The organism is Xenorhabdus sp. PB30.3 (genome assembly GCF_963895965.1).
In the GTDB taxonomy this organism is placed as follows: Bacteria; Pseudomonadota; Gammaproteobacteria; order Enterobacterales; family Enterobacteriaceae; genus Xenorhabdus; species Xenorhabdus stockiae.
On sequence record NZ_CAWQMW010000128.1, the window covers coordinates 1 to 41,186 of the forward strand.

Here is a 41,186-nt window from a genome sequence, read left to right on the forward strand (position 1 = left end):
ATTTTATCTTTACTTTCATGATGCTTTTTTCTTTATCAGTTTTTTCAAATCAAGATGAATTAGATTTCAATACTTGGGAAAAAACTGGTGGTTGGGGTATATATTATAAAAAACCAGATAATAGATTTAATCCATTAGAAATAAAAAAATACGAAAAATATTATCTTCCATCATTGAGTTACCTTATTAACTCTTTTGATATGAAAAATGAAGATAATAAATACTGTTTAATTGGTTATCAATTCCATAAAACAAAAGGACATGATGAATTTGAAAGCGTTATTATTTTTTGGGAAAATGCCAATTATCTAATTGATTGGGTTATACCAGATAGTGGAGATAACTATAATTATAAGGCAATATTATTCAGTAAACCATTCATTGATATGAAAGATTCAGTCGTTCCATATAAAGAGGCTGAGGGAGCTCAGGCTTTATGGGCGAAAGAAGGGGTTATTCAGATGATGGAAGATTGTGAATTTAATGGTCAAAAAATAACGATAAAACCCTCAGAGGTAATTGATGTTAAAGATTAATTGGTTTGTCCGCCAAATTGCGGGTAGTATTTATTTAAATAAAAGTACATAGCACATGAACTATTTAATTGGCATGATTTTTGTTTTGTTTAATGTTATTTTTTGTTTAAAACAGGATAAACTGAATTTGCAGGCGTTAGAAAAAAATGAAAACTGGGGTATATATACCTCAATTCCCGATGGTAAATTCGAGCCTTTAAAAATAAAAAAATATAAAGAAATATATATTTTGGCTTTTAGCTATATTATTAAAATTTTAGGAAAACAAGATGTAAATAATAATTTTTGTTTGATAGGGTATCACTTTGATAAAAAAATGGGTCATGATGAATTTAACGATGTTGTAATTTATTGGAAGACAGCGAATCGATTGATTAGTTGGGAGCTTCCTGATGGAAGCTATAATGAAAAGATTAAATCTATTTTATATAGTCACCCGTTTATGGATATTGATGAGTACGTTGTGTCTTATGAGGAACCAGTAGATCATCAAATTTTGCAGGCTAAAGAAGGTGTTATTCAGATGATGGAAGATTGTGAATTTCATGGACAAAAAATTACAATAACACCTTTTGAAGTGCTTGATATTCAATAATAGTAATATTGCTCGCAGTTTGATGAGCTGTAATTAATGTGTACGTTTATTGAAATATAAAAAAATCGCAGATAAGTTGAACAATAGTGAAAGATGGTTTTAAAGTCTTAGTAAGTGAGAGTATATAAAATAAACATTCGTAATGACTTTGACATTACGTTATTGAGTGGTATTCTTGATTTAAAAATGAACAATCGAGGTAAGCCATGCAAACAACAAAACGTGATACATTGAATATTCGTATAAAACCAGAAATACGGAACCTGATAGATAAAGCCGCAGCTATTCAGGGAAAGAACCGCACGGATTTCATGCTAGAAGCCGCCCGCCGCATTGCAGAGGAAACGCTGCTGGAACAAGCTGTTATCTCTGCCAGCCCAGAGGCGTATACTGAATTTTTAGCGCGTTTGGATATGCCACCACAACCTAATCCACAGTTGAAAGAAACCATGCAAATGGAAAGCCCTTGGGGCAAGGAATTATGATTATTTCTGAACCAGAACTTCTGATTGATAGTCATCAGCTTGAAGGGTTTGATTCCGGCGTGGTTACACTTGATCAATGGCTAAAAAATCGAGCTTTAAAAAATAATCTGACAGGTGCTTCAAAAACCTATGTGGCATGCTATGAAAACCGGGTACTGGCTTATTATTCTCTGGCGGCAAGTGCTGTTGTGGTTAATGCTGCACCTGGTCATTTTAAGCGAAATATGCCTAATCCAATACCTGTTGTTGTGTTGGGGCGTTTGGCCGTTGATCGGCGGTTACAAAAAAAAGGGATAGGACGCGCATTAGTGAAAGATGCCGCTTTAAGGGTAATACAAGCTGCTGAGCTTATCGGTGTGCGTGGCATGATTATTCATGCACTTTCAGATGAGGCGAAACTATTTTATGAAGCTGCTGGATTTGAGACATCACCGTTAGATCCAATGTTACTGATGACCACACTTGCTGATCTAAGAAAAGCTTATATTACGCGTTGAATTTAAGTGTGTTTTTAATGGATTTTTGAAAAAAGAGAATCTTCCGGTAATTCTCTTTATCAGTGATATAAAGCTTATTATTTATCCTAATTGTGGTCATACAATCAAATAAGTTACCCGATAGCTCACAATTGATTCTTAGGCACAAAATCGTCACTAAAGACCATCCGCTTACGCCCCGGTTCTATTTCAGTCAATGGTTCTACCTGCCTTAATGTATTTTTACAGCGAGTTACCAGCTCCTGATATTCGCGAGTGCTGACCTGTTTCCATTCCAGTTCCTGTTCGGTCAGAGTACGCAGAGCGCGGGCGGGGGTGCCGACGATTAGCTGATTGGCTGCAAAAATCGCTTCTGCCTTGATAAAGGCCATTGCTCCCACGATACAGTTTTCACCAATTTCTGCGCCATCCATTACAACTGAATTCATGCCAACCAAAACATTACGCCGGATTTGGCACCCGTGCAGTATAGCTCCATGCCCGATATGACCGTTTTCTTCAACCACTGTGTCCTGTTGAGGATAACCGTGCATGACGCAATTATCCTGAATATTCGAACCATCCATCACCACCAGCCGACCGAAATCACCACGCAGGCTGGCATTCGGGCCGATATAAACCTGCTTGCCAATAATGACGTCACCGACCAAAACAGCGGTAGGGTGAACATAACTACTGGGATCAATAACCGGAGTTAAACCATCAAGTTGATATACAGGCATAAGTATTTCCTCAAACAATTGTCAGACGTTACTAAGAACCGCTGTGTAATCCTCCAAAACGACGATAGTACGCAGCAGCAGGCTGGGGCAATTTACCTATGGTGGTTTCGCATTGTTCACCAATGTATCGAGTTGCGGCAGGGCCAATACGCTGGTAGATGTTGATGCATAAATTCCGGGCGATTTGGCCTTCCCACTGTGTAGGCAACAGCGCGTTCGGTAATAGTGGATCACGCAGTACAACACGGCGGTAAAAGTGGATAAGCAGAAGGCGTAACTGGAAACAGCGCTCTGGTGTCAGTGCGTCTGCATTACAATCTTGCAATAGCTTCATCAAGGGCCGGAATGTGATGATAAATTCATGATAGTGCTCAGCAACCTGATCCAGCGACCAGCTGGCTGATACCCGTTCTTTCAGGCTCTGTTCGGAGCGGGGATAAGGATAATCTGCCCGGAAGTAGATCACGGAATCACTGGCGCTGAGCTCTCCGAGCAGAGCCGGAATATCACTTTGTGAACTGCTGGGAGCTGCCATTAATGTGCTGTTAAGTTGACCAAATCCAAACCAGTTCAGCTCTTTTTTCAGGCGGGTACGTTCCTCTTTACAGGTTTCTTCCAACAGCAATAAATCCCATTTGCCATCCCATGCTGGCTGTTCGCTGAGATAAATTTTACTCTCCGCATGACGGAATTGGTTCATACCCCGCTCAGTGATGCGGTAATAACTGCGACGACCTATTTTCTCTACCTCCAGCCAACCCTCTTTTTGTAAACGAAATACAGATGTCCGGACAAAACGGTCACTGAATCCCAGTGGTTCCAGTAGAAGGCTGAGACTGCCCAGCCAGATTTCTCCTCCCCGATGGCTGAGCGCGTCGCCATACAGGGAAATGATCAGCGATGTTCCGCTAATCGGCTGGGCATCAAGGGCATGTCGAATAAAATCGTCGAGTTTGTGTGTCATATTTTGTTATTGTCTAAACGCAAATGAGTCATGACAGTAGCATATACCCGTCGTCTTTCAAGTTGCCTCTTTGTTGGCTGCGCTCACCCCAGTCACCGTTTTTATAAACATACAGTTAGCTATGTTCCCGGGAATGAGTTCCCTTGCCGCCGCGATGTAACTCGAAATCCATTGGGTATAAACTGGATGTACCCGTCGTCGTATTATTGATTGTGAACGATTATTTCTGTTGACGGTGGTCAAGAACCCGAACTGCTTTGCCTTCTGAACGCGGAATATCCCCGCAATTGACGATACTGACTTCGGTGCTGATCCCTATCATGGCCTTGATGTGATGGCGTAATTGGTGGCAGATATCGCAACGTTGCTGGATACTCAGTTGCGCCGGATCTTTCAGTTCGACCTTGACGGACAGACTGTCATAATTCCCGACGCGGTCCACTTCCAGTTGATAGTGTGGCGACAGTTCGCTGAAACGCGTGATCTGTTCTTCTACCTGTGATGGAAAGACATTGATGCCACGGATGATGAGCATGTCGTCGGAACGACCGGTAATCCTGTCCATGCGCCGCATATTGCGGGCGGTTCCCGGTAACAGGCGTGTCAGGTCGCGGGTACGGTAGCGGATCATCGGCATGGCTTCTTTGGTGAGTGTGGTGAAAACCAGCTCACCATTTTCGCCGTCCGGTAATACATTCAGGTTGTCAGGATCGATCACTTCCGGATAAAAATGGTCTTCCCAAATAGTGGAACCATCGGCATATTCCAGTGATTCCATGGCGACACCCGGCCCCATAATTTCGGACAAACCATAAATATCCAGCGCTTTGATGCCCATACGAGTTTCAATTTCATGCCGCAGTCCTTCCGTCCACGGCTCAGCCCCGAAAATACCGACCCGCAGAGAGCATTGTCTGGCATCGCCTCCCATTTGCCGTTCCAATACATCCAGCAGCGTCAGGCAGTAAGAGGGCGTCATCATAATGACATCGGGTTTAAAGTCGCAGATCAGCTGTGCCTGTTTTTCTGTCTGCCCGCCAGACATCGGGATCACGGCAGCCCCCAGACGCTCAGCGCCGTAATGTGCTCCCAGACCGCCGGTGAACAGGCCGTAACCGTAAGCGACATGTATTTTGTCTTTGGCTGTTGCCCCGGCAAAACGCAGGCTACGAGCGACCAGATCAGCCCAGTTGTCGATATCTTGCTGGGTATAACCAACAACGGTCGGACGCCCTGTTGTTCCGGATGAAGCATGGATACGCACAATTTTTTCCATCGGAACGGCAAAAGTATCAAAAGGGTAGTTATCCCTAAGATCCTGTTTAGTGGTAAAAGGAAATTTAGCGATATCCTCAAGCTGCCGGAAATCACTGGGGTGAATACCAATCGCATCAAATTTACGGCGATACATTGGCACGTTGTTATACGCATGATGCAATGTCCATTTCGTCTGCGTAAACTGTCGAGCCTGAATTTCATCGCGTGAAGCAAATTCAACAGAATCGAGACTGGCTTCGGAATGTTGAGTGAAGCTTGAGTTGAGGTGCTGTACGTTGTTGCTCATAATTCCCGCCCTTTTGTTGTTATACACTTCGTCTTTCAAGCTGCCTCTTTGTTGGCTGCGCTCATTCACCCCGGTCACATAGTTATCTATGCTCCCGGGGATGAACTCCCTTGCCGCCGCGATGCAACTTGAAATCCATTGTGTATATACCAATTCAACTCCAAGATTCGTGTTATATCTCCCCACGGCGCGGGGAGATATAAGGGCTCGCCTCATATAACCCGTTGTAACTTGAAGTTTATCGAGTACATATATAGGTGTTGGTTATGAAATACGTTCAATAATCATGGCAATTCCCTGACCAACGCCGATGCACATGGTGCATAAGGCATAGCGTCCGGCTCGCCGTTCCAGTTCAAGCGTTGCTGTCAGTGCAAGCCGGGCACCACTCATTCCCAGCGGATGCCCCAGTGCTATCGCACCGCCATTCGGGTTCACATGTTCTGCATCATCCGGTAATCCCCACTGGCGCATCACTGCCAGTGACTGAGCTGCGAAGGCTTCGTTCAGCTCGATCACATCCATCTGATTCAGACTCAGCCCGGTAAGTGACAATACTTTATCCGTGGCTGACAGTGGCCCAATCCCCATGATGCGCGGTTCAACACCGCTGGTGGCGGTTGCCACAATACGCGTTTTAGGTGTCAGCCCGTGTTTTAATGCTGCGGCTTCTGAAGCGATAATCAGGGCGGCGGCTCCGTCATTGACGCCGGAAGCATTACCGGCAGTGACGGTGCCTTCAGTCCGGAATGGTGTTTTCAGCTTTTGCAACTGTTCTAATGTCGTGTCAGGGCGGGGATGTTCATCCTGTGAAATAATCGTGTCTTCCCCTTTTTTCCGGCGGTCAGGTAGAGTCACAGGGATGATCTCTTCAGCCAGAATGCCTTGTTGCTGCGCGTTAGCGGTACGTTGCTGGCTGCGCAGCGCGAAAGCATCCTGAGCGCCCCGGCTGATTTCAAATAGGGCCGCAACGTTTTCTGCGGTTTCCGGCATCGAATCTGTACCAAATTGTTTCTGTATCAGCGGATTAATGAAACGCCAGCCAATTGTGGTATCAAATATCTGAGCCTGACGGCTGAAAGCCGTTTCCGCTTTTCCCATCACTAATGGGGCACGGGTCATGGATTCCACACCACCAGCCAGTATCAGCTGAGCTTCATTTGCTTTGATACTGCGGGCAGCAAAAGCCAGTGCATCCAGACCTGAGCCACACAACCGGTTGAGAGTTGTGCCGGGCACGGAATATGGCAGGCCAGCGAGCAATGTCGCCATGCGAGCGACATTGCGGTTATCTTCCCCCGCCTGATTTGCACAACCGAGAATGACATCATCAATCGCTTGCCAGTCCAGTCCGGGATAACGTGCCAGCAATGCCCGTAGTGGCAGAGCAGCCAGATCATCAGGGCGCAGGCTGGCGAGGACTCCAACATAACGGCCAATAGGTGTACGCACTCCGTCACAAATAAATGCATGGGTCATGATTTTTCTTTCCTGATTGTTTTAGTAGGAGTCGTTGCTTTGGCGGGTTCTTCTAAAACAGAATGACCCAGACGGTGGGAGTGACCACGAAAAAAGGCCACAGTTTTGCCATTCTGGTTGGTAATTTTGACATCATATAACCCGTTAGTTTTACCCTGATGCTGGACTGACGCGTTAGCAGTAAGCCGGTCACCATTAAAAACCGGATGGATGAAATCGATATTACAGCCGGAAGCGATAGCTGCAATCCCCTCACTGTTGCAGGCATAGGCAAATGCGGTATCTGCCAGACTGAATATAATGCCACCATGACAGGTCTTATGGCCGTTAAGCATGGTAGGCACAATGGTCATGCTTAACTGAGCGATCCCGATGTCGATATAGTCAATCTGCATTCCCATATGATTAGCGCAGGCATCTTTGGTATACATGGTCTCAATACAGTTTCGGGCAAGTTGCTTCGGGGAAGTATTCGTTTTATTAGGCATGATCTTTCTTCTTATGTTGATATTCATGTTGCCGGAGAGATGGAGACTGTAATGTGACATGGCCCGCCGCCAGCTGCCGAAGCAGGGGTGACGGACGATAACGGGTTTCCCCGTAAAACTGCTGTAAGTTTTCCAGTGTATTGAAAATATGCTGCCAGCCGAGCTGAGTTCCCCATGCCAGTGGCCCGATGGGATAATTCACACCGCGGCACATTGCCAGATCGATATCTTCGGCGCTGGCAATGCCTTTATTAAGCGCATCCAGCGCTTCGTTGCACAGCATTGCTACAGTCCGCATCGTCAGCATGGCCGGATAGTCCGGCAGTAAAATGACCTGTTTGCCGAGAGAATGGAGAAAACGGGCGACTTTTGCCGTTTGTTGTTGAGTGTTCTGGCTGGCTGCGCTGATCGCGATGACCGAAGCTGCCTGATAGTTTGCAGACAGATCAAACTGCACGACCGGAGCCTGAATTTCATCAGCCAGCTGGGAGCTGGTTTTGCCGGTTGCCAGCATAAAGAGAACATCATCAATCTGTAATGCAGGTGAAGGTAATGGGATATTGCATTTTTCCCCGCAGAATACCCCGTTTTCCTGCAACTTTTCCTGTAATAAAGCGGCAAAATGCGGCAGGGTAGACCAGTCTCCGTTCGCATTTATTTGTGCTGATGTGATTGGCTCTGCGGCTTGTTTTTCTTCAATCTCAGGAACTAATTGCGGTTTTTTATCTACGCTATTTTTTTCTGCATTATTGGTGTCGGAATAGACATAAAACCCCCGGCCACTTTTGCGCCCCAGATGATTGGCTTCCACCAGTTCTTTTTGTCGTAATGATGGCTGAAAGCGGGGATCACCGTAGAAAGCGTGAAACAGGGATTCTGTAACGGCGTAATTGACATCATGTCCGATTAGATCAGTCAGCTGTAATGGCCCCATAGCAAAGCCACCGGCATCTTTTAGGACGGCATCCAGTGTCGCCGGAGATGCAACTTGCTCCTCCAGTGCACGTAGGGCTTCTGCGTAAAAAGGCCTCGCAATGCGGTTGACGATAAAACCGGGCGTAGAGCGGCAAATGACGGGCTGTTTTTGCCAGTTGATCATGAGGCATTTAAGCGTTGCGATGATTTGTGGGCAGGTTTCCAGACCTTGCACGATCTCCACTAGTTTCATTAGCGGAGCAGGGTTGAAAAAGTGCAGCCCGGCCATGCGTTGGGGTTTACTCAGAACACGGGCAATAGCTGTAATCGACAGTGATGAGGTATTACTGGCAAAAATGGTTTGTTCTGAACACAGAGATTCCAGCTGGTGGAATAATTTTTGTTTGGCTTCCAGCTGTTCGATAATCGCTTCAATCACCAGTATACAGGTAGCTAATGCCTGTAATGAGTCAACTAGAGTGATGCGTTGCAACAGCGCCTGAGTTTTGTCTGCATCGGCTTTACCTGCTGTGACACGCTGATGCAGGCGGGTGTGGAGTGTATCCAGCGCACGTTGTGCGGCTTCAACATTTGCATCAAATAGCAGGACGGAATGTCCTGCTAGTGCTGCAACCTGAGCAATGCCGATACCCATCGTTCCTGCGCCAATAACAGCGATTGGGCCTTCTGGTATTGATTCGTTAGCTGTTGAATCACTGAATGTCGGACGATGATGTACTGGCATATTCATATTTATTTTCCTTTAAACTGTGGTTCGCGCTTTTCCATAAACGCACGGATGCCTTCCTGAAAATCTTCTGTATGCCCACACTGGCGTTGTAGATCGCGCTCAAGTTCAAGCTGCTGATCCAACGTATTGGTTGCGGCGGCGTAAGTGGATTTCTTGATGCACGCAAGGGAGACTGTCGGCTGAGATGCCAGACGTTGGGCGATTTCCCATGCTTTTTCTTCCAGTTCTTTAGGTTCAAAGACCTGCCAGATCATGCCCCATTCCAGTGCCTGTTCAGCACTGATTTTGTCTCCCAGCATTGCCATTCCCATCGCGCGGGCATGACCAATTTTATGGGGCAGGAACCAGCTGCCGCCTGCATCCGGTGTCAGACCAATACGACAAAAAGCCTGAATAAAGGTGGTATTGCGGGACGCGAGCACAATGTCACCCGCCACAGCAAGGGAAAGACCCGCTCCCGCTGCTACGCCATGAACAGCGCAAACCACCGGCTTGGGAAGGGTGGTCAGACGGCGGATTAGCGGGTTATAGTAAGTTTCAAGGGAATAGCCGAGATCAGGAACGCCACCTACGTTGATAACAGAACTACGATCATTTAAATCCTGACCGGCACAGAAACCACGTCCGGCTCCTGAAATCAGTACACAGCGCACCGATTCATCCTGTTCTGCAATTTTCAGTGCTTCACTGAGTTGCAGGTGCATTTCCTCGTTGATACTGTTTATCAGTTTTGGACGATTGAGCTTAATGCTAAGGACACCTGCTTTCACTTCAGTGAGTATCGTGGGTATATTTTCATTTTCCATCTACTAGCATCCTTTAAATGTCGGTTTACGTTTTTCAAGGAAGGCTGAAATACCTTCCTGACGATCGGCTGTACCTGCTAAGGCAACAAAGTGTTGTCGTTCAGCGGACAGCCCTTGTGACAGGCTGGTTTCGTATGCAGTCTTGAGCGCAGCCTTAGCCGCCCGCAAAGCCAGCGGCGAAAATTCACTGATGCGGTCTGCTATTTGTTGTGCACGTTTCAACGTCAGATTATCGATGCAAATTTCACTCACTAACCCTGCCTGTTGCGCCTGATGGGCGTTAATGGCTTCGCCGGTTAAGATCATCTGGCTGGCAAGGGCTTTGCCTACACTGCGGATAAGCCGCTGTGTTCCTCCCGCTCCCGGCATTAGCCCCAGTGTGATTTCCGGCAGGCCAAAACTGGCGTTTTCACCACAGACCACTAAATCACAGGCCAGTGCCAGTTCACACCCCGCGCCGAGGGCATAACCATTAACGGCGGCTATCATGGGTTTGCTGATATTGTTCAGCCGTTGCCAGAGTTGGGGGCGACGGTCAGTTATTGCACTGGCAACGGTTTGTTGCTGTAGTTCTTTAAGGTCAGCCCCTGCGGCGAAGCAGCGTAGTGAGCCGGTAATGATGATGACACCGGTTCCGGCATCGGCATCCGCCTGCTCCAGACGTTGTACGAGCAGCTCCAGACAGTCATTGCTGAGAGCGTTGCGTACTTCCGGGCGATTGAGGGTCAGTGTGCGTACCCGCTGTTGTTGAAGACTTAAAACCCATTCCTGATTCATGGTATCTCCTGATTTGCACTCTTATCTCTGGAATATTTCTGATTAATGAGAGATTTCAGACATCAAAATCAACAACAACACCATCGCCTTTCGGCCATGACTGGCAGCTTAAAATATAACCGGCGGCCAGTTGATCCGGTTCAAGGCTGTAGTTCACCCCCATATCCACTTCACCGGATTTGAGCCGGCATTTACAGGTGGCACAAACACCGCCTTTACAGGCGTAGGGCAAATCTGCGCCCTGACGCAGGGCCGCATCAAGAATGCTGTTATCCTCAGTATTCATCACAATATTCAGAGTGCGACCATCTAAATGAATTTCGACACTCGTTTCATTGCGTCCGGCCAGACTGGCAGGACGGGAAGCAGTGTAGAGTGGATGATTACCGGTATTGAAACGTTCACTATGGATGTGTTCAGGCGCCATGCCGGCCTGCTCAAGTGCTGATTTGGCATCATCCAGCATCGTTTCAGGTCCACAAAGAAAAGCGTGATCAAACTGGGAAAAATTAAGGAGTATCTTGCCGATCCGCAGCAGGTTTTCGGTATTGATACGACCGTTGAGCAGCGGGCTGTCAGTGGTTTCCTGACTGAATAGATACATGACCTGAAAACGTTGCAGGTAGCGGTTTTTGAGATCAGCCAGTGCTTCCCTGAACATCACAGAGCGGCTGGTACTGTTGCCATAAATCAGCGTAACAGTGCTCTCTGGCTCCAGAGCCAGTGTGCTTTTGATAATCGACAGGATAGGCGTAATGCCCGAACCGGCTGCAATCGCCAGATAATTTCCCGGCTTGCTGGTATCAGGGGGATGACCAAAATTACCTTGTGGCTGCATGACATCCAGCTCATCCCCAACTTTCAATTGTTGGTTAATAAAGGTAGAGAAGCGCCCCTGATAGATAGCTTTGACACCAATTTGTAATGTGTCATCCAGTGGTGAGCTACAGATGGAATAGCAACGGCGTAGTTCTTCCCCGTTAACCTCTGCCTTGAGTGTCAGGTGCTGACCCGGCTGATAGTGGAAATATTCTTTCAGTTCATCGGGAATTTGCAGTGTGACCGCTACAGAATCTGACGTTTCCGGCTCAATAGCAGCAATGCGTAAGCGATGAAACTGTGTCCGGTGAGACTGTTTTTGTTGAGAACCGGGATGAGGAAGAATAGCCATCTGCTGCTCCCTTAAATACATTTGAAATAATCGAAGGGTTCCAGACAGTGCTGACAGCGATAAAGTGCTTTGCACGCGGTGGAACCAAACTCACTGATTTTTTCTGTCTGATGGCTGCCACAACGCGGGCAGGTAATGGATTCGGTGTCTGCGGGTCTTTCACAGGCCGCTCCCTGTGGTGGCGCGATACCGGATTCCCGCAGACGCTGTCTGGCATCGGCATTCATCCAGTCAGTCGTCCATGCCGGGCTTAGGCTTACGTCAATATGTACAGGGGAAAAACCGGCCTGAGCCAGTGTTGTCCGGATTTCATTAATGAGAAAGTCCGTGGCCGGGCAGCCTGAATAAGTGGGGGTGAATACCACTTGCCACCCGGTCTGACCGTTCTGCTCATTCTGGGAAGCGGTAACTTCGCGTACCATACCGAGATCGGTAATTGATAACGTCGGTAGTTCTGGGTCGGCAATCTGATGCAGACACTGCCAGATCTGGTGGATTTCGGGTTGCTGTAATGCTATTGGTTGCAACGCTATTGATTGCAAGGAACTAAGTTGCTGCTCCATCCTACCCTCCTATACCCTTCGTCTTTCGAGCTGCCTCTTTGTTGGCTGCGCTCACCAGTTATTGTCTGGATATGCCCGCTGTAAAAACTGCATTTCTGCCAGTATGTATCCGAGATGTTCTGTATGCCGCCCTTGCTTGCCGCCTTGCTGGTACGGAGTTTCCTGTGGTATTTCCAGCGTGGCCTGAGCAAAGGTGTCTTTGACCATTTGCTGCCACGGTTCATGCAGTGTCCGGGGATCCACCGCAATGCCAGCCTCCGCAAGTTGCTGCTCTACCTCATCGCAATGGAAAAGTTCGCCGGTAAAGCGCCACAGTTGATTGACAGACTGCTGCATTTTCTCGTGACTCTGTTTTGTGCCATCCCCCAGACGGATCATCCAGCCACGGCTGAAACGCAGGTGATATTCCACCTCTTTTAATGACTTATTGCTGATGGCGGCTAATTGAGTATCGCGGCTCTGGCCTAATGCCTGATGGAGTAAGACGTGATAGGTATCGATAAAAAACTGGCGCACCAGCGTATCGTTAAAGCCCCCATTAGGTTGCTCCACCAGCAGAAGATTGCGGAACTCCCGCTCATCACGACCAAAAGCCAACCGGTCTTCATCACTTTCTCTGTTTTTTTCAGCATCAGTTCCGTCAAGTGTGGCGGCATAGCTGAGAAAATGGCGTGCCTGACCCAGCAAATCGAGACCGATGTTAGCCAGAGCCAAATCAATTTCCAGTTCTGGCGCGTGACCACACCACTCGCACAGGCGCTGCGCCAGAATCAGCGGGCTGTCTCCGAGACGCAGTACGTAGTTGAAAAGATTATGATTGATAAGGCTATGATCGAGGGAAGCGGTATGAGGCATGTTCATATTTTCCCCCTTACATATTCTTGATGCCGTCAGGGATCGTGTAGAACGTCGGATGACGGTAAATCTTATCTTCCGACGGTTCAAAAAAAGCGCTGCGATCTTCCGGTTGTGATGCAACCAAGTAGATGGATTTCACCACCCAGATAGAGCAGCCTTCATTGCGCCGGGTATAAGCATCACGCGCGTTTTCGAGTGCCATCTGATCATCCGCTGCATGGAGGCTGCCGACATGACGATGAGCCAGCCCCTGCTTACTGCGAACAAAGACTTCATACAGTGGCCAATCGGTGTTGTTCATATCTTGCCTCCGTTTTCATCGATTATTAAATACAGTGGACTAAGCAGCCTGTTTTTTGGCAGCCATTTTTCTGGCATGGCTGGACGCTGCCTCACGTACCCAGCTTCCGTTTTCCCATGCCCGGCGTTTGGCCTCCAGACGTTCGTGGTTACATATGCCGTGGCCTTTGATCACTTGATTGAATTCGTCCCAGTTGATTTCACCAACGCGGTAATGCCCTGTTGTTTCATCCCAGGCCAGTTCAGGATCAGGGGCTGTCATACCCAGTGCCTCTAATTGAGGAACGGTGTTATCGATGAATTTCTGTCTCAGCTCATCGTTACTAAACCGTTTAATTTTCCATGCCATGCTCTGGGCGCTGTTGGGTGAATCACTGTCATTAGGACCGAACATCATCAACGTCGGCCACCAGAACCGATTAATGGCATCCTGTAGCATGGCCCGCTGAGTTTCACTCCCTTTTGCCAGCACGGTAACCGCCTCATATCCCTGACGTTGGTGGAAGCTCTCTTCTTTACAGATTTTCACCATAGCGCGGGCATAAGGGCCGTAAGAGGCACGACACAGAGCGACCTGATTGACTATTGCAGCACCGTCCACCAGCCAGCCAATGACGCCAATGTCTGCCCAGCTCAAGGTGGGATAGTTGAAAATTGACGAATATTTCATCGTTCCATCCAGCAATTTCTGATAGATGTCCTGACGAGTACAGCCCAGTGTTTCTGCGGCGCTGTAGAGATAAAGCCCATGGCCTGCCTCATCCTGCACTTTTGCCAGTAATACAGCCTTGCGCCGCAGGGTTGGGGCACGGGTGATCCAGTTGGCTTCCGGTAACATGCCGACAACTTCCGAGTGTGCGTGTTGACCGATCTGACGTATCAGGTTTTGGCGATAGGCATCGGGCATCCAATCCTTAGCTTCAATGGTGATATCTGCCTCGATCTTGGCGTCAAAGTGCGCCTGTCGTTGATGATCTGGTTGATCAGTTGTCATATAACGCTCCACATATGATTCTTATTTTTAAGATTGTATAATAAAAACGAATCACTTAATGCAACCTTAAATCTACAAACTGATAACAAAAATATCAAACCTTTTATTTGTATATTTGTTGAGCGCATCACAATTTATGTTATTTATTTTTCAAAAAGTTGTAATTAATTTTTATTGTTATGGATAAGTAAGGATATTGATATGTGTAGCCCGGAAAATGTTCGCTTTTGTTAATTTTTTGGGTGGTTTTTTGTCTGGGTTATGTGATACATAAATATTGCATATTGTTTTAATGGTGATTCATTAATGATATCGGCGGAGAAAAAAATGCAACAATTGACCAGTTATATTTGTGGTGAGTGGGTTTATGGAAACGGTAACGCCAGAACTATTCACCATGCAGTAAGTGGTGCAGCGCTGTATCAGGTCTGTTCAGATGATCTGCCACTGGCTGATAGCCTTAGATATGCCAGAGAAAAAGGTGGAAAAGCACTCTCAGCCATGACATTCCAGCAGCGTGCCCAGATGATGAAAGCCGTTGCAAAGCATCTGCTTGCCAATAAAGAAGCTTTATATGCTATCTCAGCAGAAACCGGAGCGACCCGCTCGGATGGCTGGGTAGATATTGAAGGGGGCATTGCAACGCTATTTTCTTATGCGGGTCTGGCAGGACGCGAGTTACCGGATGATGTGTTGTGGCCGGAAGATGAGATGATCCCACTTTCCAAACAATCCCAGTTTGTCGCTCGTCATGTTCTGACTTCCCGCCCCGGTGTTGCTCTGCACATTAATGCATTTAACTTCCCTTGCTGGGGGATGCTGGAAAAACTGGCACCGACCTGGATGGCAGGCATGCCGGCCATTATTAAACCCGCTACCGCTTCAGCACAGTTAACACAGGCAATGGTGAAACTGATCCTCGACAGTGGTTTGGTTCCGGAAGGCGCATTGCAGTTGATCTGCGGCGGAATTGGCGATCTGTTTGATCATCTCGACTATCAGGATGCGGTGACTTTTACCGGCTCAGCCCAGACCGGACATAAATTGAAGTCCCACCCTCGTCTGATTGAAAAATCCATTCCGTTTACGATGGAAGCTGACTCTCTCAACTGTTGTATTCTGGGGGAGGATGTGACGCCGGATATGCCAGAATTTGGCGTATTTATTAAGGAAGTTGTCCGTGAAATGACCGTGAAGGCAGGGCAAAAGTGTACTGCCATCCGGCGTATTATTGTACCGGAAAGCCAGCTTGAGTCGGTTAAGCAGGCGTTGATGAAACGTTTGTCCGGTGTTGTGGTGGGAGATCCGGCTTTACCTGATGTCCGTATGGGGTCATTAATCAGCCTTGAACAGCGCGATGAAGTTCAGTCCAAAGTTGATTTATTGCTACAAAGTGGTTGTGAATTACTGCATGGTGGCTCTTTAGCTAAACTGGAACTGGCGGATAAGACAAACAGTAATGGGGCATTTTACCCGCCAACTCTGCTTTATTGCGCAGATCCGATGACCAATCAGGCAGTACATGAAACAGAAGCTTTCGGCCCGGTTTCTACTTTGATGACATATCAGGAGACTGAACAGGCGATTGAGCTGGCTTTAATGGGGCAGGGAAGTCTGGTGGGTTCGCTGGTCACGTCAGATGATCAGATTGCGATGCAGGTCATCCGTGCAACAGCCTGCGCTCATGGCCGTATGCTGATTCTGGATGAAGCGGCTTCTGCTGAATCAACCGGGCATGGTTCTCCGTTACCCATGCTGGTACATGGCGGGCCGGGACGCGCAGGCGGTGGTGAGGAGCTTGGCGGATTACGTGCTGTGAAACACTATATGCAGCGCACGGCAATTCAGGCCAGCCCAAGTATGCTGGCAGCGATTGGCCGTGAGTGGGTACGTGGTGCAAAAGTGAAGGAAGATCCTGTCCACCCGTTCCGCAAATATTTCGAACAAATTGAAATCGGTGAAAGTCTGCTAACCGCCCGCCGGACGGTGACGGAAGCGGATATCGTTAATTTTGCCTGCCTGAGCGGTGATCATTTCTATGCTCATATGGATAAAATTGGCGCGGCTGAATCCCTGTTCGGTGAGCGTGTAGCACATGGCTATTTTGTTGTTTCTGCCGCTGCCGGCTTATTCGTCGATGCACCCGTTGGGCCGGTACTGGCGAACTATGGCATGGAAAACCTACGCTTTATTGAGCCAGTGAAGATTGGCGATACGATTCAGGTCCGGCTGACCTGTAAGAAGAAGATCAAGAAAGTGCAGAAAACGCCGGATGATAAACCACATGGTGTCGTTATGTGGGATGTGCAGGTTTTAAATCAGAAGCAACAGCCTGTCGCGCTTTACAGCATTCTCACGCTGGTGGAACGGCAATTGAGGGATTATGTTTGATCTGTACTTGTTAGCCTTTTCTGAATAAGAGAGTGCCTGAGGTGAAAAACAATATAAGTGGTATCCCTCAGGCTATTTTTTTACATTCTGAATTTGGGTTGGTTATCATTGCCGGAGAGTGAGATTTGCAGTTTTTGAAATAACTCTTTTAAATTTGAAATTAAGTAAGGGATAAATTTCTTATTCCCCAAAGTGCGTGCAAAGGTATCACTGGGCAGAAAGCGCTCCATTTCGGCGATAAATGCTTTACCTGTGATGAGTTCAGGTAAGGACTGGAGGCGCTGCTCTAATAACGTAGTAAAGTTTATTAGCTTGTAGTCAGCGATTTTTTTCATCACCAAATCAGCATCTAATTTGGCATTTTGTTGTTGTAACCAAACTAAATCCCAAATATCACGATAGCGAACATAATTTCTGGTGGCAGGTAATGAAATCAATTTATCCGCCATGATTTCATCTAAGGTTTCTACATGTATCAATGTGTCATTGTAACCATCGGGCAGAGAAGGGTAGTTATTACGTAATGGCAAAATATTTCGGGTGTAAGCAGGAATATTGGCAACTTCAATCTTAATGCGTTGTTTGGGTAAGTCTTTTCTACTGGGAGATGTAATGATAGCGATCTGCCACTTATTGATTTTCAGTTCAGAATATTCGGGCTGTTGCTTCAAGATATCGGGTTCTTTTACCGTTACTTCTAGGCCATATCGTTTTCCAATGTAATCTTCAATACACTGTTTCATGTCCTTTAATTGACTGGATGAGAAATCTTTTCCACCAGCAAAGTCCAAGTCTTCACTAAAGCGGCTGCCTCCGTAGCAGAGTCGTAAGGATGTTCCTCCCTGAAAAACAAGCTCATCCAGTAACCCGTTCTGCTCAAGACAAAATAAGATGTCATAGTGAAGAAGTTCTTTTTCGACAACAGGTCTCATACGTGTCACCTGGTCATTTTGCATTGCGATGTCAACCAGCTGTGAGAAATCAGTACGATTAATCTTCATTGATAACTTCCTTCTCAACTAAATGAGTATTTCTGCCGACTCGTTTTAGATCCCGGTAAGCTGTTTGTTTACTGGCCAGACGGAGTGGTCTACCAATTTCTTTAATGTTGTTAATAATATCGGGTACGGATCTTTTAGTGTGTGTGAATTCAATGGTGCCGAAAGGTGTTCTATAAGTCCCTTCACGGCCAGTTGTCATTATAGTCAGTCGATCAATCGGGATTTGGGAAATAGCACCGTATTCAGATAATGCAGATTCTAGGCTGACATAGCTGTACTCACCTCGCCTCATCGCTCTGGCGATTAACTCCAGCGTGTCCAGCCCATTATGTTGTGACAGTGCGAATACATAAATGCCTTTACAGGCTCGTAATAACACCCCGTGCTTCACGAGGCGATTCAGACCGGCTTCAAAGGCTCTTTTACTATCTTCTGAAAAAACTTTAGCGAGATCTTTAATGGTAAAGACGTAGCGACCTTGCTGATCAAATTTATTCAGATATTGAATAGCAGTCATGTGATTCATGGTATTAAGTCTACACTTATATCACTTTTGAATGAGGTTTATGTATATATAACATACTTAATTAAGTATACACAAATATCATATATATGTGTTCTTTGTGTATACTTGATGGGGGTGTTCTTATTTATTTGATGTTTTTATTTGCCTCATCAATTGCTGCTGCAATTGCTTTCAGGCTATGCTGAATATCGGCTTCTGTGGTTGCCCACGAACTCACACTGAGCCTTATGGCTTCCTGACTCTGCCATGTCGTCTGCCCGAACCAGCATTCACCGGATTGCTGAACCAGTTGCAGCATCCTGCGCTGCAAAGTGATATCCGGCAGACAGGCCACCAACTGATTAAGAACAACATCATTAAGAATAGTGAAACCCAGTGATTTAAGACCATCAGCCAGCATTTCAGCATACAGGCAGCAGCGATCAATTAATGCTTCAATCCCTTGAGCACCCAGCTCAGAAATAGCGGCCCACACTTCTACGGCTCTGGCTTTACGGGAGAATTCCGGCAGCATGTCTTTTGCCTGCCATATTTCCTGAGTTTCAACATAGGCGGCAGAGGTTGTCATGACATCTCTGAGGGCCTGTTTGTTGCGTACAATACACATGCCACAGTCATAAGGCGTGTTCAGCCATTTATGGGCATCTACCGCCCATGAGTCTGCGCCTTCAACACCTTCGGCTAATTCAGATTTTTCTTTTGATGCCCGTGCCCAGAGACCAAAAGCACCATCCACATGCACCCAACAGCCTGCTTTTTTGGCCTGTGGAATCAGGGACCGGAAAGGATCAGAACTGCCAGAGTTCACATTACCGGCCTGTAATACCAGAATCATGTTATCTGAAAGTTCAGGAACAGCGCTGGCAATGATGCGCCCCTGATTATCACAGGGTACAAAAATGAACTGTGAACGACCGAAGCCGAGTAACCTCAGCGCCTTTAAAACAGAGACATGGGTTTCTTCGGACAGAACAACCTTCAACGGTGGTGCATTATGCAAACCCTGTTCTGCCAGATCATAGCCCTGCTTTTGGTACAGATACTGGCGCGCAGCACCTAATGCACTGACATGTGCCATCGTGGTGCCGGAGACGAAACCAACGAATGCATCTGAGGGTAAATTCAAAAGCTCCAATACCCAGCGCCCGGCAGTTTTTTCTAATTGATGAGCAACGGGAGAGGAGGACTCCATCAATGCTATTTGATCCCAGGCACTGGAAACAATATTGGCTCCCATCGCCGCCGGCGTTGAGCCGCCGACAACCAGCCCGAAATAGCGTCCGCCCGTGCTGGCAACTGTCGCCGGTGAGCCGTATTTGTGAAGTTGTGCCAGTACCTCCTGACAATCAGTGCCATTCTGAGGCAGTGGACTGTCGAAATTTTGCAGACCTAATAAGGCATCAGAATCGGGATAGACACGCTGGTTTCGAATTTCACTGACATATTGGTATGCGATTTCACTGGCTGTTTTAACCGCAGCAAGAGAGGTTTCCCGAATCGGCCCTTCCATCATAATATTTTCCCTGTTTATTATCATTTATGTAATTTATTCAATTGGATAGCTATCATTGATTCTATGGGAAGAGTGACGGCTTATCCAGACGGGAAAATATTTGATGGTGGGTTGTTAGCCCTGATTGGCAGAATATCAGCCGGATGTCTGTTTCCGACAACTTGCCTGCAAGATACGCATGATGGTTTCGGCTCCGCTGCGATTGGGGTTGATGCGGATCATACGTTTCTCCAGCGTGGGATCGGTCTGGCGGAATGTGCCGGAAATTCGGTAAAACAGGGGCGGGATTTCAAATTTTGACTCTGCCCCAACGGGATAAGGTAATGCGCCCAATGTATGCGCAGTCTTCAGTACCGCATCCGCAATGGGTTCATGAAATTCGACTAAAACTACTTTGGACTGGGCATTGGCAATAATAGCCTGTTTTACCTGGGGTATTTCCCCCTGATTCAGCCGGAGCACTAATTCTTCATTTACTTCAGACTGTACTGCGTGCATGACCGGTGAAAATACAAGCCCACGTAGTGCTTCCATCGCCTGATAGCCCTGAATCTGACAACCGCCGGAGTACATGTTTTGACGCAGTTTATCGATGATTGTCTGCTTACCGATAACTAAGCCTACTCCCTGTGGCCCAAGTAATTTAAAGCAGGAAAAGGCAGAAAGCGTTGCGCCATATTCACAGCCGATGTGGGGCACTTTCATGGTGGCGTAGTTGTCATCTACCAGTGAAGAAATGTGATGCTTGTTCAGGATGGAAATAATCTCTTTCAGAGAGTAACGATCATCAATTTTCTGCCGTGTATGCTGGATAAGACAAACTGTGGGCTTATGCTGTTGAATGGCAGTTTCAAGCTCCTTTGTACAGTTAAAATCTGCATAAACGACATTAAGACCCATTTGTTCAATCGATGTTTTCGTCGTGGGATAAATCGGTGCGTCATGGACAAGTAATGTCTCACAAGGGCGAAGCATTGCTCCCAGCCCGGCCCGCAAGGCGCCTGTTCCGGCACCATTCACAAAAGCTGCGGCTTCTGCGTTAAAATATTCGGCGAGAACAGATTCAATACGGTGCGTCATTCTGGGTTGCTGGAGATCCGGGACTAAACCCAGATCTCCCTGTGAGAGAAAATCAGCGCCGGGAAAGTGACGACAGATGATATCCACCAGCTTAAACTGTTGCTTCTGGGCCTGTGCCATCGTCATGCTTTGTAACGGCGCTGTTTTCATTCTCTCACTTTGTTCCTGTTAATTTATTCCGACTAAATAGAGTACGTTAGCAAGAATACCTACGGCAATGGTTGCGATCGGGCCGATTGCCATTTCAACCAAAGGACGTTTAGACGTGCGGTTAAGCAGATAAATCCCCGCAACAATCATAAAGCCCATACCCGGCAGAATGGCGTTGGAAGCGATCATACCACCAACCAACAGGGCAACTTCGAGCATTTTGGTGATCGCGGTACGAATATGGCCACTACACGCTTTGACGCCGGGATATTTATCCAGCCAGATAGCAATTTTTGCCAGTAGCTGGATCTCAATAAACATCGTCAGGCCACCTGCTACAAAGGCCAGCCACGGATTACTGGTTGCCAGACCTGCCACAAACACGAATTTCATCCCGTTGGGGCTGTAGACACCAGTAGCGATTGCTGTTGTACCGACCAGCGGGACAAACCCGATGGCACGTGCCAGCGCCACCAGCAGGGCACTAGTCTGCTCATCCTGTGCCATCAATTGCAGGGATACCGGCCCTTCTGCCAGCAGGCTGAAAGACATGGTCGCTGCACTTGCAGTCAGGCCACCACAAAGGATTAGCAGCCATTTATTTTTCTGAATACGTTCAATGCGGGTTGAGAACAGCCCGACTAACATTTCATTAGCACCTTTTGGTGCTGCGGAGGATTGATTTGCGGATGGGGCATTATCCGGACGTTCACGCATGGCGAAGTAGAACATGGCAATCATCGAAAGCAACAAAGCCGCACCATTCGGATCGACACTGACCGGCTTTTCGATTAGCCCCCCAAAACTGAGCGGACCTGCGGCTTTGGTCGCTACATAGCCGACTAAAGCGGTGAGCATCACTAAAAGCCCTTTGCGGTAGCCATATTGATAGCCGACGACCATCGCAGGGAACAGAGCAAAGCAGGCGACAATCGGATCACCGACTTTTTTCAGGTCATCGGTGAAATTAACCGGCAGCATCGCAAACAGCTCAACGACGGAACGTAATCCGGCCAGTAAGGCAATGGCGTATAAGGCTCCAATGATACCTGAAGCCGCGAATCCTCTGCGGCTGTTGGCACACCAGATACCAATCATATCGGTACCGAGCAACAGGCTGTGAACCAGTACGATGGGGGCTGTCAGCGAGAAGGGGATACCAAACCCGACGACCAGACCAATGCTCAGGGCAAAACTTGTTGCTGCCAGTGCCTTACGGCTCATTCGTCCTTCCAGATATTCAGGGAGCAGCGGACGCAGGCCATCATGGAAAACGGCGATACCACGGTTTGCCATCATGGCGGCAATCGCACCAATTGAAGCCAGTAATCCCGCTTTAAAAGGATCGACTTCCATCAGTCTCATCAGGAACTCATGAAAATGTTGCATGGTAGGCTCCTTATTGAGAAATGATTGTGTTAATGATCACCGGAAGAACAATGTCGATATCCTGCCCCGTAAAGCCAAATGCTTTTTTACCTGCTTTTATATGAGCAATAATCTCATCGTCGGATAGGATTTTTCCCGGCATACCAATGGTGGCGCAGAGATCCAGACCGATAAGGGCAATCGCGATAGCCAGCGCCCCGCCGCCGCCCGTATTGCAGGCACCAAAATAATAATCGGCATCACCATTTTTAATCGCCATAGAGGCTTCAATGTCATTCATAATGACCACGGAGGCGGCTTTGTCTCCGGCCAGTTGCCGGATACATTCGGCAATTTTTTCTTTTTCTATTTGTCCACCAACGACAAATTTCATGCTGTTATCCCTCTCTTTCTTATTTTCTGTCGAATTATTGCTTAGTTATTTGGAATAGCGGTGCCGGAAGAATTGGGCAGGGTTATCGCGTAACATTCGGTCTATCTGTGTTTGGGTAAAGCCGGCAGTCAGCAACATCGGAACGAATACCGTGAGTAAGTAATCGAAACCAATTCCTCCATTGCTTTTCAGGTGAGAACGGCGGGTTATATCCTGAGAGAGCATGACTCTGTCGAGTAGCCCTCGTCTGGCGAGCACCTGTAACATCGCAATGCGACCGCTGTCAGGATAGTAATTGTTTTTACCAATGGTATCGAATTGTACCCAGGCACCTTCTTCAAGCAGGGGAATAATCGTGTCCAGATTGTCTTTCAGATCACAATGACCAATCGCCACAGATTCAGGAGAAACACCAAACCCTTTGAGGAGCGCCAGTTGTTCACGTCCCATTGTACTTAAGGTGGTGTGGGTGGATATGGGGCATCCGGTAGCCTGATGTGCGAGAGCGGCTGCGGCAAATACCTTTTGTTCATCTTCGGTAATTACCCCAAGACTGGAGCCAATTTCAGCAATAATACCGGCTTTTAATGCCGTACCGTCGATGCCTGTCTCAATTTCAGCAATCATCTCTTCAGCAATGTCCTGAATGCTTAATGTACTGAAATGAGCGGGGAAGAATGGCCGTTTGTAATAGCCTGTCGAGGCAATGATATTGATGTGGGTATCACGTACCAGATTCAGTAAAAAGGAGGCATTGCGCCCCATGTAACGGTTGGTTACCTCCACAATATTGCGCAGACCAAGCGCATGCAGATGGCGAAGTTCATCAACAATCAGTTCATACTGATCCAGACGACAGTCAAGGGTACCTTTGGCTTCGGACAGATCAATATGCAAGTGCTCATGAACATAGGTGTAACCTGATGTATCAATCTTGGGTGGGGAATACAGAGCGGAATGTATGGGTGTATTCCTGATCTTTTTCTGGCATTCCATAACTATTCCATAAATAAAGCATAACTATTCCGTAAAAATTATTTCCGTAAATAAATAGTCGCGCAGCATCATGCGGTAAATTGACTAGAGCGAAAATAACATTATTTGAGGGAAAGATAATATTAAATGTAATACCTATGTTGAGTAATTATTAAGAGTAACCGTTGTTTTTCCAGTTGCCCTGACTGTCATAAATGCCTTCAAGTTTTGGATTTCCTGACTGAATACCTGAGATCAGGGCGACATCGCTGCGGGTGACGAAAATCTGAGTCCGGAAGCACATGATCACCGGGCTACCAATAGGATGTAATCCATATAGAGATAAGTGGTAATCAATGCAGGGTTCACCTAACCGTAATATCCGTGCTGTTTTGTATGAACTGTTGTGTTCTGGAAAAACCAGTGCATGTTTCATATGGCTGCGTTGGTAGTAGCCTCCACCATAACAATAACTTTTGTCCTCATAGTGATGGGATATTTCCGTGACATAAGCCATCGCAATCTGTTCAGGCTCCCGGCCAATACTATTTGCAGGGATTGTTCCGGTCAGAGCATGACCCGGTTCTAAATGAGTCGCACCATATTTTGCTAACAGGGGAATTGTGTTGCAGCTGGTTGCTGAGGGGGCATTGATTTGAGAAAGAGAAATGCCGCGTTGTTTGAGTTTGTTTCGTGCTCTGATCAGCGTCTGCAAATTAACGGTCGGCAAAGTGGTCTGATACTGAGCATTCCATGCAAGGCAGGGAAAATGAGTCAGACCAGATAGTTTAATTCCCGGCATCTGTTTTAAAGCATCAATAGCCGGATCTAGCTCTTCAAAGAGGAAACCGGATTCCTGACAGGTAAAAGCCATATCGCGCTTAGCAAAGACTTTCAGCATGATGGGCTGAATACGTCCCAGCTTTTCAGCTGCATCCGATATGGCCTGAGCTTTCTCCAGCGAAAATACAGTGATAATTTTAGGATCACACCGGAGCATGGTTTCTATCAGATGAGCGGGGGTTTGTACTAAGTGGCCAATGTGACATAGAGGTATACCGTGTTGACTCAGGCTGTAGGCTTCTTTGAAATCCACTGCAACCACACCGGGATAGCCAAGTTCAATCAGTTTTTTAGTCAGCCACGGATTACGGCCAAACTGTTTGGTCATCAGGTAGAGTTCGATACCATATTGCTCTGCTGTTTGCAGTAAATGCTGGCCATTCTTTAATACCTGATCGACATCAATGACGTAAGTATCTGGTAGAATCGTACCTTGCTGCCAAAGGTTTTTTGCTACTTCTATTAATTTAGGATTCTGTTTTTTTAACGCATTAATAAACATAGGTTTCTCTTTGTAGCTGCAAAGCAGTACGTGTGTGCGAAAAATAAAAACACATGAAGTTTCTTAATCTTCATTTTTTTGAATATTTATGGTGTGTAAAAAATCAGTAACTTGTTGTTGCAAGTATTAAACCATATAAATTTATTAACAGATAGCCTTCCTCATTGGGGTGTAGGGTAAGTGTAAATTTCTCCAACAGGGAATGATGAATTTTGAGTAACTGTGAATAATTCCCGGATTGTTTTATTTTGTCCAGAATGTCTTTTTCTATAGGGGAAACAATTTCTCCACGACGTGATCGCATAAAAGCACTTGCCATGTGAGTAAGCGCCATTTCACCTTGTGGATGGCGGACTGGGATCAGCCAGAACTCCTCCAGAATATGCACGACATCAAGCATATTATCGTAGATATCCTGATCGATGACACCACCTTGCAACAGGATAGTTAGCCGTTGTTCTACCATCGCTTTTTGTTACACGTCAGATTTAATTGATTATGTTTGGTCTGAGTCTATTTTTGGCTGAGACCTTATTTTGGGGCTAATTAAGGTTCAGTAAATGGGTTCGATTATGCCTGATACCACGTTTTGCTGATGAGTTAGTAGTGCTTCTCTGTCAACCATGGTATGCAAGAGTTGCTGGATAGGGATATTATCCTTGCGGGCAAGGATAACCGCTTCGGAGGCTTTGATAAAACACTCACCGTCATCGGGAAGCTGGGTCATCAGGCCTTGTGCAATCAGCTCGTGGCCTTGTCCAACGTTCCAGATAGCCGCATCAATGTGGCCTTTCATGATTTGATTCAGACATTCATGATAAGAGACCTCGACCAGTTCGATTTCTTTTCCTGCAAAATACTGCTTTGTCATTATTTTCTGGTCAGCTGAGGTACTGTCTAACCCTACGCGGCGGATAGTTTCCATCTCCCCCTGACGAAAGATTAACCGATGTCTGTCTGTGTAACTTTGGGTCCCTAGTGATAGCGCAATATATATATCTTTATTATCTGGATGCTGCTCTGCGGCGAGTCTTGATGTTACTGCTAAGTCATAGACGCCATTCAGTAAGCACTCAATGCGGATATCTGAGCCTCGCATATGTGCAAAGTAAAAAGGAACGCCTGCACATAATGCTTTTAAACCACTGGCCAGACCCTCATAGGCGCGGGTATAGGGAAGAGGCATCGCGCAGACTACATTGCCGATATCGGCGTATTCCAGTAGTAATTTGTGGTTAATCTGCGAGAGAAAGCTGCCATTCCGACCACGACGCTTAATTCCAACCGCCTGCGATTGCTCGAGAGATTTTAATGCTGCCTGCATTAAACCTACGGACAACCCACACTCTTTTGCCAGTAACTCTATGGTTTTCAGGCGATTGCCACATTGTTCTGAGAGGAGATAACGAGCCAGAAATGATTGCGCAATCCCCTCTTTTTTAATGAATGTTTGACTCATCATTACAAGTTTTTATCCATTCTTATTTATCTTCATAAATTTGAACATAAACCGCAACCAGCGAATTAAAGAAAAGGGAGTAATATCACAATTACAGAATAAATGAAAATTTAATAAATGATAAAAACTAATATTATCAATATTTTGAAGATATATTATTATTTTGGTCTGAAGATATAAAAATAAGCATCATGGGAGAATATAGGGAAATAGCCTGATTCCTGCCCTTATGTCTGCTGTATTTTTCTGTCTGTATGGTGATTTTTGCTACACTATTTGTCACAGTATGAAACAATTTGATGGTATTTTGTTCTTTACCTCAATATAGAGTCATTAACTAAACAGTTTTCTCTTTTTTTATTTCATTACTATTAAATTTTATTCTATCCTGCTGCAATAAAAGACAGGAGTAGTATATTTATCAGGCCAATTATTTATTTTTCATTGATATATCATGGGGTTATTTCTTATGAAAGTTATAGCAAATGATGTCCCAATTGAAATAGAAGATAGTGGTGAAGGGGCTAATGGTGAGAAGCGACCGGTGGTGTTGCTTATCATGGGTTTGGGAATGCAGCTTATTGACTGGCCCGATGACATAGTAAACCTGTTAGTTGCGGCTGGGTTTCGGGTGATTCGGCATGATAATCGTGATGCGGGGCTGAGCCAGAGATTTGATCATAGCCCACAGCGTTCCTTATTGTGGCAGAAAGTTCGGTTTCGTCTGGGACTACCTGTTCGCGCTTCTTATAGTATGCAGGACATGGCTGATGATGCTTTGGGGGTGCTTGATGCGCTGAATATCCCTCAGGCTCACATTATCGGCGCTTCCATGGGAGGGATGATTGCCCAGAGGTTGGCGGCAACTAATCCTGATCGGGCAAAAAGTCTGGTGAGCATCATGAGTTCGAGTGGTGCTCAGGGGCTTCCTTTGCCAAAGCCGGAGGTAATGGCAGCGTTGTTATCCAAACCCGTCGATACCAGTATGGAAGAACTGGTTGCTCATCAACTGAAAATAATCAGGCTTATTGTTTCTCCTTCTGAACCACTAAATATAGATGAACAGGCTCAGCATCTGAGAATGGCTTTTCGTCGTGGCGGCTATTATCCCAAAAGTTTCATCCGGCAGATTTTGGCGATAATTGCAGATTCTGACCGGGCTGAGCTTTTGAACCGGATCAGTTGCCCTGCACTGGTTGTACATGGTGAGGATGATCCTCTAATTCCGATGGCTTGTGGAGAAGATACCGCCAGACGTATTAGCGGGGCTAAGTTCTTACCAGTGCAGCAAATGGGGCATACCTTCCCGCCATCGTTTATGCAGGCTATGACTGAGGAAATTATTCCGTTTCTGCATGATGCAACCAACAAAGAGGTAGACTGAAAGGTAAAGAGCATAAAATAGATGAAATCAGATATAACGTTGATTAATCTTTTACTCTCCTTCCTCTGTGAATGAATTCAGAGAAAGGATAAAGATTATATTTTCTTAATCATAATATGCAGTGTGCTTTGCTGTTTAGGGCTGGTGAATATAATATCCCTGAACCATTTCATCGCATTTTTTTCATAGAACTTTCGCGCCTGCTTGTTACTTTCCAGTACTTCCAGCCAAAGCCATTTTTGACCTTGTTCTTGTCCTAATTTTTCAACATAGTCAAACATCTGTTGACCATAATTTTGCCCGGTCAGGTGTGGCAGCAGATAGAGTTTATGTAAATACAATCCTGTTAATTCACTATCCGGAATAGTTTTATTTACAGCTATTTTTATAAATCCAATAGGCCGTTTAGTCTCGGCAATGAACCATTTATGATTAGGGGTATTGAGCGAATTCGCTATGCTTTCTGGTGAACTCTCTTCGGCAATATATTCTTCCAATTCGCCTTTATCATTCCATAATTGAGAAAAATGAAAACGATAACTTTCTTCAAGCATTTGGGATAATTGTTGTGGCTCTTTTATTGTGGCTTTCCGAATGGTTAACATAAATCATCTCCTAGTTATAAGGAATTAAATGATTACCAGATATTGTATTTATTAGTTTTTCACCTTCTTGCCATTCCCCATAACCTGCAGCTGTGTGGATATGGCCTGCTCCAGATAAAACAATGAGTTCGGTCTTCCAGGATCTAGCCAAAGAATGAGCTTTTTCTAGCGATAAAAATTCGTCGTTATCGCTGCAAACTAATGTTGTAGGAAAAGGCAGAGGTATCTTTGGTAAAGGGCGTTGAATATGAAGTTCCGGTGGGGCATCAGGGCTATCAATATCAGCAGGAGCAACAAGTAATGCGCCTGTTACTCTGTTACAGCTTTTTTCTTTTGCCCATTGAGTTATGGTGACTGCCCCACAGCTATGCCCAATAAGAAAGATTTCACCGGAGGTTTTTTCAATAGTTTCATGAAGTCGATATAACCACTTTTCTCTGATGGGAGATAGCCAGTTATCTTGCTGGACTCTGATAACATTTTGATATTTTCTTTCCAGATGGGACTGCCAATGGTCTGGCCCGGAATTAGTATACCCCGGTACGATTAAGTAGGTTTTAGTTGCCATTTAGTGGTGCTATCTCGTGTTGTATTTGTTTTTTTTATATCCTAAGTATGCTACCACAGTGGTAAAAATGTACTATCAAATCGCTCAGTAGAATCGAATGAAAATAAAGAAATTTTGATAGAACGTATTGATGATTGATTTCGAAAATTTATGAGTTTTTCTGCGAGGATTCGAGCGGAATGAAATAAAAAAGCGGCGATAATTTTTTATCGCCGCTTTTAAGTATACGAGTTTGTCAGATTAAATCAGTTTTGTGATTATGCTGATTTAACGTTCTGAGCCAGCCAATCAGCAACGCGCTGTTTCTGCTCATCTGTCAGCCACATACCCAGTTTGGTACGGCGCCATATCGCATCATCCAGCTGAGTAACCCACTCATGTTCGACCAGATAACGCAGTTCAGCTTCATACAGCCCATAACCGAAGAATTCACCTAAATCTGCCAGTTCTTTCGCATCACCCAGAATGATATTGCTGTTGCTGCCGTAAGTGCGGGAATAACGTCGTGCAATGCCTTCTGGCAACCAGTCATAACGCTGGCGAAGTAAACGGGCATATCCATCACGGTCTTGGCCTTCCAGCTCGCCGCCGGGCAATTTACCGTTTTTCGTCCACGCCTGACCGGCGTTTGGATAGTACTGTGCCAGTTTATCCATCGCATGTTCTGCGAGCTTACGGTAAGTTGTCAGTTTGCCGCCGAAGACGGATAGCAACGGAGTCTGGCCCTGATCATCCTGTACATCCAGTGTGTAGTCACGGGTGATGGCTTGTGGTGAATCTGATTCATCATCACACAGCGGACGTACACCAGAGTAAGTCCAAACGACATCAGTACGGTTAAGTTGTTTTTTGAAATGGTCGTTATAAACTTTCAGCAGATAATCGATCTCTTGATCGTCAATTTTAACGTCTTTTGGATCGCCTTTATATTCAACATCCGTTGTGCCGATGATGGAAAATTCATCATTCCACGGGATCACAAACACGATGCGGTTATCTTCGTTTTGCAGGATATAAGCCTGAGGTTCGTCATGAACACGTGGTACAACGATGTGGCTGCCTTTGATAAGGCGAATACCATAAGGTGATTTCAGTTGCAGGCCATTATCAAAGAAATTCTTAACCCACGGGCCAGTTGCGTTAACCAGACCTTTTGCCCGCCATGTTTTGCTCTCACCGGTGATGAGATCTTTGGCTTCTACCATCCAGTGATCATTTTCACGCCACGCACGGGTGACCTGAGTACGGGTACGGACTTCACCGCCATGTTTCTGGACTTCCTGCGCATTAAGGACGACCAGACGTGCATCATCAACCCAGCAGTCAGAGTATTCAAAGCCACGATTGATAGAGGATTTAAGCACTGAGTTAGCGCCGAATTTCAGCCCCTTACTGCTCGGCAAACTTACACGTTTACCCAAGTGATCATAAAGGAACAGGCCAATGCGAATCATCCAGGCCGGACGCAGGTGTGGCTGGTGTGGGAGGCGAAAACGCATTGGGAATGCAATGTGAGGTGCCAGTTTTAATAAGACTTCACGCTCTGCCAGTGCTTCACTGACCAGACGGAACTCGTAGTGCTCCAGATAGCGCAGGCCACCGTGGATCAGCTTAGAACTGGCTGATGAGGTCGCACTGGCTAAGTCCTGACCTTCTAACAGCAGGACTGACAGTCCACGGCCAGCAGCATCAGCCGCAATACCAGCGCCGTTAATTCCGCCGCCAATTACAATCAAGTCTTTGGTTTCCATTGCATACCCTCTGAAATGTTCGAAACAGTTCTTTAATGTTCGTTTTCGCTCAGGGATTGTAATCAAAATTTCATCAATCGCCAACCATTTACCAGAAAAAAACATATTTGCGTGATGCAGATAACAAATCGTTATCATATATCTAAGATTAATAAGGAAATTGTGAGAGGCAAATTTGAGTTCACTCGTTATTGCAGGGTCATGAAGGGAGAGGACTGAGATGATGACTGGGAGCAATTGACCGGAGGAGAGAAGAATCCGCCTGAAAACAGGCGGATCCTAAATAGAATGTCTTCAATCTGAAGCCAGTTCTAACACGATTCTGGCTTAATATTATTCTGACCTAACACAATTCCAGCTTAACACTATGCTGTTCAATGATTTTTTGCAGTCCGGAAGGGGGCTCTTTATCGGTAAACAGAAAATCAATCAGGTTCATATTACCGAGATTAACCATCGCGCTACGGCCAAATTTCGAATGGTCAGCAACCAGCATGACACAGCGGGAATTCTCAATAATTGCGCGTTTGGTTCGAACTTCATGGTAATCGAACTCTAACAGAGAGCCATCAGAGTCAATGCCACTGATACCGAGAATGCCGAAATCAAGGCGGAACTGGGAGATAAAATCCAGAGTGGCTTCGCCAATAATGCCACCATCACGGGAACGGACTTCCCCTCCGGCCAGAATCAGGCGGAAATCTTCCTTTCCCATCAGCAGGGTTGCGACGTTGAGATTATTGGTAACAATACGCAGATCCTGATGATTAAGTAAGGCATGGGCGACTGCTTCTGGTGTAGTACCGATATCAATGAACAGGGTTGCACCATTTGGGATTTGAGTAGCAACCTGCTTGGCAATGCGGGCTTTTTCATCTGACCACATAATCTTGCGGTCATGATAAGCTGTGTTGACAGAGCTGGAAGGTAAAGCTGCACCACCGTGATGACGCTGGATCTTATTTTTGTCGGCCAGTTCGTTCAAATCACGTCGGATTGTTTGTGGGCTGACATCAAAGTGTTCGACCAGTTCTTCAGTGCTGACATAACCCTGAAGACGTACCAGCTCGATTATTGCATCATGTCGCTGAGTTTGCTTCAAAACATTCCCCTAATTTTACCTAAAATTATTATAATTAACTGATTTTAATTGGAATATTATTGATTCTTTTGTTTGCGTAAATTGTCCCATAACCCCATTAGTAACCCGATAATTAAGCCTGAAAAGTGGGCTGCATTGGCGATGTTAAGAGAAAACATATTGAAATAACCAACAAATAACCAGATGACTGAAATTGCAATAAGCCCTCTGGGGGCACTGAGTCCTTTTTGGGGTGACATTTCGCCGCTTAGCCAAACATAGCTGATTAAAGCGTAAACTACACCGGAAAGCCCACCAAAATGCGAGCCACTGAACAACGATTGTGCCCAGCCACTGAAAATGGCAGAAACTATTGTAATTTCAACAAGCTTTCCGGTATTAATGTTCCTTTCAACCTGACTGCCGAAATACCACCACAGCACCAGATTGAACAGAATGTGTAATAACGAAAAATGTAATAAAGCGGGGCTGAGCCAACGCCACAATTCCAGGTACTGTTCTTTGTTAGGCCATGCCAGCCAGCTCATAACCTCATTAACTCCAGCTAACTGCATCCAAAAATAGACCAGAATACAGAGCGCAGAAATGGCGATAGTTAATGGGCCGGACTGGCTTTTCAGTGTATTCCAGTTCAGATTACTTTCGTATTTCAACGGCGTACTTGTTTTACCTGCCTGCCAGCTGGCAGCCTGATAGCGCTCATTGAGCGGGTCTCGGGAAAACTGATTAAGCTCCTGTTGAACAGCGCTTAATTGTTTTTCATCTTCTAGCCACAGTTCAACCACATGTGGTTCATTGGTCTGGCGGATGGTCAGGTGAATGCCCTGTGTCGCCATATAATCAATAAAGGCCTGAGCCAGTCTTGGATTATGGATTGAAGTTACATGGATCATTGTGCGTATTATTCACCTTAAATTAGGGTTATACCCGTCGTCTTTCGAGTTGCCTCTTTGTTGGCTGCGTTCACTCACCCCAGTCACATAGTTACCTATGCTCCTGGGGTTCATTCCCTTGCCGCCGCGATGCAACTCGAAATCCATAGGGTATAGAAGTACAGATGCTTATTACTCAGCATGAACGGCATGAGGATAATCTTTTTTCCATACTTCAAAACCGCCGTTAACACTGTATACGGTTTCAAAACCGATATTTATCAGATACTGTGCGGCTCCCTGACTGCTATGGCCGTGGTAGCACATCACCATAACCGGCTGATCAAAATCGGCCTCTTGCAGGAATTGATTGATAGTTTCATTAGTCAGATGAAATGCACCTGTTACATGTCCGGCACGGAAACTCTGTGGATCACGGATATCCACCATCAGAGCACTTTTATCGAGCCAGTTCTGGTAGGCTTGTTCAGGGCTTATTGTTTGAAAATGTTCCATAAACACTCAGCTTTGTTTCTTGAAATTTCGTTTTAAGGTGTCAGTTTCTTAAAAATGTTACTTTATGACTTTACTGCCTTCCCAATTCTGTCATTGGGAAGGCAAGACTAGAGATAATAAAGATATAAAGAACAAAAAATAACGGGCTAAAATCAGTAGTAAGAATGTTCGCCACGCTGATGTTCTGTCAGGTCTTTAACGCCTTTCAGCTCAGGGAACATCTGTAACAGCTGTTTTTCGATCCCCTCTTTCAGGGTGACATCGACCATAGAACAACCGTTGCAGCCACCACCAAATTGCAGGATGGCATAACCTTCATCCGTGATTTCCATCAGGCTGACACGGCCACCATGACCTGCGAGCTGTGGGTTAATCTGTGATTGTAGAGTATATTCAACGCGCTCAATCAGGGGCGCATCATCAGCTACCTTGCGCATTTTTGCGTTTGGTGCTTTCAGGGTCAGCTGGGAGCCAAGCTGGTCAGTCACAAAATCGATAACCGCCTCTTCCAGAAAAGGCGCACTGATTTCATCAACATAGGCAGAAAGTTGGTCAAATTTCAATTCGGTGTCAGTGGCTTCAACAGCATCAGGTGGGCAATAAGAAACACCGCATTCTGCTGTCGGCGTTCCTGGATTAATGACAAAAACGCGGATTTGTGTACCGGGTTCTTGATTTGCCAGTAGCTTGGCAAAGTGCGCTTGCGCTGCTTCAGTAATATTAATCATGTCATTTGCTCAATAGTTGACTGTTATAGTTGGTTATAATACGCCCATTCATAAAGGAACTACAAGGTTCGGCATATTGCCCAGGTTTGCACGGAACGGGCACCAGCACGAATTAACAACTGTGTGGCTTCATGCAGAGTGGTTCCCGTGGTGATCACATCATCGAAAATGACGATATGTTGATCGGTAAAATCACCACGCAATTGAAAGGCATGCTTAAGATTGGTTTTCCTCTGGGCGGCAGATAAGCCCCGTTGTGTGAGTGTAGCACGTGTGCGTTGCAAAAGATTAGGCTGATATTGGCATCGCAACCAGCGTGCTAATGGCCTGATAATAAGCTCAACCTGATCAAACCCGCGTTGCCAGCGTTTCTGACGGTGCAGAGGAATACCGAGTATGCAGTCCGGCTTAATCCAGTGCCCTTCACGGTAACCCTGTAACCAGTGCAGAAGAAATATGCGCGCCAGAACTGCTGCGAGCTGGGGGGTACTATGATATTTATAGCGCCGGATAAGCTGACTTAAAGGGGGAGCATAATCGGTAACAGCGATCATTTGTTGCCAGAGTGGTGGCTCCTTCAGGCAGCGGCCACAGGGTAAATCACGAGAACTGGCAGACAGAGAGCAGCGTGGACAAACGTTCGCCAGCCGTTTCAGGTTTTGCCAGCAGATGTGGCATATTCCATGATGAGCGAAATACAAATTTTGATGGCATAGCCAACAGTACCCAACCATTGTTAGCATGGTTTTTGTGAACATCGCTTTCTTCCTTGATAAGAAATTCCTGAGAGTAAATAAGGTGAGAATAACAATGGATAAGTTGTTTTGGCAGACTTTAGGCGAAGCTCCTCGTGATCTTGTGATGCTGCACGGATGGGGGTTGAACGCTGAGGTCTGGCGTTCAGTGGAAACACGATTAGCTTCGCATTTTCGTTTACATTTAGTGGACTTACCGGGATATGGGCGTAGTCAGCCGTATCCGGCTATGACACTGAAAGAGATAGCTGATACGGTATGGCAACAGGCGCCAGAAAATGCCTTATGGCTGGGATGGTCGCTGGGAGGGCTCATTGCCAGCCAGATTGCGTTAGATCATCCTGATAAAGTGGCGGGTTTAATCACAGTAGCATCATCGCCAAAGTTTAGTGAAGAGGGGGATTGGCCGGGAATCAAACCTTCGGTTCTGAGTGCATTCAAGCAGCAGTTGAGTGAAGATTTTCAGAAGACGGTTGAGCGTTTTTTAGCATTGCAGACTTTAGGCACAGACAGCGCCCGTCAGGATGCGCGTTTACTGAAATCAGTGGTATTGAACCTGCCGATGCCGACAGTCGAAGTGCTCAATGCCGGGCTGGAAATTCTGCGCACTGATGATTTGAGAAGTGAGCTGGCACAGCTTCAGCTGCCTTTCCTGCGTATCTATGGTTATCTTGATGGTTTGGTACCACGTAAGATTGCTGCCTTGCTTGATAGTAAATGGCCGCACACTCGTTCTGTGACTATGCGTCATGCGGCACATGCGCCTTTTATTTCCCATCCGGATGAATTTGTCGATTTATTGATAGCGTTTGCGAACAGTGGGAGTGAAGCCGGGTAATTTCAGCTATTGACTACTAATTACCCATAACATGGCTGTTATGGGTAGTTGATATTTATCTGACAGGATAAACTTCGGTGACAATTTCCGGTGTATTGACAATGGTATCGAGTACAGGACAGTTACTTTCTACAAACTGAATAAAATCGCGGATTTCCTGTTCGGTATTATCGGCTTTTATATGAAATTTTGATGTGATTTTGGAAAAGCCGATTTTGGCGTTTTTATTCTTACCGGTGAAACCGTCGGTATCCAATTCTCCTTCCACATTGACCTGAATATCAATCAGGTTGATTTTATGTTTGCGGGCAAAACTTTTGGCCACAATACACTGACAGGCACCAAAAGCAGAAAGCAGTGCTTCCACAGGGTTCATGGCTTCATCTGTTCCGCCCAGATTTTTGGGTTCATCCACATGAAAGGTAAAACCTCGTGATGAACATTTCATTTTAAGATGACCAGCAGACTCTATTGTTGCAGCAAATAACTCTTTAGGCATTTTAGTATATCCTCAGGTTATTAATCGTTATGACAGAACTGCATATGAAATAATCAGGAAGTGGTTTTTATTCTTTAATCTATCATGATGGTTAAAAGAATTACTGTGCTAATGTTAACGAATTAGGCGCTGGTCGAATGTAAAGTCTAATTCTTTAACTGATTCAATAGATTTAGAAAATTTAGGGTGATTTGGATTGATAATAATGTTGTTTTCGTAAGGAACGATACAAGAAGGGATGATAAGGGCCGCATTTTCGGCAGCATTTAGCCAGTCACTGCCTATATCCATTGTCGAAGTAGGGGCTGGGTCACTTCTCCAGTTATCGGGGAGATAACGATGATCCAAATAGTCCACATCGGTATCTGCTAATTCAATAGAAAATAGTTGATATTCTTCAAGCAGACTTTCTTTTGTTGTATGAACGTACAATTCTAAAGTGGCAAGTGCGATAGAGCTGGAGGCATAAACTGCCCCATATCCTTTATGATTCCAGCGTCCGCCGAATCTTTTTGCACCATACCCCGTCCATGCTTCATGAGCATGAACGGATTTTACTAATCGGTAAAAAATCATGAAATGACCCCGTGTTCCAGCCGGCCAATGAGGTCCATCACTTCAAGGGCGCCACTTTCTGTCGAGAGAAGGGAAATAGGAGCCACATGACCTAAACCCTTCACAGGCTCTTTAAGCCAATGGTAGGCAGCTTCTTTATCACCATTGAAGAAAGTGATGGTTGCATCAAAGACGCGGACTAAACGGGCTATACGTTCACTTTCATCAGGTGAAAATGGGTGACCAGAACTTTTACGGCGTGCAACATTACGCTCATTGATACCAGCAATGCGAAGGATATCAGTTTTAGATATCTTTGAGTCTCGGTGAATATTATCCAGCACATCGAGTGGCAATCCGGCTTGTAAGGTTTTGATCAGATCGCTTCCTCGGTTTGCCGGCAGGCCGACAGAGCGCCAGAGCGCTTTATTACCGGTTGTATTACTTGGTACGTAGATTCTCATAAATCATTCCCCAAACAAGACAATTGTCATGTTAGTTATATGACATTTGTCTTGTTTGGGCAAGTTGCTTAAAGATGTTTAGAAGAAAGGAAGAGGGTTTGTTGCTGAATTAAGAAAATGTATTCAGCACTTTATCATCGCCAGTTGATATGCCTTAGCAGCACATCTCTGTGTTTCCGGGCACTGTTTACAACCACCACTCAGGCAGGAGGAAATGTCTACTTCCTCCAGTTTACCCATCGTCACCAATTGATTGAGCATGGCTTCTACGATGGCCAGTGGTGCTGAAAACTGATGGCTCAGTGATCTGGCGTCGGTGCGCCCATGAAGGGCGACCATATCGCGGATTTGCAGCAGACTAATCATGGCAACTCCTAGTGACAGCTACCGGAACAATCGCAGCTCCGGTCTCTGGTGCTATTGAATGTGATTGTGATTCTGCTGCGTGCACGGCGTAATCCAACAAAAACAGCGACATTGAACAAAATGACCACCAGAATAGTGAGCAGGCTGTTTTGTGGATGTGCGGAAAAGGTTGCAGCCTGATAAAACAGTATAGCCAGAGAATAAGCGACGTTTAATCCCCATAAAATTGAGAATGTCATCCAGCCGCGACTGGTTTCACGGGCAATGGCACCCATCACAGAAACACAGGGCACATACAGCAGAACAAAGATCAGATAGCTGTAGGCCGCAACAGGAGAACCAAATTTAGCACTCATCACTCCCATTGAACTGCTGTCCATGTTGCCGTCGCCTTTACTGGCCTCAATCGGGTTGGACAGAGCACTCAGGGTGAATGTCTCTTTCAGGCTATCCCATGTTTCTGTTACTGAGCCTTTCAGTTCATCCAGCAGATTAAACTCATCCGGGTTGAATGGCTGTTTGGTGATGTTTTCTGCGGTATAAAGTGTATTCAGTGTTCCGACAACCACCTCTTTTGCCATCGCTCCGGTGATAAGCCCGACGGTTGCCTGCCAGTTATCAGAATGTACGCCAATAGGATGAAGGATCGGTGTAATGACTTTACTGACCGAGGCCAGCGCTGATTCATTGATATCGTCTACTGTCTTACCGGAGAAAGAAAAGCTATTGAGAGCACCGATAAACATACTGGCCGCGACAATCACTTTACCCGCACGTATCACAAACCCTTTCAGGCGTTGCCAGGTCTGGATTAATAGCGTTTTAGCATGAGGAACATGATAGACAGGCAGCTCCATGACAAAGGGGGATGCCTCACCACGCATAATGGTGTATTTGAGTAGCAGGCCCGTCAGGATGGCAACGACAATACCGAGGATATACAGAGAGAAGACAATACTGGCACCATGTTTATTAAAGAACGCGGCGGCAAAAACGGCAAAAATCGCCAGACGTGCGCCACAAGACATAAATGGTGCCATCATGATGGTAATCAGCCTTTCACGCGGTGCATCCAGTGTTCTGGAACCCATCACGGAAGGAACATTGCAACCGAAGCCGACAATCAGGGGCACGAAGGATTTACCCGGTAATCCCAGAGACTGCATTAGCCTGTCCATCACAAATGCAGCTCTGGCCATATAGCCGGAGTCTTCAAGAAAAGAGAGAAACAGGTACATCATGCCTATCTGTGGAACCAATGGCAGCATGGTATTGATACCGCCTCCGATCCCTTGTGCAAGGAAAATGGTCAGCCAGCCGGGGAAGTGGAGGGTATAACCGAGCCACTGCATACCATCAATGAAAATGGCAGAGGAAGCACCATCAAAAATGGGTTGTAAAGCACCACCGATATTAATCGCCAGTACGAACATGAGATACATGACAAACAGAAAGACAGGCACGCCCAGCCAGCGATTGAGAATAACTTTGTCTATCGCCTGAGTCAGTTTATTGGGTATTGCTGAGTCAACATCCGTGACTGCCAGACACAATTTATTGATTGCCTGATAGCGGGCATCTGCAATGATGAGTTCAGGTTCTTCAATCTGTTTCTGTTGCAGGCGAAGTTTGCTCTCGGCCAATTGTGCCTGCGTCAGCTCTGAACGCTCAAAACTGTATATATCCCCTTCCAGTATTTGCAAGCTGAGCCAGCGACGCTGTTGCAGATTGAAGTTTCTGCTGATCAGGTCAGCAAGGTTGTTCGCCTCCTGCAATAAAGTATCGGGGTATTGCACCAGTACGGGGCGTACAGGCTGGTGGTAGTGGTCAATGGCTTTTTTAAGCGTATCTATCCCTGTCGAACGGGTAGAGACGAGCGGAATAACCGGGCAACCAAGATGCTGCTCCAGCGCTGCAATATCAATGTTGATATGCTGGCTTTTGGCGATATCCAGCATATTCAGGGCAACAATGCAGGGAATACCAAGCTCAATGAGCTGTAATGAAAGGTAGAGATTACGTTCCAGATTTGAAGCGTCAACGACATTGATGAACATATCGGCTTCGCTGCTCAGTATATAGTGACAGGCAATTTGCTCGTCAATTGAGGTTTGCTCGGAAATGGTTGTGAGAGAATAGGTACCGGGAAGATCGACAAGGTCTATTTGATGTTTTTGGGTGGAAAAATGCCCGGTTTTGCGCTCAACCGTGACTCCAGACCAGTTACCGACCCGTTGTCGGGAGCCTGTAAGTTGGTTGAATAAAGTGGTTTTCCCAGAGTTAGGGTTACCGATTAAACCTATAGTTAATTGTTTCATCATACTTTTTACTGATCAGGAATAGTGTGCATCATTGCATTCAGTCTCAGGACTGTACGGCATCTGGACTTCATTCATTCATTCTGCTGGATGTACTGCTAATGTGAGGAGCGCTAAGTCTTTTTTACGGAGAATAAGGTTGACTCTGCGTGTTTCTATTTGAATGGGGTCTCCCAAAGGGGCAACTCGGATAACCTGAAAAGTAGAGCCGGGTAGCATCCCCAGAGACAATAATTTTTGCCTGTATGCGCGATTTATCTGTGGGAAGAACCCCAGAATTTTATAGCTTTGATTTGGAGTCAGTGACATATAACACTCCGTTAAAACTCAAAAGACAGTGATTATGAGAATGATTATCCTCAATAAAGCGAAATTCACAAGGAAAAAGTATATTAGTTATTTTGGATTAAAGCGCCAATGAGAATAATATGCAATACCAATATCATCTATTTATCACTGAATAATGACGGAATAAATTGATATTAATCAATTTAATGGCGATTTAATCAAAAATTAAAGTTATGTAAAGAATATCTGAAAGGAATTAACAACAAGCTCTAATAAGAAATGGAGCTTGTTGTTATATATTTTTCTATTAATCTTTCGGTGGATAAAGAAGATCATTTAATGATACTGAGACACGGGCATCATCCTGACGTTCACTCCAGCCTGTTGAGTCGTATACCCACCATGCTTCCACTTTTAATTCATAGAAACGGCGTATTGCATTGCCATGATAGTCAGCAATCGGACGGGATTTTTTCTTTCTGATATTCTCATCCGGATAAGTTTTCAGGAAGAAGTAGTCATAGGTTTCCTGTAGTTCATCGTCCGGAACCTGACGGGCGTTGCCGATGAACTGAGAGCCAGCGAGTATCAGCGATGAATCAGGCGTGGTGATGCTACTGTATATGGTACCGCTGACCCGAGGGTTGATAAGTAGCTCCTGAGAATGGCGGGTATCCTGTTTTGAATACCAGATTAAACTTAATGGATTATATTTAGGAATATAAAAAAGTGTGGATGACCAAGCTAACTCGGCATTCGGAGCATGAGTAGCAAGGTTGAAGAATCTTATATTGCTGAGTAAGTCAAAACTGCTTTGGATATATTTATTCATAAATTATTCCTTAACAATTTGAGTTTCTTATCTGTATTTATAATTATTTAAACGACTTATGGTCACTATTAATAATAG

45 protein-coding genes are annotated in these 41,186 nt (G+C 45.8%); 7 read left to right on the top strand and 38 right to left on the bottom strand.

The genetic code is table 11. From position 1 onward, the window contains the following. The 4 genes from AACX38_RS10770 to AACX38_RS10785 form a co-directional block, all read left to right on the top strand. A partial coding sequence (locus AACX38_RS10770; RefSeq protein WP_228864261.1) for a hypothetical protein occupies window positions 1–536 on the top strand: 536 nt, incomplete at its 5' end. A gap of 55 nt (window positions 537–591) precedes the next feature. Beyond that, on the top strand, window positions 592–1,131 hold the full coding sequence (locus AACX38_RS10775) for a hypothetical protein (protein WP_228864262.1): 540 nt from the start codon (window positions 592–594) through the stop codon (window positions 1,129–1,131). Window positions 1,132–1,337: 206 nt separating this feature from the next. Further along, entirely contained in the window at window positions 1,338–1,616 is a 279-nt protein-coding gene (locus AACX38_RS10780; RefSeq protein ID WP_228864263.1) for a type II toxin-antitoxin system TacA family antitoxin, read from the top strand. Continuing rightward, entirely contained in the window at window positions 1,616–2,113 is a 498-nt protein-coding gene (locus AACX38_RS10785) for a GNAT family N-acetyltransferase (protein WP_370630632.1), read from the top strand. The genes AACX38_RS10780 and AACX38_RS10785 overlap by 1 nt, the downstream gene beginning before the upstream one ends. A gap of 125 nt (window positions 2,114–2,238) precedes the next feature. Here the strand turns inward: AACX38_RS10785 and paaY are convergent, their stop codons facing one another. The 13 genes from paaY to paaA form a co-directional block, all read right to left on the bottom strand. After that, window positions 2,239–2,835: a phenylacetic acid degradation protein PaaY gene (gene paaY, locus AACX38_RS10790; protein WP_099120395.1), complete on the bottom strand. Its 597-nt coding sequence runs from the start codon at window positions 2,833–2,835 to the stop codon at window positions 2,239–2,241. Between the two features lie 31 nt (window positions 2,836–2,866). Then, the gene (paaX, locus tag AACX38_RS10795; protein WP_228864265.1) at window positions 2,867–3,799 is read right to left on the bottom strand and encodes a phenylacetic acid degradation operon negative regulatory protein PaaX; all 933 of its coding nucleotides are present in this window, start codon (window positions 3,797–3,799) and stop codon (window positions 2,867–2,869) included. A gap of 220 nt (window positions 3,800–4,019) precedes the next feature. Beyond that, window positions 4,020–5,363, bottom strand: a complete 1,344-nt coding sequence (gene paaK / locus AACX38_RS10800) for a phenylacetate--CoA ligase PaaK (protein WP_228864266.1) — start codon at window positions 5,361–5,363, stop codon at window positions 4,020–4,022. A 264-nt stretch (window positions 5,364–5,627) separates the two neighbouring features. After that, complete coding sequence (gene pcaF / locus AACX38_RS10805; protein WP_228864267.1) at window positions 5,628–6,842, bottom strand: 3-oxoadipyl-CoA thiolase; 1,215 nt, start codon at window positions 6,840–6,842, stop codon at window positions 5,628–5,630. Further along, the gene (paaI, locus tag AACX38_RS10810) at window positions 6,839–7,330 is read right to left on the bottom strand and encodes a hydroxyphenylacetyl-CoA thioesterase PaaI (RefSeq protein ID WP_228864268.1); all 492 of its coding nucleotides are present in this window, start codon (window positions 7,328–7,330) and stop codon (window positions 6,839–6,841) included. The genes pcaF and paaI overlap by 4 nt, the downstream gene beginning before the upstream one ends. Further along, window positions 7,323–8,990 (bottom strand): 3-hydroxyacyl-CoA dehydrogenase, encoded by a 1,668-nt coding sequence (locus tag AACX38_RS10815; protein ID WP_228864287.1) that lies wholly within the window; start codon window positions 8,988–8,990, stop codon window positions 7,323–7,325. Before AACX38_RS10815 ends, paaI begins: the two co-directional genes overlap by 8 nt. An 8-nt stretch (window positions 8,991–8,998) precedes the next feature. After that, complete coding sequence (gene paaG / locus AACX38_RS10820) at window positions 8,999–9,802, bottom strand: 2-(1,2-epoxy-1,2-dihydrophenyl)acetyl-CoA isomerase PaaG (RefSeq protein WP_099120390.1); 804 nt, start codon at window positions 9,800–9,802, stop codon at window positions 8,999–9,001. Window positions 9,803–9,805: 3 nt separating this feature from the next. After that, a complete protein-coding gene (gene paaF, locus AACX38_RS10825) occupies window positions 9,806–10,579 on the bottom strand; it encodes a 2,3-dehydroadipyl-CoA hydratase PaaF (protein ID WP_228864269.1) in 774 nt (257 codons plus the stop codon). Between the two features lie 55 nt (window positions 10,580–10,634). After that, entirely contained in the window at window positions 10,635–11,750 is a 1,116-nt protein-coding gene (paaE, locus tag AACX38_RS10830) for a 1,2-phenylacetyl-CoA epoxidase subunit PaaE (RefSeq protein ID WP_228864270.1), read from the bottom strand. 11 nt (window positions 11,751–11,761) lie between these two features. Continuing rightward, window positions 11,762–12,313: a 1,2-phenylacetyl-CoA epoxidase subunit PaaD gene (gene paaD / locus AACX38_RS10835; protein WP_304957195.1), complete on the bottom strand. Its 552-nt coding sequence runs from the start codon at window positions 12,311–12,313 to the stop codon at window positions 11,762–11,764. A 51-nt stretch (window positions 12,314–12,364) separates the two neighbouring features. Then, complete coding sequence (gene paaC, locus AACX38_RS10840; protein WP_228864289.1) at window positions 12,365–13,168, bottom strand: 1,2-phenylacetyl-CoA epoxidase subunit PaaC; 804 nt, start codon at window positions 13,166–13,168, stop codon at window positions 12,365–12,367. Between the two features lie 16 nt (window positions 13,169–13,184). Beyond that, on the bottom strand, window positions 13,185–13,472 hold the full coding sequence (paaB, locus tag AACX38_RS10845) for a 1,2-phenylacetyl-CoA epoxidase subunit PaaB (RefSeq protein WP_099109556.1): 288 nt from the start codon (window positions 13,470–13,472) through the stop codon (window positions 13,185–13,187). Between the two features lie 39 nt (window positions 13,473–13,511). Then, window positions 13,512–14,465 (bottom strand): 1,2-phenylacetyl-CoA epoxidase subunit PaaA, encoded by a 954-nt coding sequence (paaA, locus tag AACX38_RS10850; protein WP_099120385.1) that lies wholly within the window; start codon window positions 14,463–14,465, stop codon window positions 13,512–13,514. Between the two features lie 327 nt (window positions 14,466–14,792). Here paaA and paaZ point away from each other — a divergent pair, with 327 nt between their 5' ends. Further along, window positions 14,793–16,856, top strand: coding sequence for a phenylacetic acid degradation bifunctional protein PaaZ (gene paaZ / locus AACX38_RS10855; RefSeq protein ID WP_228864271.1), 2,064 nt, complete (start codon window positions 14,793–14,795; stop codon window positions 16,854–16,856). Between the two features lie 80 nt (window positions 16,857–16,936). On the opposite strand, the gene AACX38_RS10860 is transcribed toward paaZ, so the two are convergent. From AACX38_RS10860 to yhfZ, 10 genes are all read right to left on the bottom strand, one after another. Next, window positions 16,937–17,857, bottom strand: a complete 921-nt coding sequence (locus AACX38_RS10860; RefSeq protein ID WP_228864272.1) for a nucleotidyl transferase AbiEii/AbiGii toxin family protein — start codon at window positions 17,855–17,857, stop codon at window positions 16,937–16,939. Next, entirely contained in the window at window positions 17,847–18,383 is a 537-nt protein-coding gene (gene abiEi / locus AACX38_RS10865) for a type IV toxin-antitoxin system AbiEi family antitoxin (RefSeq protein WP_228864273.1), read from the bottom strand. The genes AACX38_RS10860 and abiEi overlap by 11 nt, the downstream gene beginning before the upstream one ends. Before the next feature lie 124 nt (window positions 18,384–18,507). Further along, window positions 18,508–19,896, bottom strand: a complete 1,389-nt coding sequence (locus AACX38_RS10870; RefSeq protein ID WP_228864274.1) for a pyridoxal phosphate-dependent decarboxylase family protein — start codon at window positions 19,894–19,896, stop codon at window positions 18,508–18,510. A 135-nt stretch (window positions 19,897–20,031) separates the two neighbouring features. Further along, complete coding sequence (locus AACX38_RS10875) at window positions 20,032–21,126, bottom strand: aminotransferase class V-fold PLP-dependent enzyme (protein ID WP_228864275.1); 1,095 nt, start codon at window positions 21,124–21,126, stop codon at window positions 20,032–20,034. Window positions 21,127–21,144: 18 nt separating this feature from the next. After that, window positions 21,145–22,515 carry a YhfT family protein gene (locus AACX38_RS10880; protein ID WP_228864276.1) on the bottom strand — a complete coding sequence of 457 codons (1,371 nt, stop codon included), beginning with the start codon at window positions 22,513–22,515 and terminating at the stop codon, window positions 21,145–21,147. Window positions 22,516–22,525: 10 nt separating this feature from the next. Continuing rightward, the gene (locus AACX38_RS10885) at window positions 22,526–22,888 is read right to left on the bottom strand and encodes a DUF2620 domain-containing protein (RefSeq protein WP_228864277.1); all 363 of its coding nucleotides are present in this window, start codon (window positions 22,886–22,888) and stop codon (window positions 22,526–22,528) included. A 45-nt stretch (window positions 22,889–22,933) separates the two neighbouring features. Then, window positions 22,934–23,884, bottom strand: a complete 951-nt coding sequence (locus AACX38_RS10890; protein WP_228864278.1) for a phosphotriesterase-related protein — start codon at window positions 23,882–23,884, stop codon at window positions 22,934–22,936. A 151-nt stretch (window positions 23,885–24,035) separates the two neighbouring features. Beyond that, window positions 24,036–25,208, bottom strand: coding sequence for a YhfX family PLP-dependent enzyme (locus AACX38_RS10895; protein ID WP_099120380.1), 1,173 nt, complete (start codon window positions 25,206–25,208; stop codon window positions 24,036–24,038). 103 nt (window positions 25,209–25,311) lie between these two features. Continuing rightward, on the bottom strand, window positions 25,312–25,674 hold the full coding sequence (locus AACX38_RS10900; protein WP_099120379.1) for a PRD domain-containing protein: 363 nt from the start codon (window positions 25,672–25,674) through the stop codon (window positions 25,312–25,314). 87 nt (window positions 25,675–25,761) lie between these two features. After that, complete coding sequence (yhfZ, locus tag AACX38_RS10905; protein WP_099120378.1) at window positions 25,762–26,670, bottom strand: GntR family transcriptional regulator YhfZ; 909 nt, start codon at window positions 26,668–26,670, stop codon at window positions 25,762–25,764. A 466-nt stretch (window positions 26,671–27,136) separates the two neighbouring features. Here yhfZ and AACX38_RS10910 point away from each other — a divergent pair, with 466 nt between their 5' ends. After that, window positions 27,137–28,051, top strand: a complete 915-nt coding sequence (locus tag AACX38_RS10910; protein ID WP_228864279.1) for an alpha/beta fold hydrolase — start codon at window positions 27,137–27,139, stop codon at window positions 28,049–28,051. Window positions 28,052–28,146: 95 nt separating this feature from the next. Here the strand turns inward: AACX38_RS10910 and AACX38_RS10915 are convergent, their stop codons facing one another. The 8 genes from AACX38_RS10915 to gntX form a co-directional block, all read right to left on the bottom strand. Continuing rightward, window positions 28,147–28,656, bottom strand: coding sequence for a GNAT family N-acetyltransferase (locus AACX38_RS10915; protein WP_228864280.1), 510 nt, complete (start codon window positions 28,654–28,656; stop codon window positions 28,147–28,149). 10 nt (window positions 28,657–28,666) lie between these two features. Next, window positions 28,667–29,224, bottom strand: coding sequence for an RBBP9/YdeN family alpha/beta hydrolase (locus AACX38_RS10920; protein WP_228858970.1), 558 nt, complete (start codon window positions 29,222–29,224; stop codon window positions 28,667–28,669). A gap of 257 nt (window positions 29,225–29,481) precedes the next feature. Further along, on the bottom strand, window positions 29,482–30,975 hold the full coding sequence (glpD, locus tag AACX38_RS10925; RefSeq protein ID WP_228864281.1) for a glycerol-3-phosphate dehydrogenase: 1,494 nt from the start codon (window positions 30,973–30,975) through the stop codon (window positions 29,482–29,484). 343 nt (window positions 30,976–31,318) lie between these two features. Further along, window positions 31,319–32,077: a DeoR/GlpR family transcriptional regulator gene (locus tag AACX38_RS10930; protein WP_099120374.1), complete on the bottom strand. Its 759-nt coding sequence runs from the start codon at window positions 32,075–32,077 to the stop codon at window positions 31,319–31,321. Window positions 32,078–32,133: 56 nt separating this feature from the next. After that, window positions 32,134–32,970, bottom strand: a complete 837-nt coding sequence (gene glpG / locus AACX38_RS10935; protein ID WP_228864282.1) for a rhomboid family intramembrane serine protease GlpG — start codon at window positions 32,968–32,970, stop codon at window positions 32,134–32,136. 171 nt (window positions 32,971–33,141) lie between these two features. Beyond that, window positions 33,142–33,465, bottom strand: a complete 324-nt coding sequence (gene glpE, locus AACX38_RS10940) for a thiosulfate sulfurtransferase GlpE (RefSeq protein ID WP_228864283.1) — start codon at window positions 33,463–33,465, stop codon at window positions 33,142–33,144. A 152-nt stretch (window positions 33,466–33,617) separates the two neighbouring features. Further along, window positions 33,618–34,193, bottom strand: coding sequence for a Fe-S biogenesis protein NfuA (gene nfuA / locus AACX38_RS10945; RefSeq protein ID WP_086954736.1), 576 nt, complete (start codon window positions 34,191–34,193; stop codon window positions 33,618–33,620). A 59-nt stretch (window positions 34,194–34,252) separates the two neighbouring features. After that, window positions 34,253–34,936: a DNA utilization protein GntX gene (gntX, locus tag AACX38_RS10950; protein ID WP_228864290.1), complete on the bottom strand. Its 684-nt coding sequence runs from the start codon at window positions 34,934–34,936 to the stop codon at window positions 34,253–34,255. Window positions 34,937–35,003: 67 nt separating this feature from the next. Between gntX and bioH the strand changes: the two genes are divergently transcribed. Beyond that, entirely contained in the window at window positions 35,004–35,786 is a 783-nt protein-coding gene (bioH, locus tag AACX38_RS10955) for a pimeloyl-ACP methyl ester esterase BioH (RefSeq protein WP_228864284.1), read from the top strand. A 55-nt stretch (window positions 35,787–35,841) separates the two neighbouring features. On the opposite strand, the gene AACX38_RS10960 is transcribed toward bioH, so the two are convergent. From AACX38_RS10960 to AACX38_RS10990, 7 genes are all read right to left on the bottom strand, one after another. Continuing rightward, window positions 35,842–36,285 (bottom strand): OsmC family protein, encoded by a 444-nt coding sequence (locus AACX38_RS10960; protein ID WP_099120370.1) that lies wholly within the window; start codon window positions 36,283–36,285, stop codon window positions 35,842–35,844. Between the two features lie 114 nt (window positions 36,286–36,399). Further along, window positions 36,400–36,861 carry an RES family NAD+ phosphorylase gene (locus tag AACX38_RS10965; protein WP_228864285.1) on the bottom strand — a complete coding sequence of 154 codons (462 nt, stop codon included), beginning with the start codon at window positions 36,859–36,861 and terminating at the stop codon, window positions 36,400–36,402. Next, a complete protein-coding gene (gene parS, locus AACX38_RS10970; RefSeq protein WP_099120368.1) occupies window positions 36,858–37,304 on the bottom strand; it encodes a type II RES/Xre toxin-antitoxin system antitoxin in 447 nt (148 codons plus the stop codon). Before parS ends, AACX38_RS10965 begins: the two co-directional genes overlap by 4 nt. A 123-nt stretch (window positions 37,305–37,427) precedes the next feature. After that, on the bottom strand, window positions 37,428–37,670 hold the full coding sequence (locus tag AACX38_RS10975; RefSeq protein ID WP_099120367.1) for a FeoC-like transcriptional regulator: 243 nt from the start codon (window positions 37,668–37,670) through the stop codon (window positions 37,428–37,430). Between the two features lie 8 nt (window positions 37,671–37,678). After that, the gene (gene feoB / locus AACX38_RS10980) at window positions 37,679–39,988 is read right to left on the bottom strand and encodes a Fe(2+) transporter permease subunit FeoB (RefSeq protein WP_228864291.1); all 2,310 of its coding nucleotides are present in this window, start codon (window positions 39,986–39,988) and stop codon (window positions 37,679–37,681) included. Between the two features lie 78 nt (window positions 39,989–40,066). Next, the gene (gene feoA / locus AACX38_RS10985; RefSeq protein WP_099109533.1) at window positions 40,067–40,297 is read right to left on the bottom strand and encodes a ferrous iron transporter A; all 231 of its coding nucleotides are present in this window, start codon (window positions 40,295–40,297) and stop codon (window positions 40,067–40,069) included. A gap of 286 nt (window positions 40,298–40,583) precedes the next feature. Then, a complete protein-coding gene (locus AACX38_RS10990; protein ID WP_228864286.1) occupies window positions 40,584–41,108 on the bottom strand; it encodes a pyridoxamine 5'-phosphate oxidase family protein in 525 nt (174 codons plus the stop codon). Between the last annotated feature and the right edge of the window lie 78 nt (window positions 41,109–41,186).

Coding starts and splice junctions, on each gene's coding strand:
- AACX38_RS10775 (WP_228864262.1), top strand. CDS start 592: ATGAACTATTTAATTGGCATGATTTTTGTTTTGTTTAATGTTATTTTT.
- AACX38_RS10780 (WP_228864263.1), top strand. CDS start 1,338: ATGCAAACAACAAAACGTGATACATTGAATATTCGTATAAAACCAGAA.
- paaY (WP_099120395.1), bottom strand. CDS start 2,835: ATGCCTGTATATCAACTTGATGGTTTAACTCCGGTTATTGATCCCAGT.
- paaX (WP_228864265.1), bottom strand. CDS start 3,799: ATGACACACAAACTCGACGATTTTATTCGACATGCCCTTGATGCCCAG.
- paaK (WP_228864266.1), bottom strand. CDS start 5,363: ATGAGCAACAACGTACAGCACCTCAACTCAAGCTTCACTCAACATTCC.
- pcaF (WP_228864267.1), bottom strand. CDS start 6,842: ATGACCCATGCATTTATTTGTGACGGAGTGCGTACACCTATTGGCCGT.
- paaI (WP_228864268.1), bottom strand. CDS start 7,330: ATGCCTAATAAAACGAATACTTCCCCGAAGCAACTTGCCCGAAACTGT.
- AACX38_RS10815 (WP_228864287.1), bottom strand. CDS start 8,990: ATGCCAGTACATCATCGTCCGACATTCAGTGATTCAACAGCTAACGAA.
- paaG (WP_099120390.1), bottom strand. CDS start 9,802: ATGGAAAATGAAAATATACCCACGATACTCACTGAAGTGAAAGCAGGT.
- paaF (WP_228864269.1), bottom strand. CDS start 10,579: ATGAATCAGGAATGGGTTTTAAGTCTTCAACAACAGCGGGTACGCACA.
- paaE (WP_228864270.1), bottom strand. CDS start 11,750: ATGGCTATTCTTCCTCATCCCGGTTCTCAACAAAAACAGTCTCACCGG.
- paaD (WP_304957195.1), bottom strand. CDS start 12,313: ATGGAGCAGCAACTTAGTTCCTTGCAATCAATAGCGTTGCAACCAATA.
- paaC (WP_228864289.1), bottom strand. CDS start 13,168: ATGCCTCATACCGCTTCCCTCGATCATAGCCTTATCAATCATAATCTT.
- paaB (WP_099109556.1), bottom strand. CDS start 13,472: ATGAACAACACCGATTGGCCACTGTATGAAGTCTTTGTTCGCAGTAAG.
- paaA (WP_099120385.1), bottom strand. CDS start 14,465: ATGACAACTGATCAACCAGATCATCAACGACAGGCGCACTTTGACGCC.
- paaZ (WP_228864271.1), top strand. CDS start 14,793: ATGCAACAATTGACCAGTTATATTTGTGGTGAGTGGGTTTATGGAAAC.
- AACX38_RS10860 (WP_228864272.1), bottom strand. CDS start 17,857: ATGAAGATTAATCGTACTGATTTCTCACAGCTGGTTGACATCGCAATG.
- abiEi (WP_228864273.1), bottom strand. CDS start 18,383: ATGAATCACATGACTGCTATTCAATATCTGAATAAATTTGATCAGCAA.
- AACX38_RS10870 (WP_228864274.1), bottom strand. CDS start 19,896: ATGATGGAAGGGCCGATTCGGGAAACCTCTCTTGCTGCGGTTAAAACA.
- AACX38_RS10875 (WP_228864275.1), bottom strand. CDS start 21,126: ATGAAAACAGCGCCGTTACAAAGCATGACGATGGCACAGGCCCAGAAG.
- AACX38_RS10880 (WP_228864276.1), bottom strand. CDS start 22,515: ATGCAACATTTTCATGAGTTCCTGATGAGACTGATGGAAGTCGATCCT.
- AACX38_RS10885 (WP_228864277.1), bottom strand. CDS start 22,888: ATGAAATTTGTCGTTGGTGGACAAATAGAAAAAGAAAAAATTGCCGAA.
- AACX38_RS10890 (WP_228864278.1), bottom strand. CDS start 23,884: ATGGAATGCCAGAAAAAGATCAGGAATACACCCATACATTCCGCTCTG.
- AACX38_RS10895 (WP_099120380.1), bottom strand. CDS start 25,208: ATGTTTATTAATGCGTTAAAAAAACAGAATCCTAAATTAATAGAAGTA.
- AACX38_RS10900 (WP_099120379.1), bottom strand. CDS start 25,674: ATGGTAGAACAACGGCTAACTATCCTGTTGCAAGGTGGTGTCATCGAT.
- yhfZ (WP_099120378.1), bottom strand. CDS start 26,670: ATGATGAGTCAAACATTCATTAAAAAAGAGGGGATTGCGCAATCATTT.
- AACX38_RS10910 (WP_228864279.1), top strand. CDS start 27,137: ATGAAAGTTATAGCAAATGATGTCCCAATTGAAATAGAAGATAGTGGT.
- AACX38_RS10915 (WP_228864280.1), bottom strand. CDS start 28,656: ATGTTAACCATTCGGAAAGCCACAATAAAAGAGCCACAACAATTATCC.
- AACX38_RS10920 (WP_228858970.1), bottom strand. CDS start 29,224: ATGGCAACTAAAACCTACTTAATCGTACCGGGGTATACTAATTCCGGG.
- glpD (WP_228864281.1), bottom strand. CDS start 30,975: ATGGAAACCAAAGACTTGATTGTAATTGGCGGCGGAATTAACGGCGCT.
- glpG (WP_228864282.1), bottom strand. CDS start 32,970: ATGATCCATGTAACTTCAATCCATAATCCAAGACTGGCTCAGGCCTTT.
- glpE (WP_228864283.1), bottom strand. CDS start 33,465: ATGGAACATTTTCAAACAATAAGCCCTGAACAAGCCTACCAGAACTGG.
- nfuA (WP_086954736.1), bottom strand. CDS start 34,193: ATGATTAATATTACTGAAGCAGCGCAAGCGCACTTTGCCAAGCTACTG.
- gntX (WP_228864290.1), bottom strand. CDS start 34,936: ATGCTAACAATGGTTGGGTACTGTTGGCTATGCCATCAAAATTTGTAT.
- bioH (WP_228864284.1), top strand. CDS start 35,004: ATGGATAAGTTGTTTTGGCAGACTTTAGGCGAAGCTCCTCGTGATCTT.
- AACX38_RS10960 (WP_099120370.1), bottom strand. CDS start 36,285: ATGCCTAAAGAGTTATTTGCTGCAACAATAGAGTCTGCTGGTCATCTT.
- AACX38_RS10965 (WP_228864285.1), bottom strand. CDS start 36,861: ATGATTTTTTACCGATTAGTAAAATCCGTTCATGCTCATGAAGCATGG.
- parS (WP_099120368.1), bottom strand. CDS start 37,304: ATGAGAATCTACGTACCAAGTAATACAACCGGTAATAAAGCGCTCTGG.
- AACX38_RS10975 (WP_099120367.1), bottom strand. CDS start 37,670: ATGATTAGTCTGCTGCAAATCCGCGATATGGTCGCCCTTCATGGGCGC.
- feoB (WP_228864291.1), bottom strand. CDS start 39,988: ATGAAACAATTAACTATAGGTTTAATCGGTAACCCTAACTCTGGGAAA.
- feoA (WP_099109533.1), bottom strand. CDS start 40,297: ATGTCACTGACTCCAAATCAAAGCTATAAAATTCTGGGGTTCTTCCCA.
- AACX38_RS10990 (WP_228864286.1), bottom strand. CDS start 41,108: ATGAATAAATATATCCAAAGCAGTTTTGACTTACTCAGCAATATAAGA.